Source organism: Pseudomonas sp. NY15181 (assembly GCF_048068055.1).
Lineage (GTDB): Bacteria > Pseudomonadota > Gammaproteobacteria > Pseudomonadales > Pseudomonadaceae > Pseudomonas.
Genome location: NZ_JBLUPT010000001.1, coordinates 839,785 through 897,087, shown reverse-complemented (window position 1 = coordinate 897,087; position 57,303 = coordinate 839,785). Strand labels below are relative to the sequence as shown.

The window sequence follows — 57,303 nt, the reverse complement described above, 5'->3', positions numbered from 1 at the left end:
CAAGGAGATGGAACGATGACAAGCCGTTCGCTTGTACGTCTGTTGTCTGCGCTCGTGCTCACCACCCTTCCCCTCTTCGCCGCGGCCGATGCCGCCAGCGACTTGCTCAGCCTCCACCAGATGCGCCTGGCCGCCCAGCGCAGCCTCGGTGATTTCTTCATGTTCAATGCGATGGAAGGCGACCAGAAGTACTCCAGGCTGGTCGAGGCCTCGTCGCAGAATGCGGGCGAGGCGCTGGGCAAGCTGGGAACGATGCCCGGCAACGAATCCACGAAACTCAAGGCCCAACTGCAGGATCAGTGGAAAGGCTATGCGGCCCAACTGCGGACACTGACCGGGGCACTGGACAAGAGCGGATATACCGACCTGCAGCCGGTGTCCGACCTCGCCACGCAGAACCGCAAGCTGCTGGAGACCGCCGACCAGCTCTACGCCCGGATTCAGGAAGAAAGCGGCAGCAAGGTCCCGCCGCTGACCCAGCAGACCCGCGAGCAGAGCCTGCTGATGCAGGACATCGCGGTGGACTATGCCTCGCGCAACGCTTCGGTCGGCGCGAGCTTCTTCGGCGGCGGCGAAGAGCGTCCGCTGGATGACCTGGCCAACCGCTTCGCGATCAACCTGGTGAAGCTGCAGCAGGCGCCGCAGACCACGCCGGAGATCGGCAAGGCGCTGCGCTCAGTGGCGATCAAGTGGCACTACATCGAGAAGTCGTTGCAGAACTACAACCAGAACAGCGTGCCGTTCCTGATCAACAAGTATTCCGACCGCATCATCGAAGACCTGGAAGCCGTCTCCAGCCTCTACGCCGCGCAGCAGAGCTGATCGCGTCAGGCATGCTGCTTGAGGAAATCGGCGACCCGTTGCAGGTCGTCGCTGCCGCCCCGCTCGCCCCAGTACAGCGCCAGGAACTGGGGCGTCGCCTCGACCATGTAGACATCCTTCGGCAGGCCGGCCAGGGCCTCGGCCAGCTCGCCCTGGGCGCTCGCCTCGCGCCAGCGGTCCAGCCACACGCCCGGCTCGCTCTGCCAGTAGCACCAGACATCCCGATTCCTGCCACGGGCGCGGTGGTACTGCGCGCACTGACGCGGCGGCTGCCGCTCCATCCAGTGCGGCCACTCCTGGCGCGCGATCTGCATGGCCAGCCCCAGGCGCCGCGCCTGCAGGCGCATGTCCATCTGCCCACGCTGACCGCGCGAGGGAATCAGCCAGGTCAGCGGGCTGAGCACCAACGCAATGAGCAGGATCACCATCCAAACGGTCATATCGGGTATACCGGTCAAACATGGCCTGTCAGGCCATACTGATACTAACAAGTCCCCCGGAGGAGACGCTCATGCTCTACCAACACATTCTGGTCGCCGTCGACCTTACCGAAGAGTGCGACCCCGTGATGAAACGAGCCGTCGCCCTTGTCGGCAGCACCCAGGCCCGGCTTTCGGTGGTGCATGTCGTGGAGCCCATGGCCATGGCCTTCGGTGGCGACGTGCCAATGGACCTGTCGATGCTGCAACAGCAGCAGTTCGACCAGGCCAAGGAGCGCCTGCACCAGTTCACCCTTACCTACTCGGAAATCACCAGCTCCCAGTGCCATCTGGTCTATGGCCAGCCGCGCCAGGAAATCCACCGCCTCGCCGCTGAACAGGACTGCGACCTGATCATCGTCGGCAGCCACGGCCGGCATGGCCTGGCCCTGCTGCTGGGCTCCACCGCCAACGACGTGTTGCACGGTGCGCCCTGCGACGTACTCGCCGTCCGCCTGCAGAAAACCAGCTGATCGATGCGGCGGGCCCTATCGGGTCCGCCGCGCTCCACCTCAGAGCATATCGCCGCTCATCAGCAGTGGACGTACCTTCTGCAGCTGCGCCTCCAGCGAATAGCTCATGCTCGACGCCATGGAGAAGAAGCTGAGGAAAGCCTTCAGGTTCGAGTCGCTCTCGCAGGTTTCGTGAATGCGTTGCCAGAACGCCTGGTTCACCAGCTGCAATTGCTGGAACTGCTTCACCAACCCCTTCAGCTCCCAATCCGCATGACGCCCCTCGCGGAAGTTGAAGTACTGCCGCATCAGGTACAGCGACACCGCGCGCAGGATGAACTCCTGGTTGCTGGCGAACGGCAGGTGCTGCTGCGCCATGGGCTTGAGCTTGCTCAGCAGCGGGCAGGCGCTGGTCGCCATGATCACCCCGAGCAGCGCGCGCAAGCCCTCTTCCAGGCCCACGTGCTTGATGTACTCACGCTCGGGCGTACGCACCTGCACCGAGGCCTTCTTGAAGGCCGGCAGGCCGCGGAAGTCCTCGATCACCCGGTGCAGGTCCACCGCAGCGGGGCAATGGCTGCACTGCTGCGCGCTCAGCGGGCAGTTGCTGCACTGGTTGTAATCCAGGCGCGTCCAGCGTGGAGCCTGGGCGGCGGCCTCCTTGTCGTAACCTCGATCCAGTTCGATGCGGTAGCTGAACTCGTGCTCATCATCCAGGGTGATGCGGTACTCGATTGCCATTCGGCCATCCCTAACAGTCTTTGATCAGCGATACGCACGGGCACATCGCCGGACCGAACGGATCACTCTTCCAGTTCGGCCCAGCGCTCGATCAGCCGGTCCAGCTCTTCCTGCAGTGAGCTCAGGCGCGCCAGGGCGGCCTGGGCTTCGCTCTGCGGACGCTGGTAGAAGTCCGGCGACGCGGTTTCTTCCTGCAGTGCCGCCAGTTCTGCCTCCAGGGCGTCGATCTGCCCGGGGATGGCTTCCAGCTCGCGCTGCAGCTTGTAACTGAGTTTCTTTTTCGGCGCCGCCGCTTCAACCGGTGCGCTGGGCGCTGCTGCCGGCTGCGCGGGGGCGGGTTCGGCGGCGGGCTTGTCGCCCTTCTCCTCACCCACGCCCAGCAACTTGGGCGAACCGCCCTGGCGCAGCCAGTCCTGGTAGCCACCGACGAATTCGCGCACGCGCCCTTCGCCTTCGAACACCAGGGTGCTGGTCACCACGTTGTCCAGGAAGGCCCGGTCGTGGCTGACCATCAGCACGGTGCCGTCGAAGGTCAGCAGCACTTCTTCCAGCAGTTCCAGGGTTTCCACGTCCAGGTCGTTGGTCGGTTCGTCCAGCACCAGCAGGTTGGCCGGCTTGCTGAACAGTTTCGCCAGCAACAGGCGTGCCCGTTCGCCTCCCGAAAGCGCCTTCACCGGAGTGCGGGCGCGCTGCGGGGAGAACAGGAAGTCGCCCAGGTAGCTGAGTACGTGGCGGTTCTGCCCGTTGATGGTGATGAATTCGCGGCCTTCGGAAATGTTGTCGATGACGGTCTTTTCCGGCTCCAACTGGTGACGCAACTGGTCGAAATAGGCCACTTCCAGTCGGGTGCCTTCCTTGACGCTGCCGGAAGTCGGCTGCAGGTCGCCCAGCAGCAGCTTGAGCAGGGTGGTCTTGCCGGTGCCGTTGGCGCCCAGCAGGCCGATGCGGTCGCCGCGCTGCAGAACCAGGGAGAAATCACGGATCAGCGCCGGGCCGCCAGGATGAGCGAAGCCGGCATTCTCGACGACGATCACCTGCTTGCCGGACTTCTCCGCGGTCTCCAGCTGGAAGCTGGCCTTGCCCTGGCGCTCGCGGCGCTCGGCGCGCTCGTTGCGCATGGCCTTCAGCGCGCGCACGCGGCCTTCGTTACGGGTACGACGGGCCTTGATGCCCTGGCGAATCCACACCTCCTCCTGGGCCAGGCGCTTGTCGAACAGCGCGTTGGCCGCCTCTTCCGCTGCCAGTTCCTGCTCTTTATGCACCAGGAAGCTGGCGTAGTCGCCGTTCCAGTCGATCAGGTGACCGCGGTCCAGTTCGAGGATGCGGGTGGCCACGGCCTGCAGGAAGGCGCGGTCGTGGGTGATGAACAGTACGGCGCCGGGGAAGTCTGCCAGGGCGTTTTCCAGCCAGGCGATGGCGCCGATGTCCAGGTGGTTGGTCGGCTCGTCCAGCAGCAGCAGGTCGGGTTCGGCGACCAGCGCCTGGGCCAGCAGCACGCGGCGGCGCCAGCCACCGGAGAGCTCGGCGAGGGTCTTGTCGGCCGGCAGTTGCAGGCGGCTCAGGGTGGTGTCCACCAGCTGACCGAGGCGCCAGCCGTCGCGCGCCTCCAGCTCCTGCTGGACGCGGGCCAGCTTGGCCAGGTCGTCCTCGTTCTCGATGTGCATGCTCAGGTGGTGATAGCGCGCCAGCAGCTCGCCGACTTCGGCCAGGCCTTCGGCGACCACGTCATAGACGGTACGGTCGTCGGCGCGCGGCAGCTCCTGGGGCAGTTCACCGATCTTCAGCGCCGGAGCGCGCCAGATATCGCCGTCGTCGGGCTTCTGCTCGCCCTTGACCAGCTTGAGCATGCTCGACTTGCCGGTGCCGTTGCGGCCGATGACGCAGACCCGCTCACCCCGGGCGATCTGCCAGGACACCTTGTCCAATAAAGGCGTAGTGCCAAAGGCAAGGGACACATCGGTGAACTTCAGCAGGGTCATGGGGCATCTCCACAAGCAGGGCGCGCAGTTTACGGGAAAGCGCGGAAAAGTCAGAGGGTTGCGCGTATTCGTCGACTGCCGCTCAGCAGCTTTGGATGGCGCTTTCACCACCCCGGCGCAACGGCTAAGCTACCGGCAGCGGCGCGAGCCATCGCCGCCCTCCGATCATCATCACGGAAGTGCCATGCGCGGTCGTCTTTTCACACTGTTTTCCTGCCTGTTCCTCAGCCTGTCCGCCCAGACGGCCAACGCAGCGTCCCTGTCCCAGCAGCGCCAGATGTACGACGAGGCGCAGAAAGCCCTCGCCCGCAATGACAGCGGCCCCTACTTCCGCTACCAGTCGGCGCTCGCCGATTATCCGCTGGAACCCTACCTGGCCTACGACGAGCTGACCAACCGTCTGAAAAGCGCGAGCAACAGCGAGATCGAGCGCTTCATCAGCGAGCACGGCGACCTGCCGCAGATCAACTGGCTGAAACTGCGCTGGATGCGCCAGCTGGCCGACCGCGGCGACTGGAGCACCTTCGTCACCTATTACGACCCGAAGATGAATTTCACCGAGCTGGATTGCCTCTACGGCCAGTACCAGCTCGGCCACGGCACGAAGGCCGAGGGCTACGCCATCACCGAGAAGCTCTGGCTGGTGGGCAAGCCGCAGCCCGACGCCTGCGACACCACCTTCGCCATGTGGCAGGCCGACGGCCAGCTCACCGAGGATAAGGTCTGGAAGCGCCTGAAGCTGGCCGCCGAGGCCCGCAACTATGGCCTGGCCACCGTCCTGTCGAAACGCCTGCCGACCCTCGGCAACCAGGGCGCGCTGATGGTCAGCGTGGCGCAGAACCCCACGCAGGTGAGCCAGACTACTCGCTTCACCTCCCGCGACCATGCCACCGCCGACGTGGTCGGCCTGGGCCTGCGCCGCCTGGCCAAGCAGGACCCGGAGAAGGCCATCGGCCTGCTCGACTACTACAGCTCGGTACTGCCCTTCTCCAGCGACGAGAAAGTCTCCATCGCCCGCGAGATCGGTCTGAGCCTGGCGCGCAGCTACGATCCGCGCGCCCTGCCGCTGATGGAGAAATACGACCCGCAGCTGCGCGATAACACCGTCAGCGAATGGCGTCTGCGCCTGCTGCTGCGCCTGGGGCGCTGGGAAGACGCCTACGAGCTGACCCGCGCGCTACCGCCGGATCTGGCCGGGACCAGCCGCTGGAAATACTGGCAAGCGCGCTCGCTGCAACTGGCGCAGCCGCAGAACCAGCAGGCCATCAGCCTGTACCGGCCGGTGGCGGATGAGCGCGACTTCTATGGTTTCCTCGCCGCCGACCGGATCAACGCGCCCTACCATCTGAACAACCGCCCCGTCTCGCCCGACGCCGGCACCCTGCTGCGCGTGCGCAACGCGCCGTGTACCCGCCGCGCCCTGGAGTTCTATGCCCGCGGCGAGATCATCAACGCGCGCCGCGAGTGGTACCACGCCGCCCGCCACCTGAGCCACGACGAGCTGCTGGCCCAGGCGAAGATCGCCTATGACATGCAGTGGTACTTCCCGGCGATCCGCGCCATCAGCCAGGCCAAGTACTGGGACGACCTGGACATCCGCTTCCCCATGGCGCACCGCAACACCCTGGTGCGCGAGGCGCGCAACCGCGGCCTGCATTCCAGCTGGGTGTTCGCCATCACCCGCCAGGAAAGCGCCTTCATGTCCGATGCGCGCTCGGGCGTTGGCGCCACCGGCCTGATGCAGCTGATGCCGGGCACCGCCAAGGAAACCGCGAAGCGATTCGGCATCCCGCTGGCCTCGCCGCAGCAACTGATCCTGCCGGATGTGAACATCCAGCTGGGCGCCGCCTACCTCAGCCAGGTGCACGCCCAGTTCAACGGCAACCGCGTGCTGGCCACTGCCGCCTACAACGCAGGCCCGGGGCGCGTGCGCCAGTGGTTGAAGGATGCACGCCACCTGGCTTTCGACGTCTGGGTGGAAACCATCCCGTTCGACGAAACCCGCACCTACGTGCAGAACGTGCTGTCCTATGCGGTGATTTACGGGCAGAAGCTCAACGCGCCGCAGCCCATCGTCGACTGGCACGAGCGCTTCTTCGACGAACTCTGATCCACTTCCCGCCCGGCACCCTCCGGGCGGTTTTCATCCCCTCAAGGAAAAGGAAATTCCCATGCGCAAGACCGTACTGTCCGTCACCGTCCTGGCCGCTGGCCTGCTTTGCGCCGACCTGGCCCTGGCGGCCTGCGAGAAGCCGCGCAACGCCTTCGACAGCGTCTACTGCCTGAGCACCGAATACGCCCAGGTCGACCGCGAGCTGAACCAGGAATTCGGCACCCTGCGCAAACAGCTCAACGATGGCCAGAAGGCCGCGCTGAAGAAGAGCCAGCTCGCCTAGATCAAGGACCGTGACGCCCAGTGCAGCTATGAGCGCGACGGCGGCTACTTCGTCAATCTGCAGTGCGCGGTGGACAAGACCCAGGAGCGCCTGGGCGTGCTGCGCGAGCGGGAGCGCGAGTGCCAGAGCACCGGTTGCATCGAGGCCAAGCTGTAAGACAAGAACCGTCAGCCACGCTTGACCATGGTGTTGGCGATGGCATCGGTTTTCCGGCATACAACCGCGAACGGCTGTACGCCCTACGCCAAGGCTGACCTGTGCGTAGGGCGTATAACGCTCCGCGTTATACGCCGCCAGGCCTTGGCCACTCCCCGCTCGGAATTCGCCTGAGCGCCGTTGACCAGACTGAACCCCGGCATTGGCGACCGCATCGGTGTAACGGCGTACAACCGCGAACGGTTGTACGCCCTACTCCAGGACTTCCACGTCCATGCCCACGCGCAGCTCGCCGCTGTTCAGGGCGATCAGGTTCTGGCCGAACAGCGCCTCGCCGTCGACATTGCGGTACTGGAGCAGCGTCGCCAGCGGCTGGCGATCCGGGTCACGCTCGCCAGTCAGCGGGTCGATGGTGGTGAGAATGCAGCGCGCGCAAGGCTTGGCCACCTTGAAGGTGACGTTGCCGATGCGGATGCGCTTCCAGCCATCCTCGGCGAAGGGTTCGGCGCCCGCCACCACCAGGTTCGGACGAAAGCGCAGCATCTCCAGCGGGCGACCGACCTTCGCGGAAAGATCGTCCAGGGAGCCCTGGCCGATCAGCAGCAGCGGGAACCCATCGGCGAAATGCACCTGCTCGCCCGGCTCGGCGTAGGCGGTATCCACCTGACGCGCGCGCTGCTCGGGGATCTGCACCAGGCGCACTTCACGGCCGAGGAAGGTGCTCAGCCACTGGGCGGCGGCATCGCCGGCGTCCGGCACCTGCAACATGTCGCGCCAGATAACCACGCCACGCAGGTTGTCATCGCGGCCCGGCACGTTCACCAGCAGGTCGTCCATGCCCGGCGCGCGCAGGCGCAGCGCCTGGAAGTCATCCTGCCAGCGCGCCTCGATGCGGCCCATTTGCGGCAGCAGGCGCTGGGTCAGGAAGCGGCCATTGGCGGCCTCGACCACCATCCAGCGGCGGTCGCCCTCCAGACCGAGCGCGTCCAGGCGGATCGACTGCAAGGGCTCGTTGGCGGTGGATTTGACCGGGTAGCGGTAGAGCTCGCTGAGCGTGAACATCGGAGGCTTCCTTTCAGACGACGAAAGCGACCTTATACGGGTTGGGACGGGCGTCTAGCAATGCCGTCGGCGACGACGCGATAGCCACGCGGACGCCAAGGTCGGGAGTATGCCCACGACAACGGACTCATCCGACATGGATTTCGCGGACGAGGTCCGCTCCTGCAAGAGCCCCTCACCCTAACCCTCTCCCAGGGGGAGAGGGGACCGTTCGGTGCAGGATGAAACGTTAGCGTCAGCCGGCACGCACTGCTCCCTCTCCCTGAGGGAGAGGGTTGGGGTGAGGGGGAGCGCAGGCACAGGCTGTCCAGAAGAAGACAGTTGCTTCAGGGAGAGCCGCGACCAGCTCGACCCGTAGGAGCGGACCTTGTCCGCGAAGCGCCGGCAGGGCCGGCGGTAAACCAGGTCCGCGAGCTAGGGCTGAGCGCTCCCCTCGCTCCCGCAAGAAGAAGCCCTGTTACGCCGGGACCTTCTGTAAACGCCGGCGAACCACTTCCACCAGCTGGTCCGGCTGGAACTTGGAGAGGAAGTCGTCGCAACCGACCTTCTTCACCATGGCATCGTTGAAGCTGCCCGACAGCGAGGTGTGCAGCACCACGTAGAGGTCGCGCAGGCGTGGATCGTTGCGGATCTCCGTGGTCAGCCGATAACCATCCATTTCCGGCATCTCGGCATCGGTGAAGACCATCAGCAGCTTCTCCTCCATGTCCTGCCCCTCGTCCGCCCAGCGCTTGAGCTGCTGGAGCGCGCGCAGGCCGTCGGTGGCCACGTGCAGGCGCAGGCCGAGCTGGCCCAGTGTGTCGCGCAGTTGCGCAATGGCCACGCTGGAGTCGTCCACCACCAGCACCTCACGGCCACGGGTGCGTTCGAGCAGATCGTCATCCAGGCGATCGGCGGAAACGCGAGTGTTCATCGGCACGATCTCGGCCAGCACCTTCTCCACGTCGATGATCTCCACCAGGCGGTCGTCCACCTTGGTGATGGCGGTCAGGTAGTGCTGCCGTCCGGCGCCACCGGGCGGCGGCTGTACCGCCTCCCAGTTGAGGTTGAGGATGCGCTCCACCCCGCCGACCAGGAACGCCTGCACCGAACGGTTGTACTCGGTGACGATGATGGTGCTGCTGGCATCCGGCACCAGCGCGCGCATGCCGATGGCGCGGGACAGGTCGATCACCGGCAGCGTCTGGCCGCGCAGGTTGATCACCCCGCAGATCATCGCGTGACGTTGCGGTATCAGGGTCAGGCGCGGCAGCTGCAGGACTTCCTGCACCTTGAACACGTTGATCGCGAACTGCTGCCGCCCGGCCAGGCGGAAGACCAGGATTTCCAGGCGGTTCTGGCCCACCAGCTGGGTGCGTGAATCGACGCTGTCGAGAATACCGGCCATGCCTGCTCCTGGTGCGAAAGGGATAGTGCGTAAAGCTATCGGCCAGTCATCCGGATACAGGATAATGGCTCCGCGCCATCATGCCCGACTCTTTCGCATGCCACTAGTGTGCGTCAGCGGATCGGCAGCGCCTTCGCCAGCAGCGGCGAATCCTCCGGCAGGTGCATGGACAGCGCCGCCGGTCGTACCGCGAAGCGCAGATGGCGCCCTTCCAGGGGCTCGCCGTCGAGGTTCACGTCCAGCCCTTCGGCCGCGTCCACCACCAGCCACGGCAGGCGGGCGCGGACGAACAGCTCCTGGCCACCCAGACCGCTGCCGAGCAGGGCGCCCAGCGCATCGACCATGTCCTGCGGTGCGGGCAGGATGCTGACATCCAGCAAGCCGTCATCCACCCGTGCCTCCGGGCACAGCACATGCCCGCCACCAGCCTGCCGGCCGTTGCCGATGCCCAGGGCGAGAAATTCACCTTCCCAGTGAAAGTTCGGGCCACGGAAGCGCCCCCGCGCGGTGTGCACTTCGGAGAAGCGCGTCAGGCCGGTCAACAGGTAGGCGGCGCCGCCCAGCAGCTTTTTCAGCTCCTCGGGCGTATTGGCGGTGACCTTCGAACCGAAACCGCCGGTGGCCATGTTGAGAAACAGGTGACTGCCCATCTCGCCGATATCCACCGGGCGCGGCGGAACCTCCAGCAGCGCCAGCGCCTCCTCCGGCTCCAGCGGCACTCCCGCGGCGCGGGCGAAGTCATTGGCGGTGCCCAGCGGCAGGATCGCCAGGCTGGCTTTGCCGCCACGCTGGGCGAGCGCCTCGGCCACATCGCGCACGGTGCCATCGCCACCGCCGGCGACGAGGGTCGTATAACCGGCGGCGAGCGCTTCCTCGACCAGCCGCCGGGCATCCCCGCCCTCCCAGGTCACCCGCACGTCCAGCACGCGCCCGGCGCTGCGCGTGGCCTTGACCGCCTCGCGCACCGCGTCGTTGGTCGCCTGCTTGCCATGCAGGATGAGCATGGCCCTGGGTTGCGTCATGGTCGGTCTCCTCCCGATGCCTCCAGTGACTGTGCCCCCAGAGTAGCGGACGGGACTTGCGCCAACCTTAATCCACCCGCTTCAGGCCGGATAACCGGTGATCTCGCGGATGCTCTGGTACAGCGGCTTCAGTTGCTTGTACATGCGCTGATAGACCTCGCTGTACAGCCGCTCATAGGTGCGCTGCGCCTCCGGACGCGGCTCGAAGACATCGCCGACGCGCGTCATGGCGGCGATGGCGCTGGCGAAGTCCGGATAGAGCTTGAGCCCCACCGCGCAATCGATCGCCGCGCCCAGGCCGGAGGCCTCGTAGACATGCGGGCGCTCCGCCGGCAGGCCGAAGATATCGGCGGTGAGCTGCATCGCCGCGTCGCTCTGGGAGCCGCCGCCCGCTACGCGCAGGCGCTCGATGCGGGTGCCGGAGCGCTTCTCGATGCGCTCCTTGCCCTGGCGCAACGCGTAGGCCAGGCCTTCGAGGATGGCGCGGTAGATGTGCGCGCGGGTGTGCACATCGCCGAAACCGATGATCGAGCCCTTGGCCTCCAGCCCCGGCTCGCGGATGCCGGGCGTCCAGTAGGGTTGCAGCATCAGGCCCATGGAGCCGGCGGGCACGCTGTTGACCAGTTCGTCGAACAGTTTTTCCGGCTCGACACCCAGCTCGGCGGCACGCTGCATCTCGCGCAGACCGAACTCGCGCTTGAACCAGCTGACCATCCAGAAGCCGCGGTAGATCATCACCTCGGTGTTGAAGTGGTCGGGAATCGCCGCCGGGTACGGCGGGATCAGCGGGATGGTTTCCAGGTAGCGCGAGCGGGTGGTGTTGATGGTCGCCGTGGTGCCATAGGACAGGCAGGCGATGCGCGGATCGATGGCGCCGGCGCCGAGCACTTCGCAAGCCTTGTCCGCGCCCGCCGCGATCAGCGGCAGTCCCTCGGGAATACCGGTGTGACGGCTGGCCTCGGCGGTGATCTCGCCCAGCCGCTCGCCGGGCTTGAGCAGGTCCGGCAATTGTTCGCGGCGTACCTCCAGCGCCTGCCATTTCCAGTCGCGCGGCGCGGCCCACTGCAGGCGTTTGTAGTCGAACGGCAGGTAGGCCACGCTGGAGGCCACCGAGTCCACGTAGCGGCCGCACAGGCGCTGGGTGAGGAAGCCCGAGAGCAGCAGCACCTTGTGGGTGCGCCGTTGGATGTCCGGCTGTCGCTGGGCCACCCAGTTCACCTCGGCCTGGGTGCGGAAATAGTCCACCGCGCCCTGCGCGCCCACCAGCTTGAACAGCCAACCCCAGGGCCCCTTGATCGGATCGCCCAGTTCGGCGCGACGCTGGTCCAGCCAGATGATCGCCGGACGCAGCGCCCGGCCCGCCTCATCGACATGGATCACCGTGCCGCGCTGGGTGGTCAGGGAGACGCCACGGATGCGGCTGCGGTCGATATCGACGCTGGCCCACAGGCGCCGACAGGCCTCGCCCAGCTGTTCCCAGTAATACTCCGGGTGTTGCTCGGCCCAGCCGGGGTTGTCGGAGAAATAGGCTTCCAGCTCCACCTTGCCCTTGCCGACCAGGTTGCCCTCCAGGTCGAAAAGCAGTGCGCGCACGCTCTGGGTGCCGTTGTCGATGGCCAGCAGGTAGTTCTGTTCGCTCAAGGTGCGATCCTTCTTGTTCTTGATGTGGGCGCGCTCGCTCAGCGCACCTCAGGCAGGCTGTAGCTGCGCCGCCAGAGCGCCAGGTAGTCCTGTTCTTCACGTTTCCAGCGGGCGTCGTCCCAGCCCAGGCGCGGCTGGCACAGCGCGCGAATCTTCGGCAGCTCATGGACTGCCCCCTCGGCCAGCAGCAAACCGATGCGGGTACGGCGCAGCAGCAGGTCGTCCAAATACAGCACCAACTCGCCCTCCGCCGCCCAGGCCAGTTCGGCCCAGAGGCAATCGGTGTCGCCTATGCGTGCATTGCCGACTTCCTTCAGCAGCCGTGCCAACTCCGGTAAGGCGCGGCCATGACGCCCCGCCAGGCGGCGCTGCTGAGTCGGTGTCAAACCAGGAAGCGAGATGGTTTCGCTCGGGCTGAAGACGTTGTCTCCAGCCGACTCCAGCGGCCGCTCCAGCATCGGTGCGCAGGCTGCCAGCACCTCCAGCGCCAACAGGCGGAAGGTGGTGAGCTTGCCGCCGGCCAGCGTCACGCAACCGGGCTCGACCCACAGCGCATGCTCGCGTTTCTCGTCCGAGGGCTTGAGCGTTGGGGCGCCATCGCTGACCACCGGGCGCACGCCGGCCCAGGTGGAGCGCACGTCCTGCGCGGTGATCCGCGCAAACGGGAACTGCTGGGCGCAGGCGGCCAGCAGGTAGTCCAGTTCTTCGCGGCTGATCGCCGCATCGTCATCCAGCGTGTCGCGGTGATCGATGTCCGTGGTGCCGACCACGGTCGCACCTTCCCAGGGGAAGACGAACACCGGCCGCTTGTCCTCGCCATGCATGAAGCTGAAGGCGTGGGCCACGGGCAGGCGCCAGGCCGGCAGCAGCAAGTGGCTGCCGCGCAACGGGCGAATGTGCTCGCTGCCCTGCTTCTGCCGCAGCGCGTCGGCCCAGGCGCCGGTGGCCAGCGCCACGGCGCGGCTGCGGAAGCCAAAGCGCCGGCCGCTCTCGCGATCCTCGGCGACCAGCCCATGCACGCGGCCGTCGCGGCGCTCCAGTTCGATCACCCGCAGGCCGTTCAGCGCTTCGGCGCCATCGGCCCGCGCTTCGCCCAGCACGCGCATCACCAGCCGCGCGTCGTCGGTCACCGCATCCTGGAAACGGGTGCCGCCCAGCAGGCGCTCTTCCTTCAGGCCCGGTGCCAGGTAGCGCAGCTCTTCCAGGCGATAGAACAGATGATTGCGTCGCCCGGCCAGGGCGTCGTACAGCGACAGCAGGGTGCCGAACACCCGCGGACCGGGGAAGCCGCCCTGGTAGTGCGGCATGATGAAGCTCAGCGGATCGACCAGCCCCGGAGCCTCGCCCAGCAGGCGCTGGCGTTCGCGCACCGAGTCGCGGGTCAGGCCGAACTGGCCCTTGGCGATGTAGCGCAGGCCGCCGTGAACCATCTTCGAGGAGCGGCTGGAAGTACCCCAGGCGAAGTCGCGCTGCTCGATCAGCAGGCAACGCCAGCCGCGCCGCGCGGCCTCGCGCAGGATGCCGGCGCCGCTGATGCCGCCGCCGACCACGATCAGGTCCCAGTCGCGCGTTGCCAGCTCCGACAGCGCCGTGGCGCGCCACGCGGCATTCCAGGCGGACATGCCGTCAGTCCTGCAGCAGGGTGCCGGGGTTCATCCGGCTGGACGGATCGAAATGCCCGGCCAGCGCCTTCAGCGCCGCCATGCCCAGCGGGCCCTTCTCCACCGGCAGGTAGGGCGCGTGGTCCTTGCCCACGCCGTGCTGGTGGCTGATGGTGCCGCGGTTCTGCACGATGGCCTGGCTTGCCGCGTGCTTGAGCTTGCGCCAGCGCTCATGGGTTTGCGCGTAGCTGTTCGCCGGGCGGAACACATAGGTGGTGTAGATGCTCGAGCCTTCGCCGTAGACGTGGGACAGGTGGGTGAACACGTGCACGCGCTCGCCCTCGGCAGCCAGGCCGTCGCGCAGGCTGGCTTCGATGCGGTTCAGCAGGTTGTCGACGTTGGACCAGTCGGTGGCGGTTTCCAGGGTGTCGACCACGTAGCCGTTCTCCCACAGCGCCTCACGCAGGTAGGGGAAGCGGAAGCGGTTCTGCGCCCACTTCTTGCCCAGCAGGGTGCCGGTGAACACGCCACCGAAGCCCTTGAGCAGGCGCCGCGCGGCGCGCAGCGAAGTGGCGTTCTGCGCGCGGTCGCCGGTGACGCCGAAGGTCAGCATGCACTTGCCCTCCGCCGCGCCGCGCATCTTCAGGTAGCGCTCCAGCCAGGCGATCTGCCCCGGATGGCCGGCCAGGGCCAGTTGGGTCTGGGTCTCGATGGCGTTGGACAGGCGCAGCATGGACAGCGGCACCCGCGCCTGCACCAGCGTGCGGATGCCTTCCAGCGCCTGCTCCCAGGACGGCAGGAAGACGGCATAGAAGCGTTCGTCGTCGGCGATGCGCGTGACGCGCACCTTCACCGAGGAGAGGATGCCGAAGCGGCCTTCAGAGCCCATCACCATCTCGCGCAGATCGGGCCCCGCCGAGGAGGCCGGGAAGGTGGGGATTTCCAGGGTGCCGGCGAAGGTTTCCAGCGATCCGCCGGCGAACAGCTGCTCGATGCGCCCATAGCGCAGCGATTGCTGGCCGCTGGAGCGGCTGACCACCCAGCCGCCGAGGGTGGACAGTTCCCAGGACTGCGGGAAGTGCCCGAGGGTGTAGCCACGGGCGCGCAGCTGGCTTTCCACCTGCGGACCATTGGCGCCGGGGCCGAAGGTGGCGATCAGACTCTGTTCGTCCAGCTCCAGCAGGCGGTTCATGTGCTCCAGGGAGACGGTGAGCACTGCCTTGTCCGATTGCGGCGGGTTGATGTGGCCGGCCACCGAGGTGCCGCCGCCGTAGGGGATCACCAGGCAGTCCCAGAGTTCGGCGAAGCGCAGCAGTTCGCGGATCTGCTCGGCGGTCTGCGGGTAGGCGACGCCATCGGGGAACACGCCGAACTCGCCTTCGCGCATCGCCAGCCAGTCCGGCAGGCTCTGGCCGCGGGCGTGCAGCAGGCGGTCGCGGGCCTCGCGCACCACCAGCGGGTGCTCGGGCAGGCGCGAGGCCGGCACCTTGGCCAGCACCTGTTCCAGGGTCGCATCCGGCAGCGTCAGGCCGGGCCCGACCAGCTCGGCGAGAAAACCGCGCCCGTTCTCGGGGAGTTCCACTACCGTCGTTTCCTCACCCCAGCCGTTCCAGCGTCGCATGCCCGCTCCTTTTATTCAGGGTCTCTGTTGGCTCTTCAGATTGCTATTTCGGTGCCACTTGATGGCTGCCTATACTAGCCAGCCGCCCTGCCCTGTCACTGTCGGATCAAGACAGGCGCAGTTGCCGATCGAGACACCAGAACAAGAACGAACGCCATGCATTCCCTCGGCTATACCTCCGTCCCCGCACTGCTGAAATACCTGCGCCACGCCGAGTCCCTCGGTATGGACCTGGATGCGGCCCTGGCGGCTGCGGGCCTTGAGCGCTCGCAGCTGAACGACAACAGCCAGCGCCTGCCCAGCGAGGCTCACGAGCGCCTGCTGCAATACCTCTGCGCGCATTCCGGCGACCCGCTGTTCGGGCTGCACTCGGCGCGTTTCGTCCAGCCCGGTTCCTGGAGCGTGCTCGGCTACATCACCATGAACTGCGCCAACCTCGGCGAAGCCATGGGCCGGATCATTCCGTACGAAAAGCTGGTGGGCGACATGGGTACCAGCCAGCTGGAGCCGGCCGACGACCATGTGAAGCTGATCTGGAACTGCCGCCACGATGCGGCGCTGATCCGCCGGCACATGGTGGAGAACGTGCTGGCCTCCTGGCTGCTGTACGCCCGCTGGATCGCCGACACCAATGGCTCGCCGAAGGAGGTCTGGTTCCAGCACGCGCAACCTGACGGCGCCGAGCTGGCCGACTATGAGCAGCTGTTCTGCTGCCCGGTGCGCTTCGAGCAACCCTGCAGCGCGCTGCTGGTGCCGCTGCCGCTGCTGGCCTACCCACTGCGCCAGGCCGACGCCAACCTGCTGCGCACCCTGGAAGAACACGCCCTGGCGCTGATGGCCGAACTGGATGACGACGAGCCGCTGCCGCTGCGGGTGAAGAACGCGCTGCGCCTGCTGCTCAAGGACGGCCTGCCGCGCAAGGAACGCGTCGCCGAGCGCTTCGAGATGACCGTGCGCACCCTGCAGCGCCACCTGCAGCAGGCCGGCGCCAGCTACCAGCAGATCCTCGACGAGCTGCGCCAGGAGTTGGCCGAGCACTACCTGGTGCACAGCGACCTGCCGATCCAGGACATCGCCCAGTACCTGGGCTTCACCGAATCGCGCTCGTTCCACCGCAGCTTCAAGGGCTGGACCGGACAGACGCCCGGCGAGTACCGCCAGCAGCAAAAGAAAACGCCGGTCTGAGACCGGCGTTTTTCATTACTACCCAAATCCGCTTCCGCCGGCCTTGCTTTCGGACATCGCCATTTCCCCCGCCCGCGCCTCGGCTTCGGGATGCATCGAGCCCAGTGTCTTTCAGCGCAAGTGACCGGGTGACGCCGGCCTGTTAAAGGCAAGGTGATGCCCCTCCGCTCCCCCACCCATCCCCGGCAACCTGCCAACCACCACCTTGCAGTGGCGGTATCCGTCAGCGTGTCTGGCGCTTGGATATTGACGATTTTCACCGCTTGTCGGATCACCCCCTGCATTTCGTCAACTATCCGTCCTTTCGACGGGTGTGCTAATGGCATTGAGCTACCTTCCAACGGGAGTACCAATCCGCATCAGGTGTAAAGCCAGAGAAACGTAAAGACAGGCAATCGAGTTATTGAGCTCATGACGCTTATATCGATTGCTTGTTGGCGATACGGACTCTCGATGGGCCTGTACGGGTTGGAACCGAGCGGAGAATCAAGAAACCAATGACCTGATGGATGCATGGATGGGAGGTTTCAGTGAGCGTTGCCACCGTACAGTGCGCAGTTTTCTGGGGCGACGAACAATCGACCTGCACTGACCTCAGCGCTCAGCATGCTTGCCGCCCCTTTGGCGGCTCGAAAGGCTCCCCCACCCCCAAATCTGCAGGATCCCAACTCAGGGATTGATTGGCCGCGAGCTTGAAACAGAGGTTGTCCGAGGCATTTCAGCTTTGATGTGAGGGAAGGATCATGGGCGAGTCTTATCAGTGGGACTTCGGGTCGGCCGCGTCTGGCCTGCAATTCAAGGTCGTTTTCGATGGCACCAGCTTCACGGTGACCTGTACATCCGGATATCTGGATCTCAATGCGCTCTGGTTCTCGGATGGCGACAAGCTCGTTGAGGGCGTGGTCACGCTGGCCAAGTCCGACAACAGCCTCAACATGAATGGGACCGGCATTACCTGGGACGACTACTACAAGGTTTCCAGCACGGGGCTCGGATCGGCGGGCGTGAACAAGGCCAGCTTCCTCACCGCCGGCGAGTCGATGTCGTTCTCGTTGAATACGCTCGACCTGCCGTCGGCGATTACTTCCTTGCTGGCGAGCGACCCGAGGCTCCTGACCCTGGGTGTGCGGGTGACCAGCGACAGTTCGCTCAGCGGTGAGGGCAAGTACGTCGATACCAGCGGCACGCTGATCTCGACCGTCAACCACGCGCCGACACTGAATACCGTAAGCGGCGGCACGGTGACCGACACCGCCAACGACGACAGCTATCCCGATGTGACCGGCACCCTGCACGGCAGCGACTCCGACGGTAATACAGTGAGCTTCAAGCTGGCAGGCTCCGTCGCCGCGAGCGGAACCGGAGTCAGCGCAGGCTTCGACGTGCAGAAGAGCACGGCCTACGGCACCTTCTACCTGAACGTCACGAGCGGCGCCTACAAGTTCGTCGCCAACGATGCGGCGGTGGAAGGCCTGAAGACCACCCAGGCGCTCGACTTCGTGGTCAGCGCCACCGATGGCACGGCCGACAGCACCACCCAGACCATCAGCATCAGCCTGAACGGCGTCAACGATACCCCCGGGCTTAACGCCTCGCTGACCGCCCATACCTATGTCGATACGTCGGCGAACGACACCTTCGGCAGCGTGACCGGCAACCTCACGACGGTGGAGCGCGATGCCGGCGATTCGGCGACCTACGCAATTAACGGCGCCGGTGTGGCAACCGGGTCGTTCGATGTAAACGGGCACACCTACCAGCAGAAGCTGGTCGGCAGCTTCGGCACGCTCTATCTGGATACCAGCGGCGCTTATGAATACGTCCCCAACGACGGCGCCATCGAAGCGCTCAAGACGAACACCAGCGAAGGCTTCACGCTCAAGGTAACCGACGGCTCGAATGCGACCGATACCAAGACCCTGACCATCAACCTGACCGGCGCAAACGATACGCCCGAGCTCTCCGCCTCGCTGACGGCACGTACCTACACCGATACGGCAAGTGACGACACCTTCGGCAGCGCGACCGGCAACCTCTCGACGGTGGACCGTGATGCCGGCGATTCGGCGACCTACGCAATCAACGGCGCTGGCGTGGCAACCGGGTCGTTCGATGTAAACGGGCACACCTACCAGCAAAAACTGGTCGGCAGCTTTGGCACGCTTTATCTGGACGCCAGCGGCGCCTATGAATACGTCCCCAACGATGGCGCCATCGAGGCGCTCGAGTCGAACACCAGCGAAAGCTTCACGCTTAAAGTGACCGACGGCTCGAATGCGACCGGCACTGCCACCCTCACAATCAACCTCACTGGCGCTGAAGATGCGCCAGTGGTCACCGCAGTGGTGGCGGGCTACACCGATACGGCAGCGGACGACAGCTTCGCCGACACCACCGGCACCCTGAGCGTCAGCAGCCGTGACGGCGATACCAGCTTCACCTTTGCCCTCGCCGGCAGCAGCGCGACGGGGCAACTGGACTATGACCTGCAGGACAGCAGCAGCTCCTTTGGCACGCTGTACCTGAACAGCAGCACCGGTGCCTACAAGTTCGTTGCCAACGACGCGGCTATCGAGGCGCTGGAGGCTGGCAATAACCCGAGCGCGATTTACCACGTCACCGCTGCGGCGGACGGCGCGACCTCGGCCAGCCAGACCATCACCATCAACCTGACCGGCGCTGAAGATGCACCGGTGGTCACGGCGGTGGTCGCGGGCTACACCGACACGGCAGCCGACGACACCTTCACCGACACCACCGGCACCCTGAGCGTCAGCAGCCGCGACGGCGATACCAGCTTCACCTTCGCCCTGGCCGGCAGCAGTGCAACGGGACAACTGGACTACGACCTGCAGGACACCAGCAGCTCCTTCGGCACGCTGTACCTGAACAGCAGCACCGGCGCCTACAAATTCGTCGCCAACGACGCGGCCATCGAGGCCCTGGAAGGCGGCAATAACCCGAGTGCGGTGTTCCACGTCACCGCCGCAGCGGACGGCGCGACTTCGGCCAGCCAGACCATCACCATCAACCTCACCGGTGCTGAAGACGCACCGGTGGTCACAGCGGTGGTGGCGGGCTACACCGATACCGCGGCGGACGACAGCTTTGCCGACACCACCGGCACCCTGAGCGTCAGCAGCCGCGACGGCGATACCAGCTTCACCTTCGCCCTGGCCGGCAGCAGTGCAACGGGACAACTGGACTACGACCTGCAGGACACCAGCAGCTCCTTCGGCACGCTGTACCTGAACAGCAGCACCGGCGCCTACAAATTCGTCGCCAACGACGCGGCCATCGAGGCCCTGGAAGGCGGCAATAACCCGAGTGCGGTGTTCCACGTCACCGCCGCAGCGGACGGCGCGACTTCGGCCAGCCAGACCATCACCATCAACCTCACCGGTGCTGAAGACGCACCGGTGGTCACGGCGGTGGTGGCGGGCTACACCGATACCGCGGCGGACGACAGCTTCGCCGACACCACCGGCACCCTGAGCGTCAGCAGCCGCGACGGCGATACCAGCTTCGCCTTTGCCCTCGACAACAGCAGCGCCTCCGCCGTAACCGGCTATGACCTGCAGAACACCAGCAGCACCTTCGGCACCCTGTACCTCAACAGCAGTACCGGCGCCTACAAGTTCGTCGCCAACGACGCGGCCATCGAAGCCCTGGAGGCTGGCAATAACCCGAGTGCCGTGTTCCATGTCACCGCTGCGGCAGACGGCGCGACTTCGGCCAGCCAGACCATCACCATCAACCTGACCGGTGCTGAAGATGCACCAGTAGTGACAGCAGTGGTGGCGGGCTACACCGATACGGCAGCCGACGACACCTTCGCCGACACCACCGGCACCCTGAGCGTCAGCAGCCGCGACGGCGATACCAGCTTCACCTTTGCCCTCGACAACAGCAGCGCCTCCGCCGTAACCGGCTATGACCTGCAGAACACCAGCAGCGACTACGGCACCCTGTACCTGAACAGCACCACTGGCGCCTACAAGTTCGTTGCCAACGATGCCGCCATCGAGGCCCTGGAAGGCGGCAATAACCCGAGCGCGGTGTTCCACGTCACCGCTGCGGCGGACGGGGCGACTTCGGCCAGCCAGACCATCACCATCAACCTCACTGGTGCCGAAGACGCGCCGGTGGTCACGGCAGTGGTGGCGGGCTACACCGATACGGCAGCCGACGACAGCTTCGCCGACACCACCGGCACCCTGAGCGTCAGCAGCCGCGACGGCGATACCAGCTTCACCTTTGCTCTGGCCGGCAGCAGCGCAACGGGACAACTGGACTACGACCTGAAGGACGCCAGCAGTTCCTTTGGCACGCTGTATCTGAACAGCAGTACCGGCGCCTACAAGTTCGTTGCCAACGATGCCGCGATCGAAGCCCTGGAAGCTGGCAATAACCCGAGCGCGGTGTTCCACGTCACCGCTGCGGCGGACGGCGCCACCTCCGCCAGCCAGACCATCACCATCAACCTGACCGGTGCTGAAGATGCACCAGTAGTGACAGCAGTGGTGGCGGGCTACACCGATACCGCGGCGGACGACAGCTTCGCCGACACCACCGGCACCCTGAGTGTCAGCAGCCGCGACGGCGACACCAGCTTCACCTTCGCCCTCGCCGGCAGCAGTGCGACCGGACAAGTGGACTACGACCTGCAGGACGCCAGCAGCTCCTTTGGCACGCTGTATCTGAACAGCAGTACCGGCGCCTACAAGTTCGTCGCCAACGATGCCGCCATCGAGGCCCTGGAAGGCGGCAATAACCCGAGCGCGGTGTTCCACGTCACCGCTGCGGCGGACGGGGCGACTTCGGCCAGCCAGACCATCACCATCAACCTCACTGGTGCCGAAGACGCGCCGGTGGTCACGGCAGTGGTGGCGGGCTACACCGACACGGCAGCCGACGACAGCTTCGCCGACACCACCGGCACCCTGAGCGTGAGCAGCCGCGACGGTGACACCAGCTTCACCTTTGCCCTGGACAACAGCAGCGCCTCCGCCGTAACCGGCTATGACCTGCAGAACACCAGCAGCACCTTCGGCACCCTGTACCTGAACAGCAGCACCGGCGCCTACAAATTCGTCGCCAACGATGCCGCCATCGAGGCCCTGGAAGGCGGCAATAACCCGAGCGCGGTGTTCCACGTCACCGCTGCGGCGGACGGCGCCACCTCCGCCAGCCAGACCATCACCATCAACCTGGCCGGCGCTGAAGATGCACCGGTAGTGACAGCAGTGGTGGCGGGCTACACCGATACGGCAGCCGACGACAGCTTCGCCGACACCACCGGCACCCTGAGCGTGAGCAGCCGCGACGGTGACACCAGCTTCACCTTTGCTCTGGCCGGCAGCAGTGCAACGGGACAAGTGGACTACGACCTGCAGGACGCCAGCAGCAACTACGGCACGCTGTACCTGAACAGCACCTCGGGCGCCTACAAGTTCGTTGCCAACGATGCCGCCATCGAAGCGCTGGAGAGCGGCAGCAACCCGAGCGCGGTGTTCCACGTCACCGCTGCGGCGGACGGCGCCACCTCCGCCAGCCAAACCATCACCATCAACCTCACCGGGGCTGAAGATGCACCGGTAGTGACAGCAGTGGTGGCGGGCTACACCGATACCGCTGCCGACGACAGCTTCGCCGATACCACCGGCACCCTGAGTGTCAGCAGCCGCGACGGCGACACCAGCTTCAGCTTTGCTCTGGCCGGCAGCAGTGCGTCGCTAATGTCGGGCTACGATCGGCAGGACACCAGCAGTAGCTACGGCACGCTGTATCTGAACAGCACCTCGGGCGCCTACAAGTTCGTCGCCAATGACGGTGCCATCGAGGCCCTGGAGGGTGGCGCCCATCCGAGCGCGGTGTACCACGTGACCGCTGCGGCCGACGGTGCCACTTCGGCCAGCCAGACCATCACCATCAACCTGACGGGGGCTGAGGACGCACCGGTAGTGGCACCGGTCGTCGCCTCCTACACCGACACCTCTGCCGACAACACCTTCGCCGACACGGTCGGCACCCTGAGCGTAAGCAGCCGCGACGGCGATACCAGCTTCGCCTTCGCCCTAGCCGGCAGCAGTGCGTCGCTAATGTCGGGCTACGACCGGCAGGACACCAGCAGCACCTACGGCACGCTGTACCTGAACAGCACCTCGGGCGCCTACAAGTTCGTCGCCAATGACGGTGCCATCGAGGCCCTGGAGGCTGGCAATAACCCGAGTGCCGTGTTCCATGTCACCGCTGCGGCAGACGGTGCGACTTCGGCCAGCCAGACCATCACCATCAACCTGACCGGCGCCGAGGATGCGCCAGTGGTCACGCCAGTCGTCGCGTCCTACACCGATACGGCGGCCGACGACATCTTCACCGACACAGTCGGAACCTTGGGCGTGAGCAGCCGCGACGGCGACACCAGCTTCACCTTCGCCCTAGCCGGCAGCAGCGCGTCGGGAGTGCTGGGCTACGACCTGCAGAACACCAGCAGCGGCTACGGCACGCTGTACCTGAACAGCACCAGCGGCGCCTACAAGTTCGTCGCCAATGACGGTGCCATCGAAGCGTTGCAGTCGGGCAACAATCCGAGCCTGGTGTACGGCGTGACGGCCACGGCTGACGGCGTGACCTCAGCCAGCCAGAGCATCACCATCGGCATTACCGGTGGCAACGATGCGCCGCGCGACCTGGCGATGACAGCGGTTTCCTTCGCCTCCGGCAACGGCATTCCCAGTTCCGGCAATACCATCGGAACCCTCAGCGTACCGACCGGTGCCGACCCGGACGCTGGCGGGAGTTACTCCTACAGTCTCGCCAGCGCCAAGGTCGGAGCCCTGGGCGCTGCGAGCATCACCACCGATGCGAGCGCACAGTTCGCGGTCAGCACCGCAGGCGTGCTCAGCACCACGACGGGGCTTGCCGGCGGCAACATCTACGAGGTGACGGTCAAGGTAAGCCAGGGCGCGGGGGCCACACTGGCCACCTACAACGAAACCTTCAGCCTCGTTACCGGTACCAATGCCGGGACGGAAACGTTGCCCGGAGGAGGTTACGATTTCAGCTCCGGCGACGATGTCATCTACGGGCGGCAGGGCGTCGACATCATCCTGGCAGGATCGGGCAACGACACTGTGTTCGGGCAGGACGACAACGACGAGATCTATGGCGGCACCGGCATCGACGTGCTGTATGGCGGCAAGGACAACGACACCTTCGTGTTTTCCTCCGGCGACACCGGCATCACCCTGGCCACCGCGGACACCATCGGCGACTTCAAATCGTCGGACGACACCATCGCCACCTCGCTGACAGCGGGCAACGTGACCATCGCCAATGGCACGGCGCTGAGCGACTTCAATGCCTTCGTCACTGCCGCAAACACCGCGCTGGCGAACGTTGCTGGCAACCACGATGCCTACATGGCCTGGAACGCAGCGGGCTCCGGCAACGGCTGGCTGGTCGTCGACGAGAACAACAGCGGTGCCGTCGACGCTGGCGACAGCCTGATCGTGCTGGTCGGGGTGAACGCGGCGAATGCCTTCGCGACGACCGATATCGCCTGAGCCTTCTTGATACAGCAAGCAAAAGCAAACGGGGCCGCATAGTGCGGCCCCGTTTTTTTCGCAGCTTGAACCGGCGCATTGGAACGATGCCGTGTTCGCGAGCAAGCTCGCTCCTACAAAGCAGCTACGGGCTGATCAATCGAGCAATTCGCTGAGCGGAATGAAGATCAACGAATCACCCTCGACCAGCGTCGTCCCTTCGCGCACTTCCGCCAACCCTTCGGCCCAGGCTGCGCTGCGCAGCACACCGGAACTCTGGTTGGCATAGGGCACCGCGCGGCCATTCTCCAGGCGCGCGCGCAGGTACTCGCGGCGGTTGCCCGGCTTGGTCCAGTTGAACCCGGCGGGCACCTGCAAACGCAGCGGCTCGACCTTCTGCATGCCGAGGCGGCGCATCAGGTAAGGCCGCGCCAGCAGCGCGAAGGTCACCAGGGTCGAGGCCGGATTGCCCGGCAGGCCGATCACCGGCACCTGCTGGTATTGCCCTACAGTGAGCGGCTTGCCCGGCTTGATCGCCAGCTTCCACAGCGCCAGCTCGCCCGCCTCGCGCAGGGCCGCACCGAGGAAGTCCGCTTCGCCGACGGACACGCCGCCGGTGGAAAGAATCAGGTCCACCTGGGACAAACCGGCCAGCGCGTTGCGGGTACGTTCGAGATCGTCCGGCAGGATACCCGCATCCACCACCTCGCAGCCGAAGCGCTGCAGCCAGGTACGCAGCAGGTGGCGATTGCTGTTGTAGATCTGCCCGAGCGCCAGCGGCGCGCCCGGCTCGACCAGCTCATCACCAGTGGACAGCAGCGCCACGCGCGGGCGACGACGCACCTTCAGCTCGGCGTGACCGAGCGAGGCCGCCAGGCCGATTTCGATCGGTCCCAGGCGCGTACCGGCCGGCAACACACAGTCGCCCTTGCGGGTTTCCTGGCCTTGCGGGCGCACGTGCTGGCCAGGCTTGAGCGCCTCGAGGAAACGCACACGGCCATCGTCCAGCACCTCGACGTTTTCCTGCATCTCCACGCAGTCGGCACCCTCCGGCACCGGCGCGCCGGTGAAGATGCGCGCGCAGGTGCCCAATTGCAGCGGCTCGCCTGCCTGGCCAGCGAAAATCTTCTGGCTCACCGGCAGCGCCTCGCCCTGCCAGTCGGCCAGGCGCAACGCGTAACCGTCCATGGCACTGTTGGGCCACGGCGGCAGGTCCAGTCCGGCCACCAGCGGTTCGGCCAGCACGCGGCCATCCGCTTCGGCCAGTGGCAAGGTTTCGCTCTCGGTGATCGGGGATTGCTCGGCCAGGGTCAACAGACGGGCCAGGGCATCCTCGACCGGCAGCAGGCCGGGCTTGTCGCAGCAGCTCATCCGCGGCCCTCGCAGGGCGCCGCCTTCTTCAGGTGCGGCACGAAGTTGCACGGGCGATGGCTGGCGTTGAGCTGCTCGCCGAGGATGCCATCCCAGGCGGTGCGGCAGGCGTTGGTGGAGCCCGGCAGGCAGCAGACCAGGGTGCCATTGGACAGGCCGGCCAGCGCGCGGGACTGCACGGTGGAGGTGCCGATATCGGCCACGGAAATCTGCCGGAACAGCTCGCCGAAGCCGTCCACCACTTTATCCAGCAGGCAGGTCACGGCTTCCGGGGTGCTGTCGCGGCCGGTGAAGCCGGTGCCACCGGTGATCAGCACGACCTGCACTTCATCCTCGGCAATCCAGGTCGCGACCTGGGCGCGGATGCGGTAGAGGTCGTCCTTGAGCAGAACGCGGGCCGCGAGGTTGTGCCCGGCGGCCTTCAGACGGTCGACGAACAACTGGCCGGAGGTATCGGTTTCCAGGGTGCGGGTGTCGCTGACGGTGAGGACGGCGATGTTCAGCGGGACGAATGGCTGCTCGGCCTTGTGGCTCATGATGAGGGCCCTTGCTTGTGAGGTTGGATTGCGCGGTGTTATATCACAGGCCCGCCCTGGAGACCCTGACATGCCACACGCCTCGCTGCCGCCCTGTTCCGTGCTGATCCTCGCCGGAGGCCGCGGGCAACGCATGGGCGGGCAGGACAAGGGCCTGCTGCCCTGGCAGGGCCGCCCGCTGGTGAGCTATGCCGCCGCCCTCGCCCGCCCGCTGAGCGACGACCTGATCATTTCCTGCAACCGCAATCCGGACGAATACGCGCCCTACGCGGACCGCCTGGTGCACGACGACAGTCCCGACTTCCCCGGTCCGCTGGCCGGTATCCGCGCCGGCCTCGCCGTGGCGCGGCATGCACACCTGCTGGTGCTGCCCTGCGACGCCCCACGGCTGGACGGCGAATTGCTGGAGCGGCTGCTTCAGGCTTCGGCCGTATCGCCAAACCAGGTGCAGATGCTGCGCTGCGCCGATCAGTGGGAGCCGCTGTTCTGCGTGATCCCCGTCGCCCTGCGGCCGCAGATAGAAGAGGCCTGGCAGCGCGGCGACCGCAGTCCGCGCCATGTTTTCTCACATCTGGGCCTGCAAGCGGTGGACTGCCCCGCCAATGACCCGCGCCTGGCCAATCTGAATACGCCTGAACTGCTCTACGACGCCCGATAGCGACGATCTCGAAAAGATTCCGGGAACTTTGGCGGAAAAATCTCTGTCCGAATCGTCGTACATTTTAGTTCGCTCATCAGGAGATTCACCCATGACCAACCGGATGCTTCCCGCCTTCCTGCTTGCCCTGGGCATTGGCGTGCTTGCAGGTTGCTCCACACCGTCTGTCATCACGCTGAACGACGGCCGCGAGATTCAATCCGTCGACAAGCCCAAGTACGACGATGAATCCGGCTTCTATGAGTTCGAACAGCTGGACGGCAAAGCCATCCGTGTGAACAAGGATCAGGTGCGGACCGTCAAGGAGCTCTAAGCTTCCTCCGCATGACAACGCCCCGCAGGCCCTGGCCGGTCTGCGGGGCGTTTGCCATTTACGGGGGGCGAAAAAAATTTCTGAAAAATTTTTCGCTAACCCCTTGTGCATCAAAAGTTTTTCGGTAGAATGCGCGCCATCAAACGGAGCGTAGCGCAGCTTGGTAGCGCGTCTCGTTCGGGACGAGAAGGTCGCTGGTTCGAATCCAGTCGCTCCGACCAAATCCCGAAAAACCCGCCTAACGGCGGGTTTTTTATTGCCTGCGATTTTTCATCCCAGGAAGAGTCCGCAGGCTCAACGAAAAAGCCCGTCCACTGGACGGGCTTTTTTCATGGGCGGATCAGAGCTGCCCGGATTTGCACATCGACACCTGCGACAACGCAACTCAGCAACCGAGAAAGCTGGCGACCTGCTCGGTGTCGAAGGGCCAGTTGAGCTCGGCGCCGCTATCGCAGCGACGCAGCACGGGGATGGTCAGGCCGTAGCGCTCGACCCACTCCTCACGGTCGGCGATGTCCACCAGTTCGACCAGCAGGCCGTGTTCGACGAAGGGCATCAGCACCGCTTCGGCCACTTCGCACAGATGACAACCCAGGGTGCCGAAGAGCTGGCATTCAGGGGGCATGTTCGACTCCATGTGTTCAGACTCCGGCGTACCGCAACAGCACATCGGCCGCCGCGCGGGCTTCCAGGGCCTGGCTCGCCGGCCCCTGCATGTGCGCCATCACTAACACGCCTTCCAACAGGTATTGCAGTTGCCGCGCCAGCACCTGCGGCTGCGCAACCCCCAACCGCTCCAGTTGGGTGACGTAATAGCGCTCGATGAACGCCTTGTGTTCGGCGGCCTGGCGGTGGATCGGGTGATCGCGGTCGTGGAACTCGCCGGCGGCGTGGATGAAGGCGCAGCCGCAGAAGTCCTCGGCGGCGAGAAAGTCCTGCAGGGCCTCGAAGGTCACCAGGATCGCCGCGCGGGGCTCCATGTGCCGTTCGGCGACACTCATGCGCTCGGCCATCCGGGCGTGGCGCCCTTCCAGCGCGGCCATGATCAGCTCGTCCTTCGACTTGAAGTGCTTGTACAGGGTCATCTTCGCCACGCCCGACTCCGCGAGGATGCGGTCGATGCCGGTGGCGTGGTAGCCCTCGCGGTAGAACAGGTCCTGGGCGGTGCTGAGCAGCAGATCGCGTTTGCTGGATGCCATGGAAATACCTCCTGACCCGACATTATGCGCGAGCCTTGTGCCCGTGGCGCGACCGGCGGGCAATCTTTCCGCTTGAACTATACAGACCTGTCTGTCTAATATCCATTCCGCAGTCCCCACAACAAACAACGCAAAGGAACTCGCCATGAAACTGCACGACGTCCCGCTCTCCGGTAATTGCTACAAGGTGCGCCTGTTCCTCGGACTGATCGGCCAGCAGGCCGAACTGGTGCCGGTCGACCTGGTCGCTGGCGCGCAGAAGCGCCCGGCTTTCCTGGCGATCAACCCGCGCGGCCAGGTGCCTGCACTGGAGGATGGCGAACTGCGCCTGGGCGACTCCCACGCCATCCTCACCTACCTCGCCCGGCAATATGCCGAGCCGCGCTGGAACCCGCAGGACGCGGTGACCCAGGGCCGCATCGCCCACTGGCTGAGCTTTTCCGCCAACGAGGTCCAGCATGGCCTCGCCCTGGCGCGGGTGATCCTGCTGTTCAAGCGCCCCGGCGACCTGCCGGCAGCCCAGGCCAAGGGCCGCCAGGCCCTGGAACTGCTCGATGCCACCCTCGCCGAGCACCGCTGGCTGGCGCAGACCGATGAGCCGACCATCGCCGACATTGCCGTCTATCCCTATGTGACGCTCGCGGAGGAAGGCGGCCTGGAGCTTTCCGGCTATCCCTATGTACAGGACTGGCTCGCCCGCGTCCGCGCGCTGCCCGGCTACGTACCGCAACCTCGGCTGTAAGGCCCGGAGGTCACTGATGGACACGCCCTTCCACCCCGGTGAACTGGCGATTCAGGAACAGGCCGGCGTTCGCGAGCAGGTCGCCGAATTCGGCAGCCGGGCGATCCGCAGCTTCATGCCGGAGCAGCACCGCGCATTCTTCGCCTTGCTGCCCTGGCTGCTGGTCGGCAGCGTCGATCCCGATGGGCAGCCCCAGGCCTCCGTGCTCTGGGGCTCGCCCGGGTTCGCCCACTCCCCGGAGCCGGAGCGCTTGCGCATCGACGCGCTGGCCGAAGCGGACGACCCGCTGCACGCCAACCTGCAGGATGGTGCCCTGCTGGGGCTGCTCGGGCTCGAACTGCCGACCCGGCGGCGCAACCGCCTCAATGGCCGCGTGGAAGCTCTGGATGGCGAAGGCTTCAGCGTCCGTGCGCTGCAGTCCTTCGGCAATTGCCCGAAGTACATCCAGTCGCGCCACTGGCAAGCCCTGCCTCGCACCCCAGAGCCCAGCGTGAGCGGCGTCGGCCTCGACCCACGCTGGGTGGAGCTGGCGATGCGCAGCGACACCCTGTTCATCGCCAGCCGGCATGCCGGCGAGAACGGTGGCGTCGACATCTCCCACCGCGGCGGTCCACCGGGCTTCCTGCGGCTCGGTGACGATGGCCTGCTCTGGCTGCCCGACTACGCCGGCAACAACCTGTTCAACACCCTCGGCAACCTGATGCTGGAGCCGCGTTGTGCCCTGCTGCTGATCGATTTCGACAGCGGCGACCTGCTGCACCTGCAGGCAACCGCACGCATCCATTGGCCGCAGGATGGTGCGCCGAACTGGGCACCCGGCGCCCAACGCATGCTCAGCCTGCGACCCGGCGCCTGGTGCCTGCGGCGCGCACGTCTGCCCCTGGGCTTCTCCGAACTGCAGTACTCCCCCTTCCTGCCGACCGCTGACTGAAAAGGAATCCGTCCCATGCGTCTGTTCTCCCTGCTGCTGGCCGGGGCGCTCGCCCTCGCCAGCCTGAATGCCACCGCAGCCGATCTGCGCTTCGCGCTGGTCCGCACCGCCGGCGTGACCACCCTGGAGGCCTTCACCGTCGCCGGCGGCGACTGGACCCGCCCGGTACCGGTCAACCACACAGCCGTGCTGATCCAGCACCATGCCGCGACGCTGCTGTTCGACACCGGCCTGGGCAGCCAGGCGGACGCGCAGTTCAAGCAGGACATGCCCTGGTGGGACAAGCCACTCTTCCGCTATGAGGGGCTGAACCCGGTTCGCGATCAGTTGCAGGGCAGCGGCATCCGCATCGACCGCATCCTGCTGTCCCATGCGCATTGGGACCATGCTTCCGGCCTGTCGGACTTCCCCGACGTACCGGTCTGGGCGCCCTATGAGGAGATCAACTACGCCCATATCGCCCAGCCGCCGGCCGTTTTCCCCAGCCAGTTCCGCCACCCGGTGAAGTGGGTGCCCTATCAGTTCGAGCCGAAGCCCTTCATGGGCTATGACGAGAGCCTCGACCTGTTCGGCGACGGCAGCCTGGTGCTGGTGCCCATGCGCGGCCATACGCCCGGTGCGGCAGGCCTGTTCATCACCCTGGACGACGGGCGGCGCTTCTTCTTCACCGGCGACACCACCTGGCGGCTCTCCGGCTTCACCGGGCCCCACGAGAAGTTCTGGATCAGCAGCAAGCTGGTGGATAACGACCGCGAGCGCACCCTGGCGGAAGTGGCGCATGTGCACCTGCTGATGCGTTCGCACCCGGAACTGACCGTCATTCCCGCCCACGACGCCCAGGTGCAGGACCGCCTCGGCTACTACCCGCACTGGATCGAGGCAAACCCGCACCAGTCGCCGTCCGGCGCTTCAATAGCCAGCTCACTAATCAACGACTAAGGTCTAAGAGTCGTCAACATTTCGTAATGATTTAGTAGGTAGGCTGTAACAGTTCGACATGCCGACCCCATCCGGCATCACCGACCTGCCCAAAGCGCTCGAGGAGACAATAACAATGAGCAAGACCCCGATCGCCCGTGCCGTGGCCCTGGCCACGCTGGGTACCAGCGTTACCGTTCCGACCATTGCCCATGCTGACTTCATCAAGGACAGCAAAGCCAGCGTTGAATTGCGCAACTTCTACTTCAACCGCGACTTCCGCACCTCCACTCCAGCCCAGCAGAACAAAGCCGAGGAATGGGCGCAGGGCTTCATCCTGCGTTACGAGTCCGGCTATACCGAAGGCACCATCGGTGTAGGCCTCGACGCCATCGGCATGCTGGGCCTGAAGCTGGACTCCAGCCCGGACCGCACCGGCACCGGCCTGCTGCCCAAACAAGCCGACGGCTCCGCGCCGGATGACTACAGCAAGCTCGGCGCCACCGCCAAGTTTCGCTACGAGAAGAACGTGCTGAAGACCGGCACCCTGATTCCGAAGCTGCCGGTCATCGTGGCCAACGACAGCCGCCTGCTGCCGCAAGTCTTCCTGGGTACCGGCGTCAACTCGACCCAGCTCGACGGCCTGACCTTCGACGCCGGCCGCCTGAACCAGACCAACCTGCGTGACTCCTCCGACTACCAGGAGATGAACCTCACCACCGGTGGCAAGAAGAACATCGCCGTCACCAAGGGCCTGACCAGCAATGAGTTCTACTACGGTGGCGGCACCTACAACTGGACCAAGGACTTCAGCACCGGCTACCACTACGGCCAGCTGAGCGACTTCTACAAGCAGCACTTCGTGACTCTCGGCTGGACCCTGCCGATCACCGACGGCCAGTCGCTGAAGACCGATCTGCGCTACGCCAAGTCCACCGACGACGGCGGCAGCAACGTCGACAACAAGGCCATCAACGGCATGGTCACCTACAACCTGGGCTACAACGCCTTCGGCCTGGGCTTCCAGAAGATGAGCGGAGACACCGGCTTCGCCTACATCAACGGCACCGATCCCTACCTGGTCAACTACGTGCAGATCCTGGACTTCGCCAACAAGGACGAGAAGTCCTGGCAGGCCCGCTACGACTACAACTTCGCCGGCCTCGGCATCCCCGGCCTGACCTTCATGACCCGTTACGTGAAGGGCACCGATATCGATCGCCTGAACACCAACGACGAAGGCCGCGAGTGGGAACGCGATACCGACATCGCCTACGTGTTCCAGGACGGCGCACTGAAGGGCCTCGGCGTCAAATGGCGTAATGCGACCACCCGCAGCAACTATGCCGCCAACACCGCGTCGAGCAACGCCGTGGACGAAAACCGCCTGATCGTCAGCTACACCATGCCGCTCTGGTAACCCAGGCGGCGGAACGAAAAAAGCCCGGCACATGCCGGGCTTTTTTCTTTACTACGCGATCTAGTCCTGGTTGATCGCACCGATCTTGTGGATCGACAGGTCGGCGCCGTAGTACTCCTGCTCCTGGCTCAGGCGAATGCCCACCAGGCTCTTGATCAGGCCGTAGACCAGCAGGCCACCGGCGAACGCCAGGATCACCCCGCTCAAGGTTCCGACGAGCTGGCTGGCCAGGCTCACGCCGCCGATGCCACCCAGCGCCGACTGGCCGAAGATGCCGCAAGCGATGCCACCCCAGGCGCCGCAGAGGCCGTGCAGCGGCCAGACACCGAGCACATCGTCGATCTTCCAGCGCACCTGGGTAGCGGTGAACGCCCAGACGAACAGCGCACCCGCCACCATGCCGGTCACCAGCGCACCGATCGGGTGCATCAGGTCGGAACCGGCGCAGACCGCGACCAGTCCGGCCAGCGGGCCGTTATGCAGGAAGCCGGGGTCATTGCGGCCCACCAGCAACGCCGCCACGGTGCCGCCAACCATCGCCAGCAGCGAGTTGACCGCCACCAGCCCGCTGGCGCCGACCAGGGTCTGCGCACTCATCACGTTGAAGCCGAACCAGCCGACGATAAGCACCCAGGAACCCGCCGCCAGGAACGGAATGTTCGACGGCGCGAAAGCCACCAACCGCCCCTCGCGGTAACGGCCATTGCGCCGTCCCAGCAACAGCACCGCCGCCAGCGCCAGCCAGCCGCCGAAAGCATGCACCACGACGGAGCCGGCGAAATCGTGGAAGGTCGCGCCGAACTCGGCCTTCAACCAATCCTGGAAGCGGAAGTTGGCGTTCCACACCAGCCCCTCGAAGAAGGGATAGAGGAAGGCCACGACCAGTGCCGTGGCGCACAGCTGCGGACCGAACCGGGCACGCTCGGCGATGCCGCCGGAGATGATCGCGGGAATCGCCGCGGCGAAGGTCAGCAGGAAGAAGAACTTCACCAAGGCATAGCCATTCTCCGTCGCCAGGCTCGCGGCGGGCTGCAGGAAGTTCACGCCGTAGGCGACCCAGTAGCCAACGAAGAAATAGGCCAGGGTCGAGATGGCGAAGTCCGAGAGAATCTTCGACAACGCATTGACCTGGTTCTTCAGGCGCACTGTCCCGACTTCGAGGAACGCGAAGCCGGCATGCATGGCCAGCACCATGACCGCGCCCATCAGGATGAACAGCGTGTTGGAGCCGTGGACAAGGGTTTCCACGGCGCTATTGAGGTTTTCCATCGCTACAGGCAGCCCCGAAGGTCAAGGGGAAAGCACCAAAACGGCCCGCGACCACCGCCGCTCGCACCACCCTGAAGCAGCAGCGCACCAAGCGGGGGCCGACTGCTGCCCCGGATTCGCTCACAGGCGATTGGGCCAGCACGGCTGTTTTCTGTACTTCCTTTGGTTTTTCAGTGTGTTGAGCGGATTCCACCGGCTTTTCACCGCTCCGGAAGCGCCCCGCGACGGGGCACTCCACTCTCCTTGCGCACCAGCGAAATGCAAGCGGCATACCACCCACCCGGAAAATCAGCGGCTAGGCTTTACCCCGTGGCTTCGGCAACGCGGGGTGAGCAACTTATGAGAAACTTCCCCGGCCCACGGGGCTCGAAAATTAGGAACCTCAACCCGACCAAGGAGCATCACATGCCTCGCAAGACCGCAGTGAACGCAGCCAGGGAAGAACTCCTGGCGGAATTCCAGGCCCTCGTCAGCGACACCGAGAAACTCCTGCAGAGCTCTGCCGAACTGGCCGGCGCCGAAGCCGACCAGATGCGCGATCAGATCAACTCCAGCCTCAAGCGCGCCCGTGAAGCCCTCTACTCCACCAAGGATGCCGTACGCGACCAGAGCAAGGCCGCGGCGGATGCCACCGAGGAATACGTCAACGAGCACCCCTGGCAGGCCGTGGGCATCGCCGCGGGCATCGGTTTCCTGCTCGGCCTGCTGGTGAGCCGGCGCTGATCCATGAGCGACGGAATGGATGCCGAGAAGGCCAACTCCCCCTCCCTGCGGCGCCTGGGCGCCGCATTCCTCGGACTGTTGCACGGGCACGTCGAGCTGCTGGGCATCGAACTGCAGGAGCAGAAGACGCGCACCGTGCAGATCTTGCTGCTGGCGGGGCTTGCCCTGGTGTTCGCGCTGCTCCTGGTGATCGGCCTGTCGACGCTTGTCCTGCTGCTGTTCTGGGACAGCTATCGGCTGCAGGCGGCCATCGGCCTCTGCCTCTTCTATATCGCCGGCAGCGCCCTGTGCGCCTGGCGCCTGTACCAATTGCTCAGCGACGAGAGTTCACCCTTCAGCGCGACACTCGACGAGCTGGCCCGAGACCGGGAGCGCCTGCTGCCATGAGCGAACTGCCGGAATCCGCACGCAACCTGTCGCGAGCCGAGTTGCGCAAGGCCATCGTGCGGCTGCGCCTGGAGATGCAGCGCCAGCAGCTCAAGCGCGAGAGCGACCTGCTGCTGCGCCCCCTGAAGCATGCCCGCGACCTTGGCCAGAGTCTGCCCGGTAGCCCCTCGCTGTGGGCCGGTGCCGGCGGCGCTGCCGCACTGGCACTACTGCTCGGCAAACGCCGGTGGATTCGCCTGCTGCGCATCGGCATCGCCCTGGCGCCATTGCTGCTGCAACTGCGCAAACCGCCAAGCGAAACGCCACCGCCGCCCTGAGTGGCCACATTCTTGCTACATGACAGCGAACCGCGCCGCCGGCGCTTGCTGTCACACCACTAAGGATGTGCCCCGTGACCGAAGGACAACCGATCGCCTGCTTCCAACCCTTCATCGACACCGCGACCGGCCTGGTCGCGGGCGTCGAGGCCCTGGGGCGCCTGCGCCAGGACAACGGAGAACTGCTTTCGGTCGGCCCGCTGTTCTTCAACCCGCGAGTGAGCCTGAGCGAACTGCGCCGGCTCGACCGGCAGATCCGCGATGCCGCCCTGGCGCGCATCCACGAAGCACCGTCGGACTGGTTCCTCAGCCTGAACATCTCGCCGCGCTGGATCAGTCGCCTGCGCCCGAACCAACCGCTGCCCAGCCTCAAGCAACTTCAGCAGCAAGGGGTTCCCCCCAAGCGCGTGGTCTTCGAGATCACCGAACTGGGCGGCGGCAACCAGCGCTTGCCGGAAGTGGTCGCGCGCTACCGCGAGGCCGGCGCACGCATCGCCATCGATGACTTCGGCGCCGGCTACTCGCAGCTCGACCGTGTACTGGCGCTGCAGCCAGACATCCTCAAGCTCGACATGCGCCTGTTCCAGGCGGCTGCCCGCGGCGGGCCCAGCGGTGACGTGGTTAAAGCCCTGGCGCAGATGGCCGAGAAGACCGGCTGCTGGATCATCGCCGAGGGCGTGGAGACCGAAGAGGAAATGGACTTCGCCCTGGAGTGTGGCGCGCGTTACGTGCAGGGCTTCCTGTTCGCCAAGCCCGCACTGGAATTCCCATCCAGTACCGCCTTCCGCGAAGCCTTCGCCCAACACCGTGATCGCTACGTGCGCCGCAAACTGCAGGAACGCGCCAACCTCATCCAACTGCGCCAGCAACTCGCCGAGCTGATGGACATGCTGCGCCCCTGGGCCGAGAGCGGCGCCATCCTCAGCAGCCTCCCCGCGGCACCCGAATCCTTCACCCGCCTGCTGCGCATCTACCAGTGCGACCGGCACGGCACCCAGACCTCACCCAACCTGGAGTGGAACGGGCTGTTCTGGAAAGAAGACCGGCGCTATCTGGGGCACAACTGGTCCTGGCGCCCGTATTTCTACCAACTGCTGGCCGAGGGTTGGGAGGAGCGCCGCCTGATGCTGTCCAACACTTACCGCGACGCCACCACCAACCAGTACTGCATGACCGCCGGACAGTTCATCGACCAGGGCCGACGCCTTCTCCTCATCGACATCGACGCCGAGGGCCTGTAGCCCCGCGATTGAGATTGCCGGCGCGAACGGCTAGCGTTGCCGGTAACTCTCCAAGATTGCGGAACCACGAATGGACTGGCACACCCTGCTCCCCCGAGAACGTCTCGGCAAACCGGTACACAGCAGCGCCGAACTTGGTCGCAGCGCCTTCCACAAGGACCACGACCGCATCATCTTCTCCGGCGCCTTCCGCCGGCTGGGCCGCAAGACCCAGGTACACCCGGTTTCGAGCAACGACCACATCCACACGCGCCTGACCCACTCGCTGGAAGTCGGCTGCGTCGGCCGCTCGCTAGGCATGCGGGTGGGCGAAATTCTTCGCGACCGCCTGCCGGAATGGTGCGACCCAGCGGACATGGGCGTGATCGTGCAGTCCGCCTGCCTGGCCCACGACATCGGCAACCCGCCTTTCGGCCACTCCGGCGAAGACGCCATCCGCCACTGGTTCCAGCAGGCCGCCGGACGCGGCTGGCTGGACGACATGAATGACGAGGAGCGCTCCGACTTCCTGCATTTCGAAGGCAACGCCCAGGGCTTCCGCGTACTCACCCAGCTCGAATATCACCAGTTCGACGGTGGTACCCGCCTGACCTATGCGACGCTCGGCACCTACCTGAAATACCCCTGGACCGCCCGCCATGCCGACTCGCTCGGCTACAAGAAGCACAAGTTCGGCTGCTACCGCAGCGAGCTGCCGCTGCTGGAGCAGATCACCCAGAAACTGGGCATGCCGCAGCTGGAAGCCGAACGCTGGGCTCGCCATCCGCTGGTCTATCTGATGGAGGCAGCGGACGACATCTGCTACGGCCTAATCGATCTCGAAGACGGCCTGGAGATGGAGCTTCTCGACTACGCCGAAGTCGAAGCGCTGCTGCTCGACCTGGTCGATGACGATCTACCGGAAACCTACCGCCAGCTCGGCCCCAATGACTCGCGCCGGCGCAAGCTGGCGATCCTTCGCGGCAAGGCCATCGAGCACCTGACCAACGCCGCGGCGCGGGCCTTCGTCGAGCAGGAACCGGCTCTGCTTGCCGGGCAGTTGACCGGCGACCTGGTGGAGCACATGCACGGCCCCGCCAAGCGCTGCGTGCAACGGGCCAAGGCCATGGCGCGGGAAAAGATCTTCCAGGACAAACGCAAGACGCTCCATGAAATCGGCGCCTACACCACCCTGGAAATCCTGCTCAACTCCTTCTGCGGCGCAGCCCTGGAGCAGCATGGCGGACGAACGCCGTCGTTCAAGCACCGGCGAATCCTCGACCTGCTCGGACAGAACGCACCGGACCCGAGCTGGCCGCTGTACCGCTCCTTCCTGCGGATCATCGATTTCATTGCCGGCATGACGGACAGCTATGCCACGGAACTGGCGCGGGAAATGACCGGGCGCTCCAGCCCGAGCTGAGCCTTACGCCACCCGCCCGGACCTCGCCAGTTGTTCGCTGAGCCCCTGCTGCAGATCGGCCATCGCGGAGACGACAAACGACGCCTTCGCGCGGACCTCCAGCGGGTCCGGATGATCGCGACAAACTGCCTCCAGCTCGACGCAGGCGTCCTGCAGGACACCTGCATTCACCAGGCGGGCGGCGCCCTTCATACGATGCGCGAGGTCCCCCAGCTGTTTCCAGTCTTGCGCTTCCAGCAACGGCTCGACCTGCCCGATATCGATGTCATTGCTGCTGTGCAACTCTTCCAGCAGCCGCCGGATCAAGGTGGGGCTCCCCTCCGTCATTTCCACCAGCAACTTGAGATCGACGCCTTGCACCGCGTCACGCTCGGTCTCAGCCACAATACGGGGCACGGACTCCAAGCGCTGGCGCAGATTCTCAAGGCCGATGGGTTTGAACAGGCAATCGTTCATACCGGCACGGCGGCAGTTTTCCACCTCATCCGGCTGGGCATTGGCGGTGAAGCCGAAAATCACACAAGGCTCCACGTCCATTTCCACTTCCAGATCGCGAATACGGCGCGCCAGCTCATAGCCGGTGAGCACCGGCATGTTGCAGTCGGTAATCACCAGGTCGAAATCACCGGGATGCCAGACCTGCAGTGCCTGGGCCCCATCGGATGCCACCTCCACCCGGTGCCCGAGGTGCTCGAGCTGCTGCGTCAACAGCAGTCGGTTGGCGGCATGATCGTCCACCACCAGCACCTGGAGCGACGTGCCGCGGGCCCGAGGTTCCGCCTTGGTGGCGGGTCTCTCTTCAGGCAAGGGCTCCAGCGCCTGCAACAGCAGGTTCACAGTGACCCGCGTACCCCGCCCCAGCTGGCTTTCCAGGTGAACGCTGCCACCCATCATTTCCGCCAGCTTGCGGCAGATGGTGAGCCCCAGCCCGGTACCACCACGGGAGGCCTGGCTGTTCTGCGATGCCTGACTGAACGGCTCGAAGAGCTGGGTCTGATCGCTGACGGATATCCCGATACCGCTGTCTTCAACGGCAACACTCAGCGCGATGCGGTCCCCGGCGAGTCGCTCCCCACCCACCTGAATCCGTACCTGGCCCTTGTCGGTGAACTTGATGGCATTGCTGACCAGGTTCGACAGTATCTGTTTGAAGCGCAGCGGGTCGATGAGAACCTCGCAGGCGGCGTCGGCCTCTATCTCGACCTTGAGTTCCAGCCCCTTCTGCCGCGCAAGGCCATCGAACACCCGCGCGATGGACTCGACCAGTTCACGCAGCCGGGCACGCTCCGGCATCAGGGTCAGGCGCCCGGACTCGATCTTGGCAACGTCGAGAATATCGCCGATCAGCGTCAGCAGGGACTTGGCCGAGTCATAGGCGACCTCGACCGGCTCGCGCTCCCAATGTCCCCGATCGGCACGAGTCAGCGCCAGTTCGAGCATGCCGATTACCGCATTCATCGGGGTACGGATTTCGTGGCTCATGGTCGCCAGGAAGGTGCTCTTCGCCCGGTTGGCCTCCTCGGCCTGATCCTTGGCGGCCTGCAACTGATGATGCAGGCGCTCGCGCTCGGTAACGTCGAGCCAGCCGCTCACCAATCCCAGCACCTCGCCCTTTGCTCCCCGATAAGGCGTCGCCCAGTGGTAAACCTCTAATTCATTGCCGCGTAACCGGAACACCCGGTCCGCCGTCAACGCCATGCCCTGCTCCATGGCCTGCAGAAGCTCTTCGTGCAGCGCCCGAGCCTCCTCGACCGGCAACCAATCGCAATCGATGAGGCGGCTGCCCTGAGCGGCTTCACGGGTCATGCCCGTCACCTCGAGGAAGCTGCGATTACAGGTGATCAGCCGCCCCTCCCTGTCCCGTACGGCAACAGGATGGGGAATTCCGTCGATCATCGCGCGCTTGAACCCCAGCCGATAACTGAGCTCCTTCTCCGACAACCGACGGCGGCGGACCTTCACCTGCAAGTGCCAGTTCCACAGCAGCACGGCAACGAGCAGCACGATGCCCACCGAGAGCAGTTCCACGATCTGGGCCCGATAACCATCCCAAATGCTATCGGGATTTTCCGCACTCGCCGCCCAGCGACTGATGACGTTGGCCATGTCATCCGGAGAGATCGCCAGTATTGCCTTGTTCAGGATGCTCAACAGCTCAGGGTCCGCCTGGGACACCGCAATGGAGAACTGGCCGGGCTCCCGGTCCAGGGATGCCGCCACACGCAGGTCGCGGTAATAACGCGAGATCAGGTAGCTCGCCGACGTCGACAGGTGGATGCCCGCATCCACCTTGCCCTCGCTGATCATCGGCAGGTCGTCGACGTTGTTTTCCACTGGCACGAGCTGCACCTCCGGATGCTGCTCACGCATGAAGCTCTCCAGAACCGACCCCCTGGGCACGGCCACACGCCGCCCACCAAGATCGGCCAGGGAATGGAACCAGTCCGCGTTCTTCCCTACCACGACCACAAAGGACGCCGTCATGTACGGGCGGGTAAACGTCAACCACTCCTCCCTCTCCTGGGTCGGAGTCAGAGCGCCAACCGCCTTCGTCTTGCCGGCGCGGACATCGTCCAGCATCGCGGAAACACCCGCCTCGGGCCGTACCTCGAAGCTGAGCCCCGTCCGCGCGTGGATCAGGTCCAGCAGGTCCGCGGTGATCCCCCGGAAATTCTGCTGCGAATCGAAGAAGGAAATCGGTGCCAACGCTCGATCGACCACAAGCACCGGGTGCGGATTGCGCTCCATCCAGCGCTGCTCCTGGGGGGTGAGGATCAGTCGCTGGTTGGCGATGGAATAAGCTCCTCCCGGACTCCAGCGCCGCCGGATGGTGTTGTCGACCTGCTGCGGGGTGGCTGCCAGCGCGTGATCGAGGATTCTCAACAAGGGGTCGTCGGAGCTCCTGACGGCGAAGCTGAATCCCGCGCCGTTGAAGCTGGCGAAGTTGAGCGGCTTGAGATTGGCCAGATAACCCTGGCTGATCAGGTACTGCGCGCTGAATGAGTCCCCCACGAACAGATCCGCCTGGCCGAATGCCACCGCCTCGAGCGCCTGGCGCACGGACTGGGAAGGCATGATCGTGGCCTGGGGGAAATACCTGGCGATCTCCTCGCTGGAGAAGTAATCGCTGACCACCGAAATCCGCTTGCCCTGCAACTGCTCCCCGCTGTCCAGACGCATGCCCTGAGGCCCGACGACAATCGGCTGGTTGGTGAAGTAGGGTTGGGAAAGGCTGACCCCGGGTGCGCTCGACTCATAGTGGGTCGCACGGCTCAACAGGTCTATCTCGCCATGCTGGAGCGCGTCGATCGCGGAATTTCTATCGGCATACCGACGCACTTCGACACGTACATTGAGCGCCTCGGCAAGCACTCCCATGTAGTCGGCGGTGACACCTTCCAGATCCGTACCACTGGCGGTGATATCGAACGGGGCATAATCAGGCGCGGTCACCCCCAATACGAGGGTGCGCTTGTTCCGCAGCCACTGCCAGTCCGCCTCATCCAAATGAACCTTGACCGGTACGTCCAACGACCGGGCCAGCAGGTTCATCGGGGACCAGGATGGCAATTCCGCTCCCACGGCACCCAGGCAACCCAGCAGCAATACTGCCCCGAGAGCCAAACGAAGGTGCCTACGCCAGTTGAACATCACCCACCTCAGACCAAGGCGTTACGCTTGGCGAATTCGATCAGATCGACCAGGGAATGAGCATTCAGCTTCAGCAGCAGTCGGGTCTTGTAGGTACTGACCGTCTTGTTGCTGATGAACATCTGCTCGGAGATCTCCTTGTTCGAATAGCCATTCGCCAGGTACTGGAGCACGGCCATTTCGCGGTCGGAGAGGCGCTGGATGAGCTCCTGGTCATCCATCTGTCCGCTGTTTCTGCGTGTCTGCCGGATAGCCGTGCTGGGGAAGTAGTTGTATCCCGCTACCACGGCGCTGACAGCGCTGACCAGTTCAGCCAGCCCACCCTGCTTGCAGACGAAGCCCGAGGCGCCGGCCTGCATGCAGCGCATGGCGAACAGCGAGGCGCTCTGCCCGGTCAGCACCAGGATTTTCAGCGGCAGGTCGAAGGCGGAGATTCGACTGATGACTTCCAGGCCATCCAGGCGGGGGATTCCGATGTCCAGGACAACCAGATCCGGGACCAGGTCCTTGACCAGGGAGAGAGCGTCCACGCCGTTGTCCGTCTCGCCTACGACGACATGGCCTTCTTTTTCGAGCAATACCCGCATTGCCATGCGGATTACCGGGTGGTCATCGACAATAAGTACCTTGCTCACGGAATCCCTCCGACAGTTTTCATCAAGTGAAATATCTGCCGGTAAGATATCTTCTGAGTTTGCTCTGTCGAGATACTTTCCCCTCGATATTCATCATCAAGGGAAATTCCTACACAACAAGCGTAGAACTCTTACAAAACACCTAAAGTCTCGAGCACCCATTCTCCCAAAAATACCAATCGCAATCTCTTTATCCGACCACCCAGCAGAATCTTCCGACATCAAAAAAACAAAATACCGACATCGCTCCCCCGACAAGAGCAGCACTATCGAAAGCGTCCCGCCCCTAACGGATGTCCAAGATGAGCGCCTCTCAGTTGATGATCCTGAAGAGTCACCTGACTCTCAGGCTGTCCGCCGTGCCCACCTTGAGAGCATTCCGCTTTGGGGACATTCGGACGCCGCCGAATGGATGGGAGGCATCGCAGCACCTGCGCCAGAGCGCAGGTGTCGGCAACGCCATACCTAGAGTCCGAAGGCCGAAAATGGATGACTTGACCTTCCTGCGACCGGTCGTACAGGAGAGCCGGATCAAGGTCATGATGCGGGTGAGCGCGAATTCCTCGAAACTGTGCCAGGCAACATTACATCTGACTGTCCCGCACAAACCTCAGATACTGGGGAGCGTTGAAAAATCGATCCATCTATTGATATTGGAAGAGAAAGTCAGCAGCTACATACATGCGGATATCGCCTCCATAAGCTCATCACTTAACTGAACTTCAATTGAAGAAGCCCACCAAGCCCCTTCACATCCAGAGTTTGAAGCACACTACCGACCAAAGATAAAACTGACCACTAACCTGCAACTCGAACCAACCGCACTCGCACACGGAAGTTCATTGGAATCTATTGCAAGAGACCGCTCCGCCTGCCAGTTCCATAGTGTTCCATCAACTTTGAAATAACCGATCTGCAACTTCCCGAACGGGTCAGCCATATCGAGGCCAGGATCAGGCACTACGGGATTCCGGCCAGCGCCCTGCCGCTGGGAATCACCCAGAACGATCTGGACCCATCCCCCGCGAATCCATCGCCAGCCCGGACACCCCATCCCCCAGGAGAAACTGCCATGCAGGACCCGAAGCTCGCCATCCTGGTCGTCGAAGATCATCCCTTTCAATTGATCGCCATGCAGATGCATCTCAACCGGATGGGATTCTTCTACCTGACGCCTGCGCTGGACGCCGAGGAGGCGCGAGACGCTTGCAAACGGCGCGGAGAGCCTTTCGACCTGCTGCTGTGCGACATCAATCTCCCGGGCACCAGCGGCATAGAGCTGTTCAGCGAACTGGCCAGCAATGGCGGTATCCGGCAGGCGATACTGTTCAGTTGCAAGGAGGAAGACGAACTGCAATCGCTTGAGCAAGACCTCAAAAGCCGAGGCCTCCCCCTCCTCGCCTGCCTGTCCAAACCCCTGGACCAGCAGACGTTGCTGCAATCCCTGGGCAAGAAAAGCGCGTGACGGCCCGGATGCATCGCCGCCATCAGCGGCGCGTGCATCTCGAGTACGCCGCTACTAGGCCTTGGCGTTGATGGGCTGATCCGGATACCAGGCGTCCATCAACGGCCCCGCCGTGTAGCCGGCAAGCTCCGGCTGCTGCTTGAGCCAGCCGTCGACCGTGGCGCGCTGCTCCTCGCTGACCGAGCCACGGTGCGCCAGGCAGATGAATCCGTATTCGTCGCAGCCGCCATACACCATGTCATTGGGTTCCACAGCATCGGCGGCGAAGCGCTTCATGAACGCCACAACAGCGGCTTCATCCAGCCCATCCTTGTATTGGAAGCTCAATTCGAATCCCAACTCCTGGAATTCATCAACACACAACTTCTTGCGCAAGCGACGGGAGCGATTGGTGGCCATCTGAAAATCTCCGGCGGATAAGGCGACAATTCGACCTCATCGTGATTACTCCAACTGCCCGGCACGACCCGGACAGGCCATCCACAACTTTAACAGCTCCAGCGCCGTCGCCCATGACAACTGGCACGTGTTGCCCAGCGCAACACGCCTCGGCTTGCGGCATAATGTCCGCAGCTCCGGGGGAACAAGGAGCGTTCATTCGTATTGTTGCGTTTCATCTTTTCATTTTTTCATGTCAATGCCCGACCACTGGGATGTCGCCTTTCCTATGTTCAAATCGCTGCGAGTTCTCGCCTTCGCCACATTGCTGCCCTTCACCCTACCGGCCCTGGCCCAGATCAACACCACCCTGCCCGACCGCGTCGAGAAGGCCCTGAAGGCCAGTAAACTGACCAATGACGCGCTGTCGCTGGTGATGATTCCTCTCGAGGGCCCCGGCAACGCCACTTATTTCAATTCCGACGTTTCGGTGAATCCGGCTTCGACCATGAAGCTGTTCACCACCTACGCCGCCTTGGAAATGCTCGGCCCTACCTACAAGTGGCAGACCGAGTTCTACACCGACGGCCAGCTCAAGGACGGCGTGCTCAACGGCAACCTCTACCTCAAGGGCGGCGGCGATCCCAAGCTGAACATGGAGAAGCTCTGGCTGCTCATGCGCGACCTGCGCGCCAATGGCGTCAGCAAGGTCACCGGTGACCTGGTGCTGGACCGCAGCTACTTCAACATCCCGCAACTGCCGGTGTTCAACGACGACGGCGGCGACGACAACAAACCCTTCCTGGTCGGCCCCGACTCCCTGCTGGTCAACCTCAAGAGCGTGCGCCTGGTCGTGCGTTCCGATGGCGGCAAGGCCAGCGTGCTGATGGACCCGCCACTGGCCAACGTACGCATCGACAATCAGGTTCAGGTGAGCAAGGCCGAGCCCTGCCCGGCGTGGCCGAAGCTGCGCTTCAGCCCCGTCACCCAGTTCGATGGCACCTCGCTGGTAGCGACCGGCCAGATTCCCCTGGGCTGCAGCGCGCAGACCTACATGTCGCTGCTCGATCACCCGGGCTACACCGCCGGCGCGGTTCGCGGCATCTGGCAGGAACTGGGCGGCACCATCATGGGCAAGGACCGCGAAGGCAACGTGCCCAAGAGCGCCAAACTGGTTGCCCGCGCCGAATCGCCGGATGTGGTGGAAGTCATCCGCGACATCAACAAGTACAGCAACAACACCATGGCGCGCCAACTGTTCCTCTCCCTGGGTGCGCATTTCCGCAACAGTGCCGACGCCGATGACGCCCAGGCCGCGCAGCGGGTGATTCGCCAATGGCTGGCTCGCAAGGGCATCACCGCCACTCACCTGGTGATGGAGAATGGCTCCGGCCTGTCCCGCGACGAGCGCGTCAGCGCCCGCGAGATGGCCGCGATGCTGCAAGCCGCCTGGCACAGCCCATATGCCGCCGAATACATCTCCTCGCTGCCGATCGTGGCGAAGGACGGCACCATGCGCAAACGCCTGCGCGGCACCCCGATGGCCGGTGAGGCGCACGTCAAGACCGGCACCCTGAACACCGTACGCGCCCTGGCTGGCTTCAGCCGCGATGCCAACGGGCGCACCTGGGTGGTGGTGGCGATCCTCAACAGCAACCGGCCGTGGGGCGCATCGTCCATCCTCGACCAGGTGCTGCTGGACCTCTACAGCACCACCAAGCGCGCCGGAGAGTGATGGACAAGGGCCCCGGCGCCCGCCGGGGCCCTTAATCGTCTGCCCGCTCCAGGCGATCGCGGCCCTGCCGCTTCGCCCGGTAGACCGCCCGGTCCACCTTGCACATCAGGTCGTCAGCCGTCTCGCCGACGCGCCAGCCAGCCACCCCGAAGCTGGCGGTCACCACACCCACGCCGTCCATGGGTTGGCTACGCAGTGCCTGCCACAGTGCTTCGGCCAGCTGCATGGCCTGCTCCACGGAGCTGCCCGGGCACAGCACCACCAGTTCCTCTCCACCCAAGCGGCAGAACACGTCGGCCTTGCGCAAGCGCTGGGCGACCCTCTGGCACAGCGTGACCAGAACGGTGTCGCCGGTCTCATGGCCGAAACGATCATTGATGCTTTTGAAGTGATCGACGTCGAACATCACCAGCGACAGTGGCTCGCCGCTGCGTGAGCAGCGCGCCATGCTCAGCTCCAACTGCTCCTTGAAGTAGCGCCGGTTGTGCACGCCGGTCAGGGCATCGGTCACCGAGAGCCGCCGCAACTCCAGCTCCGCTTCCTTGCGCCGGGTGATGTCGGTCGCAATGCCCAAGTAGCCGGTCATCACACCCGACGAATCCCGTACACCGGTGATGATCAGGTTGATCTTCAGCTTCTGGCCGTCGCGGCGAACGCAGGTCCACTCGTGCTCCTCGTGCCCTTCGCCAACCACCGCGCCGACCACTTCGAACCCTCGGATCTCGCGCCCCAGCACCATCGACAGGTCATGCGCCCGGCGGCGTATTTCCTCCTTGACGAAGATGCTCTCCGGCACCGGCCGGCCCAGCACCTCGCGCGCGCTGTAGCCGAACAGGCGTTCCGCGCCGACGTTGAAGCTGCGGACGAAACCTCGTAGGTCGGTGGACACTATGGCCACCTGGGTCGCCGCATCGAGCAGCCCGTGCAGACGATTGTTGACCTCGCCCAGCTCCAGCTCCACCGCCTTGCGCGAGCTGATATCGGTCTGCGTACCGATCATGCGGCGCGCAGAACCATCGCTGCTCCGCTCCACCACCTGTCCCCGGTCCAGCACCCACAGCCAGCGGCCGCTCTTGCAGCGCAAGCGATGCTCGCTCTGGTACAGCGACGTCTCGCCGCGCAGGTGTCGCTGCAGCGCCTCGCTGCGCGCGGCCTGATCATCAGGATGAACCCGGCGCGAGCACTCGTCGGGACTCGCGCCGACTTCTGCATCGCGGAACCCCAGCATGGCCTTCCAGGCGTGGGAGTAGAACACCTTGCCCAGGTCGACATTCCAGTCCCACACGCCATGGCCGGCGCTGTCCATGGCGAAGTGCAGGCGCGCCTGGTTCTCCTGCAGCTCCAACTGGTTGGCCCGCAGCTCGGCGGTGCGCTCCTCCACTAACTGCAGGGCCCTCTGGCGCTGCCCCAGCAGCGCCAGCACGTAGCCGGCCAGCAACAACGAAGTCAGCAATCCACCCAGCACCACCCACAGCTGCGGATGCCCCTCGTTGCGTTGCAGAAAGTCACGGGACGGCTCGATACGGACGAGGTAGTCCCGCCCAGCGAAGTCCAGGTTCCGCTCCATCACCAGTCCGGAGCCCTGCGCAGCCGTCACTGCACTGCGATACATCGGCACTTCCGGGCTCCGCTCGGCGTTATCGCGCAGCGTAATCGCCAGTTGCGCCAGGCTATCCACATCCATGCCCTGCTCGATCAGCAGCCGATAGCTGATGGCGGCCACCAGCATGCCTTGCAGGCCGCCCAGGTTCTCCTCCCCCGGGCTGGTCGTCACGTTGCCCCTGTGGAATGGCGCGGCCAGCAGGACGCCGGCCGCGTCCTCCGCCGGCGCACCGGGCAGGATCACCGGCATCGACGCGGTCAGCTGTCGACCGGTGAGCACACGCTGCGTCAGCTCGCGCCCCGGCAGGGTGGAACTCAGGTCGAGCCCCAGCGGCAACTCCTGCAGATACTCGGACGCCCCGTAGAGCACGGGAAAATAGCGCTCGCGGACCTGCGCGGGTACCGGGTGGCCCTGAGGATCGAGGTCATGGATCAGATAGTCGAGCATCCCGGAAGCCTGGACCTGCTCCTCGAACGCCGCGCGCGCGTTCTGCTCGATTCTGGGCAACCAGGCATACCCGAGGGTGTCCACCAGCAAGGGGCTGACGAAATGCTCGAACTCCTCGCGCGATACCTCGTTGGAGTTCTCGAAGAAGCGCTGGATGGACTCCAGTTCGCTGCGCTGCAACACCAGTCGTTCGCGCACCCGATCGACCCGCTCGTTGGCCGCCAGGGCGAACTGTTGTTCCAGCGCCGTGCGCGCGTTGCGCCAGACATTCCAGCCCAACAGCCCGGTCAGCAGAACCCCCGCCGCGAGCACCAGGCCGGCTGCGCGTAACGCCTTCTTTTGGCGAACGATTCCCTGAGCGGCGGGCAATTGCTCATAGGCCGGCAACTGAGTCATGGGGACTCCCGCGTCAGAGCTGCGGAAAGGGTACCCAGTTCTTATAGCAGATGATGGCAGATTGCCCAGAAACCACTCGACGCACGGCCTGCAAGGCCGTGCGCCAGTTGGCATCAGCGCACGCTAATGCGCCAGGCGCGGTGGATCTTGCTGTTGCGAGCGAAGTCCTGATCCAGCGTCTGGGCGCTGATTTCCTCGACCTGATAACGCGCCGCCAGCCCTTCATCCAGCTCGAACTTGCGGAAGTTGTTGGAGAAGTACAGCACCCCGCCCTTGGCCAGGCGAGCCATGGCCAAGTCGATCAGCTCGATATGGTCGCGCTGCACGTCGAACACGCCTTCCATGCGCTTGGAGTTGGAGAAGGTTGGCGGATCGATGAAGACCAGGTCGTACTCACCGCGATCCTCGCGCAGCCATTCCATCACGTCGCTCTGCACCAGTCGCTGCTTGTCGGAGAAACCGTTGAGCGACAGGTTGCGCCGCGCCCAGTCGAGATAGGTCTTCGACAGGTCGACGCTGGTGGTGCTGCGCGCATCGCCCTTGGCGGCATGCACGGTAGCGGTGGCGGTGTAGCAGAACAGGTTGAGGAAGCGCTTGCCCTGTGCCTCGCGCTGGATGCGCAGGCGCATCGGGCGGTGGTCGAGGAACAGGCCGGTATCGAGGTAATCGGTCAGGTTGACCAGCAGCTTGACGCCGCCCTCTTCCACTTCCATGAAGCGACCTTCGGCGCTCTGCCGCTCGTACTGCTTCTTGCCGGCCTGGCGCTCGCGACGCTTGATCACGATGCGCTCGGTGGGAATGCCCAGGGACTGCGGCAGCGCGGCCAGCGCATCGAGCAGACGGGCCTGGGCCTTGGCCGGATCGATGGACTTTGGCGCGGCGTACTCCTGCACATGCGCCCAGTCGCGGTACAGGTCGACGGCCAGGGCGTACTCGGGCATGTCCGCGTCATACACGCGGTAGCACTCGATCTTTTCCTTGCGCGCCCACTTACCCAGCGTCTTGAGGTTCTTCTGCAGGCGGTTGGCGAACATCTGCCCGCCTTCGCTCAGGCGCGCCTGCTCGATCACCGCGACCCCCTGGGTCGGCGCCGATTCACTGCGCTCGCCGCGATCACCGGTCACGAACTGGCGCGGCTCCACATCGAGCATGATCAGCTTGCACGGCAAGGCGCCGTTGAAGAAGGCGTACTGCTTGTGGCTGCGAATGCCCATGCGCTTGCCCAACTCCGGCGCACCGGTGAACACCCCGGCACTCCAGCCCAGGCAGCTCTGGCGCAAACGCTCGCCCAGGTGCTGGTAGAGGTACAGCAGACTGGCTTCGTCCCCAAGTCGCTCACCGTAGGGCGGGTTGCAGATGATCAGGCCCTTCTGGCCCTTGTCAGGACGGGGCTCGAAAGTCGCCAGTTCACCCTGGTAGATCTTCACCCATTCGGCCAGGCCGGAGCGTTCGATGTTGTTGCGCGCGGGCTGGATCAGGCGCGGATCGGCCTCGTAGCCGCGAATCCACAGCGGAGTCTTCGAAAGGCCGACGTCAGCCCGGCGCTGGGCTTCCTCGACCAGCTTCTTCCAGATCGCCGGGACGTGGCCCAGCCAGTTGCTGAAGCCCCAGCGCTCGCGCTTGAGGTTCGGTGCGATGTCGGCGGCGATCAGGCCAGCCTCGATCAGGAAGGTGCCGACACCGCACATCGGGTCGGACAGCGCGCCGCCTTCGGCGGCGATCTTCGGCCAACCAGCACGGATCAGAACGGCGGCGGCGAGGTTTTCCTTCAGCGGCGCGGCGCCCTGCTGCAGGCGGTAGCCTCGCTGGTGCAGGCTATGGCCGGAGAGGTCCAGCGAGAGCACGGCCTGGCCACGATCCAGATGCAGGTGCACGCGGATGTCCGGATTGACCTTGTCCACCGTCGGCCGCTTGCCGAACTCGGCACGCAGGTTATCGACGATGGCGTCTTTCACCTTCAGCGCGCCGAAGTGGGTATTGTCGATGCCCGAGCCCTTACCGCTGAACTCCACGGCGAGGCTGCCGCCGGCGTCCAGGTGATCGCTCCATTGAACGGCATTGACGCCCATGTACAGGTCTTCGGCATTGCTCACCGGGAAACGCGAAAGTACCAGCAACACCCGGTTCGCCAGGCGCGACCACAGGCACAGGCGATAGGCCGTCTCCAGGTCGCCCTGCCCGCGTACCGCCGACACCTGGGCGCGTGCCTCCTCAAGGCCCAGCGCCTGGGCCTCGTCCAGCAACAGGCCATCGAGCCCCTTGGGGCAGGTCAGGAAAAGTTCGTAGTGTTCCGCCATGTCAATCTTCCCGGGCCGCAGCCCTCTCTTTTTAATGAAGCTCCTCCAGGGAGCCTCGTCGGCCATCCGCGCAGTTGTTTTTCCGCGAACAGCAATCGGTGTTCATTTTCGGGGACGGACCTTCAATACGTCTGCGACCTCGAGTCGCACATTACCGGCCCGCTCGTCGGAATGAGAGAAAGTCGCAATTAGACACACTTTCCCCTTGACCCGATACAACCCCGCGCCCCTGGTGGGTTACGCGATGATGGCACTTTCCAACCAGGCAAATTCTTATGGCTTGATTCCATAAGAGTTAAGTCTTTATGACAAATTGGTTGTTCACAGCCCCATAGGCATTGGTTAGAACTCAGCTTAATCCGTTATCGCAATGATGACGGGCGGGGCGCGTCACGCCGGCAATGCGCCCCATTGGCGGAAATTTCCGCCCGGCCTCCCTGGGGGGCCAACGGGACATAACAGTCAACAAGTGAGGGCAACACCCTATGAGAAGACTTAAGCGTGATCCGTTGGAAAGAGCCTTTTTGCGCGGTTATCAGCACGGCATTACTGGAAAATCTCGCGACCTCTGTCCGTTTACTCATCCCACTGCCCGGCAATCCTGGCTCAATGGCTGGCGTGAGGGCCGTGGCGACAACTGGGATGGTTTGACCGGCACCGCCGGTATTCAACGTCTGAACCAGATGCAGCACGCGAGCGGCTGAATCTACGAATCACACCGACTTCCCCAAGCCGCCCCATCCGGGCGGAAGGGCGCAAGCCCGAGGGCTCCGATAAGGAGCCCTTTTTATTTCCCCGCTGTTCTCAGCCGCGCTTGGCCGCGGCAATCGCATCTACCGCCTCGCGGATCAGCGCCGGGCCCTTGTAGATGAAGCCCGAATAGATCTGCACCAGGCTGGCGCCAGCGGCGATCTTCTCCGCCGCATGGATGCCTTCGGTGATACCGCCCGCGGCGATGATCGGCAGACGCCCGCCCAGTTCACCGGCCAGCACCTTGACAATGTGGGTGCTCTTCTCACGCACCGGCGCACCGGACAGGCCGCCCGCCTCATTGCCGAACGGCAGGTTCTCGACGCCCTCGCGGCCCAGGGTGGTGTTGGTGGCGATCACCGCATCCATGCCCGACTCGATCAGCGCGGCGGCAACCATGGCGGTTTCCTCGTCGCTCATGTCCGGAGCGATCTTGATCGCCAGCGGCACACGGCGGCCATGCTGGGTGGCCAGGTCTTCCTGGCGCTGGCGCAGGGCTTCGAGCAGCTGCTTGAGCGAATCGCCGAACTGCAGGCTGCGCAGGCCGGGCGTGTTGGGCGAGCTGACGTTGACCGTCACATAGCTGGCGTGGGCGTACACCTTGTCCAGGCAGATCAGGTAGTCGTCCACCGCGCGCTCGACCGGGGTGTCGAAGTTCTTGCCGATGTTGATGCCCAGCACGCCACGGTACTTCGCCGCCTTGACCCGTTCGATCAGGTGGTCAACGCCATGATTGTTGAAGCCCATGCGGTTGATGATGGCGGTGGCCTGCGGCAGGCGGAACAGACGCGGTTTGGGGTTGCCGGGCTGGGGACGCGGGGTGACGGTGCCGATCTCGACGAAACCAAAGCCCAGCTGCGCGAAGCCATCGATGGCGTCGCCGTTCTTGTCCAGGCCGGCTGCCAGCCCCACCGGGTTGGCGAACTCCAGGCCCATCACCGTCACAGGCAGGCTGGCCGGTGCCTTGGTGACCAGACCATTGAGACCGAGACGGCCACCGGCACCGATCAGGTCGATGGACAATTCGTGGGAAGTTTCCGGGGAAAGCTTGAACAGGAGCTCACGGGCCAGGCTGTACATGGTCGGGCATCGGTCGGCAAAATGGGGCGTTATTATAGCCGGCCGCACCTCGCTCAGGCGAGGCGACGCAGCGCCAGTAACCGCCCGGCGTCGTCAAATTCCAACTCGAAGCTGCCCTGCACACCCGAGTGGGTGACGAAAGGGCGCAGATGATGGGCCGGCAGGTTGATCCGGCGACCGTCGCGGCTGAGTACCAGCACGCGATTGGCGTCCCCGCGGTAGACTGCCTGCAGTCTGTCCACCGGCAGGCAGATGTCCAGCACCACGCAAGCCATGGAGGCCTCCCCGAGTGAAGGGAAGAATTTTGCCACAATGCATGCGCCAAACGGCGTCAGGGTTTTCTATGCTTAGGGCAATTCGCCGTGCATCCTCTCCGGCGCTTCCTGCACTGACCGTCCGGCCATCGGGAGTCTTGCGTCGCACATGAGCCAGCCCCCTCGTCACCGCAGCATGACCAGCCGCCTGGCCAACCTTGCCCAGCGCCTGGGGCTTGGCGGCGCCGACTCCCATAACGTCGCGCAGCGCAGCCGCACCCTGTCCCTGCCGTTCAAGGCCCTCGAAGCCTGCGCCAGCGGCATCGGCTGGCAGTCCGGAACACCGTTCCATCGCCTGATCGACCTGCCGCGTGGCGCCTTGTCCGGCCCGGTGCAGGAAGACAAGGCGCGCATTCACGCGGTACTCAAGCGTCTGGTCGGCAGCCGCCGTGACGAACAACCATCCCTCGACCTGCGTGCGCTCGACGGCCTGTGCCAGCGCGCCCTGCAGGACAGCCCCCTGGCGACGCTGGAAGAGCTGGCGCAGAGCGACAACTGCCGCAAGGTTCGGATCATCAGCTACAACGACTTCGCCCGGGTGCTCGGCCAGGCACTGCCAGGCTTCGAGCGCAAGGCCACCCTGCAGTTGCGGCGCTCCAGCTGGCATGGCGACCGGCTGTTCTGGGATGACGAAAATCACGCCTGCGAGATGGCCTGCGCCGTGGTTTATGCCCGGCGGCGCGGACTGGAGATCACCCTGCCGGCGGTCATTCAGTGCTTCGAGCTGCGCGCAGCGGTGCTGGATGAACTGGATCAGGGCTTCCACATGCTGGCGATGCCGGCGCGGGCCTGGAGCGACCCGGCCTTCATGGGCCTGCTGCTGGATACCGGCATGCCCTATGCGCGCTTCGGCCTGTTCAATACGGAAACCCCGGAAAGCCTGTTGCTGCCCAAGGACCATCCGCAGTCCGACGCCTTCGGCCAGGGCCTGCGCGAGGCGGGGGCTCCGGACGTCGTCGACTATCTGCGGCACACCGGCCAGGCGAACTGAAACGCCGCGCTACTCTTCAGCGTCTTCCTCGCTCAGCCGCCGCTCTTCCTCGCAGAGGCTTTCCAGTACCTCACGGTGACGTTCCTGCCACTCATCCAGGCTCAGATTGCTGCTGGCGAGCAACTGCGGATGGCGCTTGACCAGATACACCGCCGCACGCTGGGCGGAATCGGCGACCTTCCAGGTCACTTCGGTGGAGTCGATCGGCCCCTCGTAGGTAATCCAGCGGCTGAAATCCTCGTACTCGCTGCAGACTTTCTGGAAGTCCTCGTCACGCATGCGCTGGTTGCCGTACTCGATGTTCTCCACATCTTTCTCTTTCATACCGACTGTTTCGGCAAATGCGCGGCGCGACAGGCCAGTCAGCGAACGAAGCGCCCGTAGTCTTTCTCCTGCAGTGAACAGGAAACGTTTCTTTACCATGTGTCATCCGTGTCCGAGACCGCAGAGCCCGGCTATAAATTCCTAACAATCAGGATAAATTCCCGCATCAGCAGGGGCTCGAACCCATGGTTTCGAGCGATTTCCGATGGTGCAGGATGCAGCATGAAAGTGGAAGAATCGTTCTCCCCGGACCTCTTCGAGGGCAGGTACTACCTGACACCCGAGCGCTTTGCGCAGTTGATCGGCATGGGCGACCGGCTGGCCGTGGTGCAGCGATGGATCGACCTCGGCGAAGTGCCTTCACGCATCATCGGCGGCCATCTCCTGGTGGACCTGAGCGCGATGCTCAAGCGCACCGATCCACAACGATGAGCCTGCCCCTGCTGCCACGAATCTGCCTGCACGCGGCCGACCTGGCGCGCGGCAGACAGGTGTTGCTCGCGCGGGAGGAGTGCCATGCCTTGCGGGAGCTCCAGCGCATCGGCCTGCTGCACATGCAGGCGCCCGAGTTCGACCGGCAGGCAACGCTCTGCACCTGCCGGCATCCCCGCTTGTTCGCCTTCCACTTCTATTACCGCTGGCTGCCGGCCCACATCGACAACTTTCGTCCCTCAGGCAAGGATTTTGATCACTCCTGAGCGGCTTCCTGCGCAGCCTCCAGCGCCGGCGCCGCGGGAATGCCAATCTCCACGCAAAGCGCCATGACCCGCTCAAGGTCCTGGCGGTAGACCAGCACGCACTGCAGTTCGTCATCCAGCGGCTCACTGAAGTCCACCAGGACATAGCCACCCTTTTCGGGATAGAGCGCGCCCAGCTGGGTCTGGATGCGGTTCAGCGCGGCGAGGGGTTCGGTCTTGCGCAGCTGCTTGGCCTGCAGGACGAAGTTGACGCTCGGATCGAAGGACGCGCGAATCTCTCCGAACAGTTCCTCAAAGCTGTCGCCCTGGAACAGCACGATTTCCGGCAGGCTGCCCACCACCACCCACTCACCCAGGGGAATCGGGAAGCTGTCGTCGTAGTTGATGTCCGGGTTGGCCATGTGGAAGGCCTCCGGATCGGCATAGGCCTGGGCGGCCTCGTCGGCGATCTGCTCGATCTCCGCCTCGCCCAGGCAGCCCGAGCTGATCAGTGTGAGGAGTTCGACGAGTTGCGCTTTCATGGGGAAGTCCTGAGAAGAGATGAACAGCCGCGAAGGATATCCGCAATCATTAGAAAACGCCGCAGGAAGGGAACCTTCTGACAGGTCCATGAGTCGGAAGTCGCCATAACGATACTCACTATCAAACGGGATGATTTCTGCTCGATCCACGTGATTGCTAGCCTGACATCCGTCCCGAACCTCCCTGCGTGCATAAAACCATGAACCGTGCCCTCGCCCTCCTCATCCTCGCCGCGCCCCTCTGGCTGGCAGGCTGCAGCAGCCAGCCGGCGCCGCAGCAGCAGCCCTACAGCGATACCGAAGTGAAATCCTTCGCACTGAAGATCCTGGGCGCCAGCAACATGTCCGACGATCTCTATGCCAAATACCGCCGTGCGCTGACCGAGCCGCACAACGATGGGCGTAGCGGAAGCTGAACAACCAGCATCGGTACCCCTCGACCGCGAGCGCCTGCCTGTTCAGGAGCCCGGACCTGCGCATAAAAAAATCCGATGCCCGTTCAGGCATCGGATTTTGACTTCCTGCGGATAACCTCAAGCCAGGGAAACTCGACCGGCTGGCATCAGCCGCAACTGGCCCCTTCGTACTTCTGACGATATCGGACTATTGGCTGTAGACCGTTTTGCCGCGGAACACCGTCTGCGTGACCTGGGTTTCGGCGATCTTTTCCGGAGTGCCCTGCTGGACCAGATCGAACAGGTTTCGGTCCAGGACGATGAAGTCGGCGGACTTGCCGGGCTCGATCGAACCCATGAGTTTTTCCTGGCGCACGGCGCGAGCACCGTTGATGGTGTAGGCGTCCAGCATCTGCTCCAGTGTGGCACTCTGCTCGGGGTTGTAGGCCGGCTTGCCGGGGATGGCGCGCGTGATGCCGGCCGCGATGTTCATGAACGGCCGCGGATCGCGAGTGTCCACCGGCGCATCGCTACCCGCCACCAGTACAGCGCCGGCCTTGGCGGTATTACCGACTGGGTAAACGGCATTCCAGGTGTAATTCCTGGGGTTGTAGAGCAGGTCGTTGATGTCCTGGCCTTTCTTGCTGGGCTCGAGGAACGGGGTGATCAGTACGTCGTACTCGGGTTGCTCGTTGATCCAGGCATAGGTGTAGGTGAGGTAGGTGCCCAGTTCACCGAGACGTTTCTGGTCGTCCGGGTGGACCATTTGCAGGTGGGCGATGGTATGCGGGATATGGCGATCGCCATTGCGCTGGCGGGCCGCCTCCAGTGCATCGATCGTCACACGGGTGGCGCGGTCGCCGACGCTGTGGACATGGATGCTGAAGCCATCAGCATCCAGTGCGGTGGCGTAATTCTTGAAGTCTTCTTCCTTGTAATTGACGATGCCGTTGTTCTTCGTCTCCTCGCTGTCCTGGGTGACGGTGACCACGCCGGTCTCTTCATCCTGCTTGAGGTGGGGCTTCTGGTAATGGTGCAGCATGCCGGCGTTGGGCGAGAACGGCGGCTTGCTGAAGGGGTCGCCTTCGAGCACGCCGTCGGCAAAGATCTTCACCGCATCCGCCTTGATCAGCGGATTGCCGGCGAACTCGGCGCGCACTTCCCGGGCCTTCTTCAGGTGCCCGGCGATATCCACCTTGCCCTTGTAGTCATCGGAGATGAAACAGGTGGCGGCCGTGACGTGCATGTTAAGCAGGTTCTGCTGCTGCATCTTCACCAGCTGCTCGCGGATGAAGTCGTTGGCGCAGGCATCCTGGATGCTGGTGATGCCACTTTGCGCCATGACTTTCGCGACCTTCGGCAGGATGGCGCCGTAAATGGCCTCGCCACGCGGGTCGCCCACCTCCTGGGCGAACATGTCGAAGCTGCCGACCGGAATCTTCTCCTTGGCCGCGTCGCGGACCACCCCGCTGTCCAGGCTGACGTAGGGCGCGAGCTCGGCGAACACGCCACCCTTGCCCAGAGTCTTGGCGTCGAAGCCAACCGTCTTGCCGCTATCGTCCTGGGCCATGCTCAAGGCTTTCGAGTTGTAGGCGCTGGCATGGCCGTCCACCCCGGAAAGGACGATCGGATGACCGTCAGCCACCGCATCCAGCGCCTGGCGGATGGTTTTGTAGTTATCGGTCGGCTCGTTGTTTTCATAGGGCACCCACTGCTCGATCTTCAGCCAGGCGCCCGGCTCACTGGCGTAGCGCGGCAGGCACTCCTTCACTTTGCTGGCCAGCTGATCGAGGTTGACGCTCTGGCCCGCCAGGTCGCAGACATCCAGGGGGACGACACCCATGACATGGATGTGGTTGTCGTGCAGGCCGGGCAGGACCATCTTGCCGCCCAGGTCGACCACGCGATAACCCTGGCTGATGTAGCCTTCCGCGCCCTCCCGGTTGCCGGCATAGACGAACTTGTCGTTCGACACGGCGATGGCTTCGACCTTCCGGCGCTGGGCGTCCTGGGTATAGATCTGGCCGTTCAGGTACACCGTGTTGTCACCGGCGTCGATGCCCGGGGCCGGCATCTGGCTGCATCCGGCGAGCCCGGAGAGCAGG

48 protein-coding genes, 1 tRNA gene and 1 pseudogene (1 of these 50 only partly in view) are annotated in these 57,303 nt (G+C 64.5%); 26 read left to right on the top strand and 24 right to left on the bottom strand.

The features are described from left to right. Positions 1–15 precede the first annotated feature (15 nt). A complete protein-coding gene (locus ACNFBT_RS04120; RefSeq protein WP_416746684.1) occupies positions 16–822 on the top strand; it encodes a hypothetical protein in 807 nt (268 codons plus the stop codon). Positions 823–827: 5 nt separating this feature from the next. Here ACNFBT_RS04120 and ACNFBT_RS04115 read toward each other — a convergent pair whose 3' ends face one another. Further along, on the bottom strand, positions 828–1,262 hold the full coding sequence (locus ACNFBT_RS04115; RefSeq protein ID WP_416746682.1) for a hypothetical protein: 435 nt from the start codon (positions 1,260–1,262) through the stop codon (positions 828–830). A 71-nt stretch (positions 1,263–1,333) separates the two neighbouring features. Between ACNFBT_RS04115 and ACNFBT_RS04110 the strand changes: the two genes are divergently transcribed. Further along, positions 1,334–1,774, top strand: a complete 441-nt coding sequence (locus ACNFBT_RS04110; RefSeq protein WP_416746680.1) for a universal stress protein — start codon at positions 1,334–1,336, stop codon at positions 1,772–1,774. Between the two features lie 39 nt (positions 1,775–1,813). Here the strand turns inward: ACNFBT_RS04110 and ACNFBT_RS04105 are convergent, their stop codons facing one another. Together ACNFBT_RS04105 and ACNFBT_RS04100 are read right to left on the bottom strand one after the other, a co-directional pair. Next, entirely contained in the window at positions 1,814–2,494 is a 681-nt protein-coding gene (locus tag ACNFBT_RS04105; RefSeq protein WP_416746678.1) for a DUF6901 family protein, read from the bottom strand. A gap of 62 nt (positions 2,495–2,556) precedes the next feature. After that, a complete protein-coding gene (locus ACNFBT_RS04100) occupies positions 2,557–4,473 on the bottom strand; it encodes an ATP-binding cassette domain-containing protein (RefSeq protein WP_416746676.1) in 1,917 nt (638 codons plus the stop codon). Positions 4,474–4,657: 184 nt separating this feature from the next. Between ACNFBT_RS04100 and ACNFBT_RS04095 the strand changes: the two genes are divergently transcribed. Next, complete coding sequence (locus ACNFBT_RS04095; RefSeq protein WP_416746674.1) at positions 4,658–6,583, top strand: transglycosylase SLT domain-containing protein; 1,926 nt, start codon at positions 4,658–4,660, stop codon at positions 6,581–6,583. Between the two features lie 61 nt (positions 6,584–6,644). Next, positions 6,645–7,025, top strand: a pseudogene (locus tag ACNFBT_RS04090) (lysozyme inhibitor LprI family protein). A gap of 252 nt (positions 7,026–7,277) precedes the next feature. Here the strand turns inward: ACNFBT_RS04090 and ACNFBT_RS04085 are convergent. The 6 genes from ACNFBT_RS04085 to ACNFBT_RS04060 form a co-directional block, all read right to left on the bottom strand. Next, positions 7,278–8,087: an MOSC domain-containing protein gene (locus ACNFBT_RS04085; RefSeq protein WP_416746672.1), complete on the bottom strand. Its 810-nt coding sequence runs from the start codon at positions 8,085–8,087 to the stop codon at positions 7,278–7,280. A gap of 457 nt (positions 8,088–8,544) precedes the next feature. Then, positions 8,545–9,474, bottom strand: coding sequence for a chemotaxis protein CheV (locus ACNFBT_RS04080; RefSeq protein ID WP_416746670.1), 930 nt, complete (start codon positions 9,472–9,474; stop codon positions 8,545–8,547). Positions 9,475–9,587: 113 nt separating this feature from the next. Next, complete coding sequence (yegS, locus tag ACNFBT_RS04075) at positions 9,588–10,496, bottom strand: lipid kinase YegS (RefSeq protein ID WP_416746668.1); 909 nt, start codon at positions 10,494–10,496, stop codon at positions 9,588–9,590. An 81-nt stretch (positions 10,497–10,577) separates the two neighbouring features. Continuing rightward, positions 10,578–12,137, bottom strand: a complete 1,560-nt coding sequence (locus ACNFBT_RS04070) for an FGGY-family carbohydrate kinase (protein WP_416746666.1) — start codon at positions 12,135–12,137, stop codon at positions 10,578–10,580. A gap of 38 nt (positions 12,138–12,175) precedes the next feature. Further along, complete coding sequence (locus tag ACNFBT_RS04065; protein ID WP_416746664.1) at positions 12,176–13,759, bottom strand: FAD-dependent oxidoreductase; 1,584 nt, start codon at positions 13,757–13,759, stop codon at positions 12,176–12,178. A 4-nt stretch (positions 13,760–13,763) separates the two neighbouring features. After that, positions 13,764–15,359 carry an FAD-binding oxidoreductase gene (locus ACNFBT_RS04060; RefSeq protein ID WP_416746662.1) on the bottom strand — a complete coding sequence of 532 codons (1,596 nt, stop codon included), beginning with the start codon at positions 15,357–15,359 and terminating at the stop codon, positions 13,764–13,766. A gap of 156 nt (positions 15,360–15,515) precedes the next feature. Between ACNFBT_RS04060 and ACNFBT_RS04055 the strand changes: the two genes are divergently transcribed. Together ACNFBT_RS04055 and ACNFBT_RS04050 are read left to right on the top strand one after the other, a co-directional pair. Further along, complete coding sequence (locus ACNFBT_RS04055) at positions 15,516–16,544, top strand: AraC family transcriptional regulator (protein ID WP_416746660.1); 1,029 nt, start codon at positions 15,516–15,518, stop codon at positions 16,542–16,544. Between the two features lie 743 nt (positions 16,545–17,287). Next, on the top strand, positions 17,288–24,112 hold the full coding sequence (locus tag ACNFBT_RS04050; protein ID WP_416746658.1) for a VCBS domain-containing protein: 6,825 nt from the start codon (positions 17,288–17,290) through the stop codon (positions 24,110–24,112). A 135-nt stretch (positions 24,113–24,247) separates the two neighbouring features. Here ACNFBT_RS04050 and glp read toward each other — a convergent pair whose 3' ends face one another. Both glp and moaB read right to left on the bottom strand, forming a co-directional pair. Further along, entirely contained in the window at positions 24,248–25,462 is a 1,215-nt protein-coding gene (glp, locus tag ACNFBT_RS04045) for a gephyrin-like molybdotransferase Glp (protein ID WP_416746656.1), read from the bottom strand. Further along, complete coding sequence (moaB, locus tag ACNFBT_RS04040; RefSeq protein WP_416746654.1) at positions 25,459–25,998, bottom strand: molybdenum cofactor biosynthesis protein B; 540 nt, start codon at positions 25,996–25,998, stop codon at positions 25,459–25,461. Before moaB ends, glp begins: the two co-directional genes overlap by 4 nt. Before the next feature lie 70 nt (positions 25,999–26,068). Here moaB and mobA point away from each other — a divergent pair, with 70 nt between their 5' ends. From mobA to ACNFBT_RS04025, 3 genes are all read left to right on the top strand, one after another. Further along, positions 26,069–26,656, top strand: coding sequence for a molybdenum cofactor guanylyltransferase MobA (gene mobA / locus ACNFBT_RS04035; protein ID WP_416746652.1), 588 nt, complete (start codon positions 26,069–26,071; stop codon positions 26,654–26,656). 91 nt (positions 26,657–26,747) lie between these two features. Further along, a complete protein-coding gene (locus tag ACNFBT_RS04030; RefSeq protein ID WP_416746650.1) occupies positions 26,748–26,969 on the top strand; it encodes a YgdI/YgdR family lipoprotein in 222 nt (73 codons plus the stop codon). Positions 26,970–27,113: 144 nt separating this feature from the next. After that, a tRNA-Pro gene (locus ACNFBT_RS04025) sits at positions 27,114–27,190 on the top strand. A 164-nt stretch (positions 27,191–27,354) separates the two neighbouring features. On the opposite strand, the gene ACNFBT_RS04020 is transcribed toward ACNFBT_RS04025, so the two are convergent. Both ACNFBT_RS04020 and ACNFBT_RS04015 read right to left on the bottom strand, forming a co-directional pair. Then, positions 27,355–27,594, bottom strand: a complete 240-nt coding sequence (locus ACNFBT_RS04020; protein WP_416746648.1) for a glutaredoxin family protein — start codon at positions 27,592–27,594, stop codon at positions 27,355–27,357. Positions 27,595–27,610: 16 nt separating this feature from the next. Then, complete coding sequence (locus ACNFBT_RS04015) at positions 27,611–28,168, bottom strand: TetR/AcrR family transcriptional regulator (RefSeq protein ID WP_416746646.1); 558 nt, start codon at positions 28,166–28,168, stop codon at positions 27,611–27,613. A gap of 145 nt (positions 28,169–28,313) precedes the next feature. On the opposite strand from ACNFBT_RS04015, the gene ACNFBT_RS04010 reads away from it, so the two are divergent. The 4 genes from ACNFBT_RS04010 to ACNFBT_RS03995 all read left to right on the top strand — a co-directional run bounded on the left by ACNFBT_RS04010 (position 28,314) and on the right by ACNFBT_RS03995 (position 32,179). Beyond that, positions 28,314–28,910 (top strand): glutathione S-transferase family protein, encoded by a 597-nt coding sequence (locus ACNFBT_RS04010; protein ID WP_416746644.1) that lies wholly within the window; start codon positions 28,314–28,316, stop codon positions 28,908–28,910. A 16-nt stretch (positions 28,911–28,926) separates the two neighbouring features. Next, on the top strand, positions 28,927–29,841 hold the full coding sequence (locus ACNFBT_RS04005) for a pyridoxamine 5'-phosphate oxidase family protein (RefSeq protein WP_416746642.1): 915 nt from the start codon (positions 28,927–28,929) through the stop codon (positions 29,839–29,841). 15 nt (positions 29,842–29,856) lie between these two features. After that, positions 29,857–30,780, top strand: a complete 924-nt coding sequence (locus ACNFBT_RS04000) for an MBL fold metallo-hydrolase (protein WP_416746640.1) — start codon at positions 29,857–29,859, stop codon at positions 30,778–30,780. Positions 30,781–30,895: 115 nt separating this feature from the next. Beyond that, positions 30,896–32,179: an OprD family porin gene (locus ACNFBT_RS03995; RefSeq protein ID WP_416746638.1), complete on the top strand. Its 1,284-nt coding sequence runs from the start codon at positions 30,896–30,898 to the stop codon at positions 32,177–32,179. Positions 32,180–32,239: 60 nt separating this feature from the next. Here the strand turns inward: ACNFBT_RS03995 and ACNFBT_RS03990 are convergent, their stop codons facing one another. Continuing rightward, the gene (locus tag ACNFBT_RS03990) at positions 32,240–33,448 is read right to left on the bottom strand and encodes an ammonium transporter (RefSeq protein WP_416746636.1); all 1,209 of its coding nucleotides are present in this window, start codon (positions 33,446–33,448) and stop codon (positions 32,240–32,242) included. A gap of 405 nt (positions 33,449–33,853) precedes the next feature. Here ACNFBT_RS03990 and ACNFBT_RS03985 point away from each other — a divergent pair, with 405 nt between their 5' ends. From ACNFBT_RS03985 to ACNFBT_RS03965, 5 genes are all read left to right on the top strand, one after another. After that, entirely contained in the window at positions 33,854–34,171 is a 318-nt protein-coding gene (locus ACNFBT_RS03985; protein WP_416746634.1) for a DUF883 family protein, read from the top strand. Positions 34,172–34,174: 3 nt separating this feature from the next. Beyond that, entirely contained in the window at positions 34,175–34,558 is a 384-nt protein-coding gene (locus ACNFBT_RS03980) for a phage holin family protein (protein WP_416746632.1), read from the top strand. Then, positions 34,555–34,875, top strand: a complete 321-nt coding sequence (locus ACNFBT_RS03975; protein ID WP_416746630.1) for a hypothetical protein — start codon at positions 34,555–34,557, stop codon at positions 34,873–34,875. Before ACNFBT_RS03980 ends, ACNFBT_RS03975 begins: the two co-directional genes overlap by 4 nt. A 74-nt stretch (positions 34,876–34,949) precedes the next feature. Beyond that, complete coding sequence (locus tag ACNFBT_RS03970) at positions 34,950–36,116, top strand: EAL domain-containing protein (protein ID WP_416746628.1); 1,167 nt, start codon at positions 34,950–34,952, stop codon at positions 36,114–36,116. Positions 36,117–36,186: 70 nt separating this feature from the next. Continuing rightward, a complete protein-coding gene (locus ACNFBT_RS03965; RefSeq protein ID WP_416746626.1) occupies positions 36,187–37,518 on the top strand; it encodes a deoxyguanosinetriphosphate triphosphohydrolase in 1,332 nt (443 codons plus the stop codon). Positions 37,519–37,521: 3 nt separating this feature from the next. Here ACNFBT_RS03965 and ACNFBT_RS03960 read toward each other — a convergent pair whose 3' ends face one another. After that, positions 37,522–41,070, bottom strand: coding sequence for a transporter substrate-binding domain-containing protein (locus tag ACNFBT_RS03960; protein WP_416746624.1), 3,549 nt, complete (start codon positions 41,068–41,070; stop codon positions 37,522–37,524). Positions 41,071–41,177: 107 nt separating this feature from the next. Beyond that, on the bottom strand, positions 41,178–41,804 hold the full coding sequence (locus ACNFBT_RS03955; protein ID WP_416746622.1) for a response regulator: 627 nt from the start codon (positions 41,802–41,804) through the stop codon (positions 41,178–41,180). Positions 41,805–42,106: 302 nt separating this feature from the next. Between ACNFBT_RS03955 and ACNFBT_RS03950 the strand changes: the two genes are divergently transcribed. Beyond that, the gene (locus ACNFBT_RS03950; protein ID WP_416746620.1) at positions 42,107–42,523 is read left to right on the top strand and encodes a hypothetical protein; all 417 of its coding nucleotides are present in this window, start codon (positions 42,107–42,109) and stop codon (positions 42,521–42,523) included. 353 nt (positions 42,524–42,876) lie between these two features. Next, positions 42,877–43,269 (top strand): response regulator, encoded by a 393-nt coding sequence (locus ACNFBT_RS03945; RefSeq protein WP_416746618.1) that lies wholly within the window; start codon positions 42,877–42,879, stop codon positions 43,267–43,269. A 54-nt stretch (positions 43,270–43,323) separates the two neighbouring features. On the opposite strand, the gene ACNFBT_RS03940 is transcribed toward ACNFBT_RS03945, so the two are convergent. Continuing rightward, positions 43,324–43,668 (bottom strand): YggL family protein, encoded by a 345-nt coding sequence (locus ACNFBT_RS03940; RefSeq protein ID WP_416746616.1) that lies wholly within the window; start codon positions 43,666–43,668, stop codon positions 43,324–43,326. 268 nt (positions 43,669–43,936) lie between these two features. Here ACNFBT_RS03940 and dacB point away from each other — a divergent pair, with 268 nt between their 5' ends. Then, a complete protein-coding gene (gene dacB / locus ACNFBT_RS03935) occupies positions 43,937–45,382 on the top strand; it encodes a D-alanyl-D-alanine carboxypeptidase/D-alanyl-D-alanine-endopeptidase (protein ID WP_416746614.1) in 1,446 nt (481 codons plus the stop codon). A gap of 31 nt (positions 45,383–45,413) precedes the next feature. On the opposite strand, the gene ACNFBT_RS03930 is transcribed toward dacB, so the two are convergent. Continuing rightward, complete coding sequence (locus tag ACNFBT_RS03930) at positions 45,414–47,828, bottom strand: diguanylate cyclase (RefSeq protein WP_416746612.1); 2,415 nt, start codon at positions 47,826–47,828, stop codon at positions 45,414–45,416. Positions 47,829–47,941: 113 nt separating this feature from the next. Further along, positions 47,942–50,125, bottom strand: a complete 2,184-nt coding sequence (gene rlmKL / locus ACNFBT_RS03925; RefSeq protein WP_416746610.1) for a bifunctional 23S rRNA (guanine(2069)-N(7))-methyltransferase RlmK/23S rRNA (guanine(2445)-N(2))-methyltransferase RlmL — start codon at positions 50,123–50,125, stop codon at positions 47,942–47,944. 485 nt (positions 50,126–50,610) lie between these two features. On the opposite strand from rlmKL, the gene rmf reads away from it, so the two are divergent. Next, the gene (rmf, locus tag ACNFBT_RS03920) at positions 50,611–50,829 is read left to right on the top strand and encodes a ribosome modulation factor (protein ID WP_416746608.1); all 219 of its coding nucleotides are present in this window, start codon (positions 50,611–50,613) and stop codon (positions 50,827–50,829) included. A 100-nt stretch (positions 50,830–50,929) separates the two neighbouring features. Here the strand turns inward: rmf and ACNFBT_RS03915 are convergent, their stop codons facing one another. Both ACNFBT_RS03915 and ACNFBT_RS03910 read right to left on the bottom strand, forming a co-directional pair. Continuing rightward, positions 50,930–51,955, bottom strand: a complete 1,026-nt coding sequence (locus tag ACNFBT_RS03915; protein WP_416746606.1) for a quinone-dependent dihydroorotate dehydrogenase — start codon at positions 51,953–51,955, stop codon at positions 50,930–50,932. Positions 51,956–52,008: 53 nt separating this feature from the next. Next, positions 52,009–52,230, bottom strand: a complete 222-nt coding sequence (locus ACNFBT_RS03910) for a DUF2835 domain-containing protein (RefSeq protein ID WP_416746604.1) — start codon at positions 52,228–52,230, stop codon at positions 52,009–52,011. 148 nt (positions 52,231–52,378) lie between these two features. Here ACNFBT_RS03910 and ACNFBT_RS03905 point away from each other — a divergent pair, with 148 nt between their 5' ends. Next, complete coding sequence (locus ACNFBT_RS03905) at positions 52,379–53,260, top strand: DUF6685 family protein (protein ID WP_416746602.1); 882 nt, start codon at positions 52,379–52,381, stop codon at positions 53,258–53,260. A gap of 9 nt (positions 53,261–53,269) precedes the next feature. On the opposite strand, the gene ACNFBT_RS03900 is transcribed toward ACNFBT_RS03905, so the two are convergent. Continuing rightward, entirely contained in the window at positions 53,270–53,683 is a 414-nt protein-coding gene (locus ACNFBT_RS03900; RefSeq protein WP_416746601.1) for a helix-turn-helix domain-containing protein, read from the bottom strand. A 123-nt stretch (positions 53,684–53,806) separates the two neighbouring features. Here ACNFBT_RS03900 and ACNFBT_RS03895 point away from each other — a divergent pair, with 123 nt between their 5' ends. Further along, positions 53,807–54,016, top strand: a complete 210-nt coding sequence (locus ACNFBT_RS03895) for a DNA-binding protein (RefSeq protein ID WP_416746599.1) — start codon at positions 53,807–53,809, stop codon at positions 54,014–54,016. After that, on the top strand, positions 54,013–54,282 hold the full coding sequence (locus tag ACNFBT_RS03890) for a hypothetical protein (RefSeq protein WP_416746597.1): 270 nt from the start codon (positions 54,013–54,015) through the stop codon (positions 54,280–54,282). Before ACNFBT_RS03895 ends, ACNFBT_RS03890 begins: the two co-directional genes overlap by 4 nt. Here the strand turns inward: ACNFBT_RS03890 and ACNFBT_RS03885 are convergent. Further along, entirely contained in the window at positions 54,273–54,803 is a 531-nt protein-coding gene (locus tag ACNFBT_RS03885) for a hypothetical protein (protein ID WP_416746596.1), read from the bottom strand. The genes ACNFBT_RS03890 and ACNFBT_RS03885 overlap by 10 nt on opposite strands. 200 nt (positions 54,804–55,003) lie before the next feature. Here ACNFBT_RS03885 and ACNFBT_RS03880 point away from each other — a divergent pair, with 200 nt between their 5' ends. Next, positions 55,004–55,219 (top strand): hypothetical protein, encoded by a 216-nt coding sequence (locus ACNFBT_RS03880; protein WP_416746594.1) that lies wholly within the window; start codon positions 55,004–55,006, stop codon positions 55,217–55,219. A gap of 187 nt (positions 55,220–55,406) precedes the next feature. On the opposite strand, the gene ACNFBT_RS03875 is transcribed toward ACNFBT_RS03880, so the two are convergent. After that, positions 55,407–57,303 carry the 3' portion of an amidohydrolase gene (locus ACNFBT_RS03875; protein ID WP_416746592.1) on the bottom strand. Its footprint extends 44 nt past the window's final position, so 1,897 of the gene's 1,941 nt are visible here — the last part of the coding sequence; its start codon lies beyond the right edge, outside the window; the stop codon is at positions 55,407–55,409.

Coding starts and splice junctions, on each gene's coding strand:
- ACNFBT_RS04120 (WP_416746684.1), top strand. CDS start 16: ATGACAAGCCGTTCGCTTGTACGTCTGTTGTCTGCGCTCGTGCTCACC.
- ACNFBT_RS04115 (WP_416746682.1), bottom strand. CDS start 1,262: ATGACCGTTTGGATGGTGATCCTGCTCATTGCGTTGGTGCTCAGCCCG.
- ACNFBT_RS04110 (WP_416746680.1), top strand. CDS start 1,334: ATGCTCTACCAACACATTCTGGTCGCCGTCGACCTTACCGAAGAGTGC.
- ACNFBT_RS04105 (WP_416746678.1), bottom strand. CDS start 2,494: ATGGCAATCGAGTACCGCATCACCCTGGATGATGAGCACGAGTTCAGC.
- ACNFBT_RS04100 (WP_416746676.1), bottom strand. CDS start 4,473: ATGACCCTGCTGAAGTTCACCGATGTGTCCCTTGCCTTTGGCACTACG.
- ACNFBT_RS04095 (WP_416746674.1), top strand. CDS start 4,658: ATGCGCGGTCGTCTTTTCACACTGTTTTCCTGCCTGTTCCTCAGCCTG.
- ACNFBT_RS04085 (WP_416746672.1), bottom strand. CDS start 8,087: ATGTTCACGCTCAGCGAGCTCTACCGCTACCCGGTCAAATCCACCGCC.
- ACNFBT_RS04080 (WP_416746670.1), bottom strand. CDS start 9,474: ATGGCCGGTATTCTCGACAGCGTCGATTCACGCACCCAGCTGGTGGGC.
- yegS (WP_416746668.1), bottom strand. CDS start 10,496: ATGACGCAACCCAGGGCCATGCTCATCCTGCATGGCAAGCAGGCGACC.
- ACNFBT_RS04065 (WP_416746664.1), bottom strand. CDS start 13,759: ATGTCCGCCTGGAATGCCGCGTGGCGCGCCACGGCGCTGTCGGAGCTG.
- ACNFBT_RS04060 (WP_416746662.1), bottom strand. CDS start 15,359: ATGCGACGCTGGAACGGCTGGGGTGAGGAAACGACGGTAGTGGAACTC.
- ACNFBT_RS04055 (WP_416746660.1), top strand. CDS start 15,516: ATGCATTCCCTCGGCTATACCTCCGTCCCCGCACTGCTGAAATACCTG.
- ACNFBT_RS04050 (WP_416746658.1), top strand. CDS start 17,288: ATGGGCGAGTCTTATCAGTGGGACTTCGGGTCGGCCGCGTCTGGCCTG.
- glp (WP_416746656.1), bottom strand. CDS start 25,462: ATGAGCTGCTGCGACAAGCCCGGCCTGCTGCCGGTCGAGGATGCCCTG.
- moaB (WP_416746654.1), bottom strand. CDS start 25,998: ATGAGCCACAAGGCCGAGCAGCCATTCGTCCCGCTGAACATCGCCGTC.
- mobA (WP_416746652.1), top strand. CDS start 26,069: ATGCCACACGCCTCGCTGCCGCCCTGTTCCGTGCTGATCCTCGCCGGA.
- ACNFBT_RS04030 (WP_416746650.1), top strand. CDS start 26,748: ATGACCAACCGGATGCTTCCCGCCTTCCTGCTTGCCCTGGGCATTGGC.
- ACNFBT_RS04020 (WP_416746648.1), bottom strand. CDS start 27,594: ATGCCCCCTGAATGCCAGCTCTTCGGCACCCTGGGTTGTCATCTGTGC.
- ACNFBT_RS04015 (WP_416746646.1), bottom strand. CDS start 28,168: ATGGCATCCAGCAAACGCGATCTGCTGCTCAGCACCGCCCAGGACCTG.
- ACNFBT_RS04010 (WP_416746644.1), top strand. CDS start 28,314: ATGAAACTGCACGACGTCCCGCTCTCCGGTAATTGCTACAAGGTGCGC.
- ACNFBT_RS04005 (WP_416746642.1), top strand. CDS start 28,927: ATGGACACGCCCTTCCACCCCGGTGAACTGGCGATTCAGGAACAGGCC.
- ACNFBT_RS04000 (WP_416746640.1), top strand. CDS start 29,857: ATGCGTCTGTTCTCCCTGCTGCTGGCCGGGGCGCTCGCCCTCGCCAGC.
- ACNFBT_RS03995 (WP_416746638.1), top strand. CDS start 30,896: ATGAGCAAGACCCCGATCGCCCGTGCCGTGGCCCTGGCCACGCTGGGT.
- ACNFBT_RS03990 (WP_416746636.1), bottom strand. CDS start 33,448: ATGGAAAACCTCAATAGCGCCGTGGAAACCCTTGTCCACGGCTCCAAC.
- ACNFBT_RS03985 (WP_416746634.1), top strand. CDS start 33,854: ATGCCTCGCAAGACCGCAGTGAACGCAGCCAGGGAAGAACTCCTGGCG.
- ACNFBT_RS03980 (WP_416746632.1), top strand. CDS start 34,175: ATGAGCGACGGAATGGATGCCGAGAAGGCCAACTCCCCCTCCCTGCGG.
- ACNFBT_RS03975 (WP_416746630.1), top strand. CDS start 34,555: ATGAGCGAACTGCCGGAATCCGCACGCAACCTGTCGCGAGCCGAGTTG.
- ACNFBT_RS03965 (WP_416746626.1), top strand. CDS start 36,187: ATGGACTGGCACACCCTGCTCCCCCGAGAACGTCTCGGCAAACCGGTA.
- ACNFBT_RS03960 (WP_416746624.1), bottom strand. CDS start 41,070: ATGAACCTGCTGGCCCGGTCGTTGGACGTACCGGTCAAGGTTCATTTG.
- ACNFBT_RS03950 (WP_416746620.1), top strand. CDS start 42,107: ATGAGCGCCTCTCAGTTGATGATCCTGAAGAGTCACCTGACTCTCAGG.
- ACNFBT_RS03945 (WP_416746618.1), top strand. CDS start 42,877: ATGCAGGACCCGAAGCTCGCCATCCTGGTCGTCGAAGATCATCCCTTT.
- ACNFBT_RS03940 (WP_416746616.1), bottom strand. CDS start 43,668: ATGGCCACCAATCGCTCCCGTCGCTTGCGCAAGAAGTTGTGTGTTGAT.
- dacB (WP_416746614.1), top strand. CDS start 43,937: ATGTTCAAATCGCTGCGAGTTCTCGCCTTCGCCACATTGCTGCCCTTC.
- ACNFBT_RS03930 (WP_416746612.1), bottom strand. CDS start 47,828: ATGACTCAGTTGCCGGCCTATGAGCAATTGCCCGCCGCTCAGGGAATC.
- rlmKL (WP_416746610.1), bottom strand. CDS start 50,125: ATGGCGGAACACTACGAACTTTTCCTGACCTGCCCCAAGGGGCTCGAT.
- rmf (WP_416746608.1), top strand. CDS start 50,611: ATGAGAAGACTTAAGCGTGATCCGTTGGAAAGAGCCTTTTTGCGCGGT.
- ACNFBT_RS03915 (WP_416746606.1), bottom strand. CDS start 51,955: ATGTACAGCCTGGCCCGTGAGCTCCTGTTCAAGCTTTCCCCGGAAACT.
- ACNFBT_RS03910 (WP_416746604.1), bottom strand. CDS start 52,230: ATGGCTTGCGTGGTGCTGGACATCTGCCTGCCGGTGGACAGACTGCAG.
- ACNFBT_RS03905 (WP_416746602.1), top strand. CDS start 52,379: ATGAGCCAGCCCCCTCGTCACCGCAGCATGACCAGCCGCCTGGCCAAC.
- ACNFBT_RS03900 (WP_416746601.1), bottom strand. CDS start 53,683: ATGGTAAAGAAACGTTTCCTGTTCACTGCAGGAGAAAGACTACGGGCG.
- ACNFBT_RS03895 (WP_416746599.1), top strand. CDS start 53,807: ATGAAAGTGGAAGAATCGTTCTCCCCGGACCTCTTCGAGGGCAGGTAC.
- ACNFBT_RS03890 (WP_416746597.1), top strand. CDS start 54,013: ATGAGCCTGCCCCTGCTGCCACGAATCTGCCTGCACGCGGCCGACCTG.
- ACNFBT_RS03885 (WP_416746596.1), bottom strand. CDS start 54,803: ATGAAAGCGCAACTCGTCGAACTCCTCACACTGATCAGCTCGGGCTGC.
- ACNFBT_RS03880 (WP_416746594.1), top strand. CDS start 55,004: ATGAACCGTGCCCTCGCCCTCCTCATCCTCGCCGCGCCCCTCTGGCTG.